At 48.3% G+C, this 57671-nt stretch carries 39 protein-coding genes (2 of these 39 cut by a window edge); 27 read left to right on the forward strand and 12 right to left on the reverse strand.

Annotated features, from left to right (window positions below):
* Nucleotides 1-496, forward strand: partial view of a phytoene desaturase family protein gene (locus tag EFB08_RS09145; RefSeq protein ID WP_123126636.1) — the final stretch only. The gene continues 950 nt to the left of window position 1, outside the view; the window shows 496 of its 1446 coding nt (coding positions 951-1446); its start codon lies off the left edge, out of view; its stop codon occupies nucleotides 494-496.
* A gap of 109 nt (nucleotides 497-605) precedes the next feature.
* On the opposite strand, the gene EFB08_RS09150 is transcribed toward EFB08_RS09145, so the two are convergent.
* Nucleotides 606-824: an RNA methyltransferase gene (locus EFB08_RS09150; protein ID WP_125077691.1), complete on the reverse strand. Its 219-nt coding sequence runs from the start codon at nucleotides 822-824 to the stop codon at nucleotides 606-608.
* On the reverse strand, nucleotides 791-1711 hold the full coding sequence (locus EFB08_RS09155) for a serine hydrolase (protein WP_123126747.1): 921 nt from the start codon (nucleotides 1709-1711) through the stop codon (nucleotides 791-793). The genes EFB08_RS09150 and EFB08_RS09155 overlap by 34 nt, the downstream gene beginning before the upstream one ends.
* A gap of 415 nt (nucleotides 1712-2126) precedes the next feature.
* Here EFB08_RS09155 and EFB08_RS09160 point away from each other — a divergent pair, with 415 nt between their 5' ends.
* From EFB08_RS09160 to EFB08_RS09170, 3 genes are all read left to right on the forward strand, one after another.
* Nucleotides 2127-3446: a 3-keto-disaccharide hydrolase gene (locus tag EFB08_RS09160; protein ID WP_227006275.1), complete on the forward strand. Its 1320-nt coding sequence runs from the start codon at nucleotides 2127-2129 to the stop codon at nucleotides 3444-3446.
* Nucleotides 3447-3524: 78 nt separating this feature from the next.
* Nucleotides 3525-4865: a Gfo/Idh/MocA family oxidoreductase gene (locus EFB08_RS09165; protein WP_123126639.1), complete on the forward strand. Its 1341-nt coding sequence runs from the start codon at nucleotides 3525-3527 to the stop codon at nucleotides 4863-4865.
* Between the two features lie 151 nt (nucleotides 4866-5016).
* Nucleotides 5017-7311: a DUF7133 domain-containing protein gene (locus EFB08_RS09170; protein WP_123126640.1), complete on the forward strand. Its 2295-nt coding sequence runs from the start codon at nucleotides 5017-5019 to the stop codon at nucleotides 7309-7311.
* A gap of 247 nt (nucleotides 7312-7558) precedes the next feature.
* Here the strand turns inward: EFB08_RS09170 and cdaA are convergent, their stop codons facing one another.
* Together cdaA and folP are read right to left on the reverse strand one after the other, a co-directional pair.
* A complete protein-coding gene (gene cdaA / locus EFB08_RS09175) occupies nucleotides 7559-8389 on the reverse strand; it encodes a diadenylate cyclase CdaA (RefSeq protein ID WP_123126641.1) in 831 nt (276 codons plus the stop codon).
* Nucleotides 8386-9264, reverse strand: a complete 879-nt coding sequence (folP, locus tag EFB08_RS09180) for a dihydropteroate synthase (protein ID WP_123126642.1) — start codon at nucleotides 9262-9264, stop codon at nucleotides 8386-8388. Before folP ends, cdaA begins: the two co-directional genes overlap by 4 nt.
* Before the next feature lie 25 nt (nucleotides 9265-9289).
* Between folP and EFB08_RS09185 the strand changes: the two genes are divergently transcribed.
* The 4 genes from EFB08_RS09185 to EFB08_RS09200 all read left to right on the forward strand — a co-directional run bounded on the left by EFB08_RS09185 (nucleotide 9290) and on the right by EFB08_RS09200 (nucleotide 12347).
* Nucleotides 9290-9859, forward strand: a complete 570-nt coding sequence (locus tag EFB08_RS09185; protein ID WP_123126643.1) for a DUF1599 domain-containing protein — start codon at nucleotides 9290-9292, stop codon at nucleotides 9857-9859.
* Complete coding sequence (locus EFB08_RS09190) at nucleotides 9840-10955, forward strand: BT_3928 family protein (protein WP_123126644.1); 1116 nt, start codon at nucleotides 9840-9842, stop codon at nucleotides 10953-10955. Before EFB08_RS09185 ends, EFB08_RS09190 begins: the two co-directional genes overlap by 20 nt.
* 145 nt (nucleotides 10956-11100) lie before the next feature.
* A complete protein-coding gene (locus tag EFB08_RS09195; protein WP_123126645.1) occupies nucleotides 11101-11649 on the forward strand; it encodes a shikimate kinase in 549 nt (182 codons plus the stop codon).
* 86 nt (nucleotides 11650-11735) lie between these two features.
* Nucleotides 11736-12347 carry a sterol desaturase family protein gene (locus EFB08_RS09200; RefSeq protein ID WP_123126646.1) on the forward strand — a complete coding sequence of 204 codons (612 nt, stop codon included), beginning with the start codon at nucleotides 11736-11738 and terminating at the stop codon, nucleotides 12345-12347.
* Between the two features lie 79 nt (nucleotides 12348-12426).
* Here EFB08_RS09200 and EFB08_RS09205 read toward each other — a convergent pair whose 3' ends face one another.
* Entirely contained in the window at nucleotides 12427-12615 is a 189-nt protein-coding gene (locus EFB08_RS09205) for a hypothetical protein (RefSeq protein WP_123126647.1), read from the reverse strand.
* A gap of 453 nt (nucleotides 12616-13068) precedes the next feature.
* Nucleotides 13069-14244: a S8 family serine peptidase gene (locus tag EFB08_RS09210; RefSeq protein ID WP_123126648.1), complete on the reverse strand. Its 1176-nt coding sequence runs from the start codon at nucleotides 14242-14244 to the stop codon at nucleotides 13069-13071.
* A gap of 1227 nt (nucleotides 14245-15471) precedes the next feature.
* Between EFB08_RS09210 and EFB08_RS09215 the strand changes: the two genes are divergently transcribed.
* The 5 genes from EFB08_RS09215 to EFB08_RS09235 all read left to right on the forward strand — a co-directional run bounded on the left by EFB08_RS09215 (nucleotide 15472) and on the right by EFB08_RS09235 (nucleotide 30806).
* Nucleotides 15472-19965, forward strand: a complete 4494-nt coding sequence (locus EFB08_RS09215) for a lectin-like domain-containing protein (RefSeq protein WP_165864842.1) — start codon at nucleotides 15472-15474, stop codon at nucleotides 19963-19965.
* 776 nt (nucleotides 19966-20741) lie between these two features.
* Nucleotides 20742-22709, forward strand: coding sequence for a T9SS type A sorting domain-containing protein (locus tag EFB08_RS09220; protein WP_125077692.1), 1968 nt, complete (start codon nucleotides 20742-20744; stop codon nucleotides 22707-22709).
* 738 nt (nucleotides 22710-23447) lie between these two features.
* Complete coding sequence (locus EFB08_RS09225) at nucleotides 23448-25754, forward strand: T9SS type A sorting domain-containing protein (protein WP_123126651.1); 2307 nt, start codon at nucleotides 23448-23450, stop codon at nucleotides 25752-25754.
* A gap of 724 nt (nucleotides 25755-26478) precedes the next feature.
* The gene (locus EFB08_RS09230) at nucleotides 26479-28842 is read left to right on the forward strand and encodes a YDG domain-containing protein (RefSeq protein WP_123126652.1); all 2364 of its coding nucleotides are present in this window, start codon (nucleotides 26479-26481) and stop codon (nucleotides 28840-28842) included.
* A 422-nt stretch (nucleotides 28843-29264) separates the two neighbouring features.
* Complete coding sequence (locus tag EFB08_RS09235) at nucleotides 29265-30806, forward strand: SulP family inorganic anion transporter (RefSeq protein ID WP_123126653.1); 1542 nt, start codon at nucleotides 29265-29267, stop codon at nucleotides 30804-30806.
* A gap of 432 nt (nucleotides 30807-31238) precedes the next feature.
* Here EFB08_RS09235 and EFB08_RS09240 read toward each other — a convergent pair whose 3' ends face one another.
* The 5 genes from EFB08_RS09240 to EFB08_RS09260 all read right to left on the reverse strand — a co-directional run bounded on the left by EFB08_RS09240 (nucleotide 31239) and on the right by EFB08_RS09260 (nucleotide 38098).
* Nucleotides 31239-32606 (reverse strand): MBL fold metallo-hydrolase RNA specificity domain-containing protein, encoded by a 1368-nt coding sequence (locus EFB08_RS09240; protein ID WP_123126654.1) that lies wholly within the window; start codon nucleotides 32604-32606, stop codon nucleotides 31239-31241.
* 385 nt (nucleotides 32607-32991) lie between these two features.
* Complete coding sequence (locus tag EFB08_RS09245) at nucleotides 32992-34014, reverse strand: UDP-glucose--hexose-1-phosphate uridylyltransferase (RefSeq protein ID WP_123126655.1); 1023 nt, start codon at nucleotides 34012-34014, stop codon at nucleotides 32992-32994.
* Nucleotides 34015-34050: 36 nt separating this feature from the next.
* Nucleotides 34051-35217 carry a galactokinase gene (locus EFB08_RS09250; protein WP_123126656.1) on the reverse strand — a complete coding sequence of 389 codons (1167 nt, stop codon included), beginning with the start codon at nucleotides 35215-35217 and terminating at the stop codon, nucleotides 34051-34053.
* A gap of 94 nt (nucleotides 35218-35311) precedes the next feature.
* Nucleotides 35312-36949 carry a sodium/sugar symporter gene (locus tag EFB08_RS09255; RefSeq protein WP_123126657.1) on the reverse strand — a complete coding sequence of 546 codons (1638 nt, stop codon included), beginning with the start codon at nucleotides 36947-36949 and terminating at the stop codon, nucleotides 35312-35314.
* A gap of 102 nt (nucleotides 36950-37051) precedes the next feature.
* Complete coding sequence (locus tag EFB08_RS09260; RefSeq protein WP_123126658.1) at nucleotides 37052-38098, reverse strand: LacI family DNA-binding transcriptional regulator; 1047 nt, start codon at nucleotides 38096-38098, stop codon at nucleotides 37052-37054.
* Nucleotides 38099-38436: 338 nt separating this feature from the next.
* Here EFB08_RS09260 and EFB08_RS09265 point away from each other — a divergent pair, with 338 nt between their 5' ends.
* The 11 genes from EFB08_RS09265 (at nucleotide 38437) to EFB08_RS09315 (ending at nucleotide 54669) form a co-directional block, all read left to right on the forward strand.
* A complete protein-coding gene (locus EFB08_RS09265) occupies nucleotides 38437-41580 on the forward strand; it encodes a SusC/RagA family TonB-linked outer membrane protein (RefSeq protein WP_123126659.1) in 3144 nt (1047 codons plus the stop codon).
* A 21-nt stretch (nucleotides 41581-41601) separates the two neighbouring features.
* Nucleotides 41602-43143, forward strand: coding sequence for a RagB/SusD family nutrient uptake outer membrane protein (locus tag EFB08_RS09270; protein ID WP_123126660.1), 1542 nt, complete (start codon nucleotides 41602-41604; stop codon nucleotides 43141-43143).
* A gap of 77 nt (nucleotides 43144-43220) precedes the next feature.
* On the forward strand, nucleotides 43221-45035 hold the full coding sequence (locus EFB08_RS09275) for an FG-GAP-like repeat-containing protein (protein ID WP_123126661.1): 1815 nt from the start codon (nucleotides 43221-43223) through the stop codon (nucleotides 45033-45035).
* A gap of 373 nt (nucleotides 45036-45408) precedes the next feature.
* Nucleotides 45409-46626, forward strand: coding sequence for a sialidase family protein (locus tag EFB08_RS09280; protein WP_123126662.1), 1218 nt, complete (start codon nucleotides 45409-45411; stop codon nucleotides 46624-46626).
* 68 nt (nucleotides 46627-46694) lie between these two features.
* Nucleotides 46695-47765 (forward strand): glycoside hydrolase family 43 protein, encoded by a 1071-nt coding sequence (locus EFB08_RS09285; protein WP_123126663.1) that lies wholly within the window; start codon nucleotides 46695-46697, stop codon nucleotides 47763-47765.
* Nucleotides 47766-47950: 185 nt separating this feature from the next.
* A complete protein-coding gene (locus tag EFB08_RS09290) occupies nucleotides 47951-49099 on the forward strand; it encodes a glycoside hydrolase family 172 protein (RefSeq protein WP_193553964.1) in 1149 nt (382 codons plus the stop codon).
* A gap of 187 nt (nucleotides 49100-49286) precedes the next feature.
* Nucleotides 49287-50447, forward strand: coding sequence for a cellulase family glycosylhydrolase (locus EFB08_RS09295; protein ID WP_123126748.1), 1161 nt, complete (start codon nucleotides 49287-49289; stop codon nucleotides 50445-50447).
* A gap of 118 nt (nucleotides 50448-50565) precedes the next feature.
* Nucleotides 50566-51657 carry a glycoside hydrolase family 43 protein gene (locus EFB08_RS09300; RefSeq protein ID WP_123126665.1) on the forward strand — a complete coding sequence of 364 codons (1092 nt, stop codon included), beginning with the start codon at nucleotides 50566-50568 and terminating at the stop codon, nucleotides 51655-51657.
* 73 nt (nucleotides 51658-51730) lie between these two features.
* Nucleotides 51731-53347: a family 43 glycosylhydrolase gene (locus EFB08_RS09305; protein WP_123126666.1), complete on the forward strand. Its 1617-nt coding sequence runs from the start codon at nucleotides 51731-51733 to the stop codon at nucleotides 53345-53347.
* 338 nt (nucleotides 53348-53685) lie between these two features.
* Nucleotides 53686-54159: a hypothetical protein gene (locus EFB08_RS09310; RefSeq protein WP_125077693.1), complete on the forward strand. Its 474-nt coding sequence runs from the start codon at nucleotides 53686-53688 to the stop codon at nucleotides 54157-54159.
* Between the two features lie 21 nt (nucleotides 54160-54180).
* Nucleotides 54181-54669: a DUF421 domain-containing protein gene (locus EFB08_RS09315; protein ID WP_123126668.1), complete on the forward strand. Its 489-nt coding sequence runs from the start codon at nucleotides 54181-54183 to the stop codon at nucleotides 54667-54669.
* Nucleotides 54670-54790: 121 nt separating this feature from the next.
* Here the strand turns inward: EFB08_RS09315 and EFB08_RS09320 are convergent, their stop codons facing one another.
* Nucleotides 54791-55522: an RDD family protein gene (locus EFB08_RS09320; protein WP_123126669.1), complete on the reverse strand. Its 732-nt coding sequence runs from the start codon at nucleotides 55520-55522 to the stop codon at nucleotides 54791-54793.
* A gap of 69 nt (nucleotides 55523-55591) precedes the next feature.
* Here EFB08_RS09320 and EFB08_RS09325 point away from each other — a divergent pair, with 69 nt between their 5' ends.
* The 3 genes in view from EFB08_RS09325 to EFB08_RS09335 are tightly spaced (each overlapping or abutting the next) and all read left to right on the forward strand, a layout consistent with a single transcriptional unit that may run on beyond the window.
* Nucleotides 55592-56554 carry a stage II sporulation protein M gene (locus tag EFB08_RS09325; RefSeq protein WP_123126670.1) on the forward strand — a complete coding sequence of 321 codons (963 nt, stop codon included), beginning with the start codon at nucleotides 55592-55594 and terminating at the stop codon, nucleotides 56552-56554.
* On the forward strand, nucleotides 56535-57422 hold the full coding sequence (locus EFB08_RS09330) for a hypothetical protein (protein WP_123126671.1): 888 nt from the start codon (nucleotides 56535-56537) through the stop codon (nucleotides 57420-57422). Before EFB08_RS09325 ends, EFB08_RS09330 begins: the two co-directional genes overlap by 20 nt.
* A protein-coding gene (locus EFB08_RS09335) for a DUF4129 domain-containing protein (RefSeq protein WP_123126672.1) crosses the window boundary here: on the forward strand, nucleotides 57412-57671 show its beginning. It continues 481 nt past the right edge of the window; the window shows 260 of its 741 coding nt (coding positions 1-260); the start codon lies at nucleotides 57412-57414; the stop codon falls past the right edge of the window. Before EFB08_RS09330 ends, EFB08_RS09335 begins: the two co-directional genes overlap by 11 nt.

Below are 57671 nucleotides of genomic sequence, written 5' to 3' on the forward strand. Positions count from 1 at the left end.
GCTGGAGGAAATCGCGGCCTCAGAAAAGGTGTCGGCCAGCGGAGGTCACCCCGAGAAACCGTTTGTGCTGTTGGCGCAACAGAGTCTTTTTGATTCCACCCGTGCTCCGCAAGGAAAGCACACCGCCTGGGCTTACTGCCACGTACCAAACGGTTCTACGGTAGACATGACCGAGGCCATTGAACGACAAGTAGAGCGTTTTGCGCCCGGTTTCCGCGATCTGATCCTGAAACGCCACACCCTGAACACTGCCCAGATGCAGGCTCATAATCCCAACTACATCGGCGGCGATATCAACGGCGGCATCATTGACCTGGGGCAGTTGTACACCCGTCCGGTAGTGACCTTGTCTCCGTACCAGACCTCGGCAAAGGGCATTTACCTTTGTTCCTCGTCTACGCCTCCGGGCGGAGGTGTGCACGGGATGTGCGGGTTCCATGCGGCCCGCCGGGCTTTGAAAGATGTGTTTCACCTATCGGCCCCAGTTTTAAAATAAGAATTTTCAGAACCGGATAGGGGTGTAGCCGAATATAGCGGTCTTACTATCTCATGAAGGGAAAAAAGCTCACCAGAAGCACCAGGTGCGGACGGTGGGCTTTATTCTTTTAGGGCTGTTTAGCGAAAAACGGCTTTAAAATGGATTTGCTTTCACCGATAGCCAACAGCAGAGAAGATGGTAAATGGAAGGTTCCCGCTGGTGCTTGTCCATCCATATCAGCTAGGAAGAGAGGAAGCGGTTGTTTAAGTTCTTTCCCGCCATCAGAGCGATGCAATTTCAATATCAGCACTGTTAATATCTTTCCACGCCTTTGGCTGGCTGCCATTCAGATTTGGGTTCAAAGTGCTGCCACAAGGTTTTGGAGACGGCTCTGATGAGGGCGTAACCGGCATTGTTGTATTCCCAGCTTTCGTCTTTCTGATTCTTGGTAATGATGCAGAAGACATAATCGCCATGCGGGGCGTTCACTAGTACCACCTCAGAACGTGACTGGTTCACAGCGCCTGATTTAGAGGCCGTGTGCACGTACGGGGGTATCTGTGAAAGGGCCTCGTTGTCAAAATAAATACGGCCCATGTTGCGGTACATGCGCTCGCTGGCCGCGGGGCTCACGGCTTTTCCATCCCGGATCATCGTCACCAGGCTAGCCATCTCGCGCGGGGTGGTCTGCCCCCAGCCGTACTTCTCCCAATTGGGTCTTCGGCCCGGGGTGCGGGAGTTCATGCGGGTATGGGTGAAACCGTTTTTCTCCAGCCAGACGTTAATGGCAGTTCCGCCACCCGCTAACTGTTGTAACCACAAACTGCCCGTGTTATCTGACGTGGTGATGCTGAGCATCTGAATCTTGCCTAAGGCCACCGTAGAACTGTCTTTGAAATTACCCACAATGTCTTCGCCGGCATAGTAGAGGGAATCGCGGTAGCGCAGGATGGTTTTAGGGTCTATCTCGCCTTTCTCTATTTTGTCAAACATGGCTACCATAATAGGAACCTTGATCATGCTGGCAGTGGGGAAGAGCGTGTCGGCGTTGATGGCCACTATGCGGCCCGTCTTCAGGTTCTTCACGTAAATGCCCACTTCCCCCTGGAAATCTTTGGTAAGCGCCTGAAGTTTTTGGGTAAGCTTGACGTCTGTTTTTTCTTTGGGAGCTTTCTGGGCAAAAGAGGCAAAACTAAACAACAACAAGACGGGCAGGAAGTAGCGACGGAGCATAGGTAAGAAGTGGTTTTGCGGGAAAAGGTACAAAGTTTTACTTATTTCCCAGTGATGGAAACTACCAAACTTTAACTCAGCTTTAAGCGTCTTTTCTCAAAAACAGGTTAAAAACAGCTAATGGTTTGTGGCTAAACCATCCAACAACCCAGATCTTGTATCTTGGAATTCAAGAAGAGGAACAGCTGTGGTCTTAAACTTTTAGGGGATCAGGTAAATTGCTTTACCTAAAATAATTCTATATTTAGAACAGAACCATTTAGGGGAATACAGAGTTGGTGCCCTTTTCCCCTTTTAACTACTTCACTTGCCAGAAAGCTTTAGGATAATGAAAAAAATATGTTCAATGCTTGTGCTTACGCTGTTTTCCTTGCCCTTTCTGCAAACTGAGTTGATAGCCCAAAGGCAGAAGTCTGTGAAAAGTACGAGTGCCAGGCAAGAAAACGGCTGGATCAATCTCTTCAACGGGAAAGACTTGCAGGGGTGGAAACAGGTGAATGGAAAGGCCTCTTACAGGGTAGAGAATGGGGTTATTGTAGGCACCACTGTGTCAGACTCTCCTAATAGCTTTTTGGTCACGGATAGACCCTACGGAGACTTTATTCTGGAATTTGAGATGCTGCTCCATAATGACCTCAACAGTGGGGTGCAGTTCAGAAGTATTTCGGATCCCGCTGTGATGAACGGCCGCGTGCATGGGTATCAGTTTGAGTTAGACCCATCGGACCGGAAATGGACCGGCGGTATTTATGATGAGGCTAGAAGGGAGTGGCTCTACCCCCTCTCCTTGAACCCCGGTGCGCAATCTGCCTTTAAGAAAGGAGCCTGGAACAAAGCCCGTATTGAAGCCATTGGGAATAAAATCACTACTTGGGTGAATGACGTGCCCGTTGCTTCTCTGGTAGACGCCATGACGCCCCAGGGTATTATAGCCCTGCAAGTGCATTCCATTGGAAAACCCGAAGATGCCGGCAAAGAGATAAAATGGCGGAACATTCGCATCAAAACCTCCAATTTGTCGCCCCGTTCCGGGCACAATGCTTTCGTGGTCAATCTGGTTCCCAATGCCCTTACGGAGCAGGAAAAAGCACAGGGCTGGAGCTTGCTCTGGGACGGGGCCACCACCAAAGGCTGGCGAGGGGCGCACCAGAAGGAGTTTCCGAAAGGCGGATGGCAGATAAAGAACGGCGAGCTGCAGGTGTTGGAGTCGGGCGGCGGCGAATCTGTGAACGGAGGCGATATTGTCACCGAAAAAGAGTTCGGGGCCTTTGAGCTGCAATTGGAGTTTAAGCTCACTGAAGGTGCCAACAGCGGCATCAAGTATTTTGTCACAGAGAAGGAGGAAGTAGGCCAGCGGTCTGCCATCGGTCTGGAGTACCAACTACTGGATGATGCCAAGCACCCAGATGCCAAAATGGGCCGCAACGGGAATAGGACGTTGGCCTCTTTGTATGATTTGATGACCTCAGAAAAGAACCCTCGTTTTGTGAAACCTATTGGGCAATGGAACCACGCTCTTCTGCGGGTGAAGCCAGATAACACCGTAGAGCATTGGCTAAACGGAATAAAGGTCCTGGAATACCAACGGGGTTCCCAGGCCTTCCGGGAACTGGTGGCCATCAGTAAATACAAAGACTGGAAGAACTTTGGCGAGGCCCAGAAAGGGCGCCTGTTGCTGCAAGACCACGGAAACAATGTCTCTTTCAGGAGCATCAAAGTAAGGGAGCTGCTATAGAAAAATTCCTTTGGAGTACTACCTGTTATACTGCTTCGGCGCCCATCAAACAAGAATACAACCCAAAAACAAACACGCATGGAACCTGCTAAAAATACTCGCCGCGATTTTATCAAGAAAGCTGTTTTAGGAACAGTAGGGCTGTCTTTGATGGGCATGAGTGCCAAAAGCTACGGCAGAATTCTTGGAGCCAATGACCGGGTTCAGGTAGGAATCATCGGGTTCTCTGACCGGTTCAAGCATTCGCTGCACCCCTCCTTTATGCACCATGCCAAGGAACTGAATTTTGAGTTTTCTGCAGTGTCTGATATCTGGAACCGCCGCCGTGACGAGGCAGAGGCTTTTATAAAGGAGAAGCAGAACTCTAAAATAAAGAAGTACCGTAACAATGATGAACTATATGGTAATAAAGACATAGACGCCGTCATCATCAGTACCGCTGACTTCCAGCACGCCCTCATGGGGGTGGAGGCGGTGCGCAATGGCAAGGACGTGTACCTGGAGAAACCCATGGCGGAAACCATGGAGGATGCCCGGGCTATTCTGCAGGCGGTGGAGCAAACTGGTAAAATAGTGCAGATTGGTTCTCAGCGCCGGAGTGCCCCTAATTACATTGCGGCCAATGAATACATCAAGTCCGGCAAGTTTGGCGACATCAAAATGGTAGAGATGACCTGGAACGTGAACCAGCCGGGCCGCTGGCGCAGACCAGACCTGGTGAGTCAAATCCGGAAGGAAGACACTGATTGGGACCGTTTTCTTATGGACCGACCTAAAGTAGCTTGGGATCCGCGCAAATTTCTGGAGTACCGGTTGTTCTGGCCTTATTCGTCTGGTATTCCCGGGCAATGGATGTCCCACCAGATTGACACGGTGCACTGGTTTACAGACCTGGAGCACCCCAGAAGCGTGGTGGCCAACGGCGGTATTTACATGTGGCATGACGGGCGTGAAAACCCAGATACCCTCACCGCGGTGTTTGAGTATGGCCCGGAGAATGACCCCGCTAAGAATTTCCAGGTGGTGTACTCCTCCAGGTTCAGCAATTCGGCCGGAGGCATCAAGGAACTTTATTACTCCAATGGAGGCATGCTGAACCTGGACACAAACAAAATCACCTCAGAGGGCGGGCTTACCAAAAACATGGCCAGTGAAATGCGGATGCAGCCCAACCTACTGCAGGACTACACCCTGCCTAGCGACAGCAAAATAGCAACCGAGGCCAACACCGGCGGAGATCCTATGACGTCACTGCACATGCGCAACTGGATGGAGTGCGTACGGAGCCGGAAGACACCTAATGCTTCGGTAAAAGCGGGCTACGATCATTCGGTTGCCAACATCATGACCAGAGTAGCCATGCAAACCGGTAAACGGGTAACCTTCAACGCCGCCAAGCAAGAGGTGGTCATTAGCTAAAAGTAGATTTTACGAAAGGCTTCCTGCTTGGGCTTTTGCAGCACAATAGGTAAATCAACACTAGCTCTAACATCATCATCATTACTTCCTTCAAAGCAGGGCGCGACCTTAGGGCAGTGTTCTCATGTATTGCCTTGGGTCAAATTTTGGAATGAGAAACACGATTACCTTTTTTCTTTTACTGTTTATTGGCTGCGCTTTCTGCTTTTGCAAGCAAAAGAGGGTTGATGAGCAAAAACAAGTATCTGCCGCTGACTTCAGTGAAGAATCTTCTCCCGTCGTTTCTCCGCAGGAATCTATCGGTCTCATGCAAGTGGCAGAAGGGTTTGAGGTAGTCCTGGTAGCTGCCGAGCCGCTGGTCAGTTCCCCGGTAGCGTTGTCTTTTGATGAACAAGGCCGAATGTGGGTAGTAGAAATGACGGGCTATATGCCAGATACTACCGGTGCCGGAGAAGATTTGCCTACCGGTAAAATCGTGATTCTGGAAGATACCAACCAGGATGGGGTGGCAGATACCCGCAAGGTATTTCTTGATTCCTTGAGAATGCCAAGAGCTATCTGTCTGGTGGGAGATGGTATATTAGTGGCGGAGCCTCCTAGTTTGTGGTACTATGAGATAAAGCAAGGCAAGCCCGGTAAGCGCACGCTGGTAGATGCAGCCTACGCCGAAGGAGGCAATGTGGAACATCAACCAAATGGCCTGCTCCGCGCACTGGACAACTGGATATACAGCGCCAAGTCTGACAAGCGCTACCGAAAAGTAGGCGATACCTGGGTAAAGCAGCAAACCCACTTCAGGGGACAATGGGGAATCTCCCAGGATGATGCTGGCAGGTTATTCTACAATACGAACTCTGAAAATCTGCTGGGCGATTATTTTATGCCCGGCTTCGGCGCTGCAAACCAGAACCAAAAAGCCGTGGCTGGTTTCAATGAGAAGATAGTAGCCAATAACAGCGTATACCCCATCAGGCCCACTACGGGCGTTAACAGAGGATATCTGGAAGGAGTTTTAGATGATAGTCTCAGGTTGGTGAGTTTTACGGCCGCCAGTTCGCCATTGGTATACCGGGGAGCTTTATTTGGGAAAGAGCACACAGGAGATGTTTTTGTGGCTGAGCCGGCGGCTAACCTCATCAAGCGCAATACACTGCAAACAAACGGATACCTTACAACGGGTAAGCAAGCCTATAAAGGAAAAGAATTCCTGGCCAGCGTAGATGAGCGTTTCAGGCCGGTAAGCTTATACAATGCCCCAGATGGTAGTCTGGTGGTGGTGGATATGTACCGTGGCATTATTCAGCATAAAACCTACCTAACTCCTTACCTTAAAAAGGAGATTGCGAAACGCAACTTAACCCAGCCCCTGCTTTCTGGGCGTATTTATAAAATCGTCCCCAAAAACAGCAAGGTCAGAAAGATGACCATGCCCAAAGATGCGGTAAAGCTGGTGAAACTGTTAGGTCATGAAAACGGATGGATACGGGATAAAGCCCAGCAACTTTTGATTGACCAGGAGGCGCGGCGCATTATTCCAGAACTCCGGCAGGCGCTGGTAAAATCTAGAAATCCCTTACTGGTGACTCACGCGCTCTGGACCCTAGAAGGTCTGAATGCACTTCGGGCGGAGGAGGTGGCATTTTTGCTGCGACATCATGACCCCTTAATTAGAGTACAGGGGTTGAGTGCATTGCCCTCTATCTTAAGTGGTGCTACCTATCAGCAGTTTATGCCCGTATTCCAAGAAATGGTCAATAAACCTGATACACTAGTTGCACCATACCTGGCTTTTCTGGCGAACCATCTAAGGCCTTTTGACCAAGAAGGGGCAAACTCTTTGCTAAAGCAAGTTGTAAGGAAGCACCCAACTAACAGGTACGTGGCAGATGCGGTCATCAGCAGCCTGTCAGGGCGGGAAGAATCTTTCCAGAAAGCGATGCTGTCTTTTGTTCCTGATACGGCGACGGCCCTGCACCGGCAGTTACAGCAGGTATTCGCTTATAAGAAAGAGGCACAGGATAACCGCAATAAGGAGGCGGTGCTAAAACAATTTCCGAGGGGAGCGGCTATGTATGCCACTTCCTGCCAAACCTGCCACGGCCCAGACGGAAACGGGGTGAAATCTCTGGCGCCTCCTCTTAATCATTCTGAATGGGTCACAGGAAACAAAAGCAGGCTCGCCGCAATTGTGTTATATGGCCTGACTGGTCCGGTCAACGTGAACGGGCATGTCTACAAAGCACCAGAAATCAATGGTGACATGCCCGGGATAGGGTACAGCCAGAATTTGCCAGAGGAAGACGTGGCAGAGTTACTAAGCTACATCCGGAAGTCTTGGAAAAATAAAGCAAGCACTGTACACCCAGAAGAGGTGAAAAAAGTAAAACAGAAATTCAAGAATCGGCAGAAAGCTTTCACCGCGGAGGAACTGAACTACTTGTTTTAGGACACCTTCATTTCCAGAGTTTTTGCCCTGGTTTTACAGATTTAAATCAAAAACAGGTTTATGTCTGAGAGGTGAATTGGTTAGGGTACACACCAATATTGGCTGTTTTGAGGGGATTTTATAGAAATCAGGCTTAAAACAGTAGTAGTAAGAAGGAGTTCTCAAATGGGTGCTATGGAAAGCCGAGAGTTACAGCAAGCTGAAGCTTTTCATTGCTACGTGATGAAAAGTTAAGGAAAGTAGACTATTAAGCGGCCGCTACTTTCTCTACCACCTTCGGCTCGATGTCAAACAGGAAGTGGTTGAGTTTGGAACGCAGGTCAGCTGCGGAGAGGTTGCGGTAGACCTCGCCGTTACGTACCAAGGCAATCTGGCCGGTTTCCTCTGAGACTACCAGCACCACGCTGTCGGTGACTTCTGAGAGCCCGATGGCGGCGCGATGGCGGAGGCCCATGGAGGCGGGCACATCGTTGCTTTCGGTGACGGGCAAAATACAGCGGGCGGCTTTGATGCGGTTCCCCTGAACAATGACGGCGCCGTCGTGCAGGGGGCTATTTTTGTTGAAGATGGAGATAAGCAGACGCTTGCTCACAATGGCGTCAATGGCATCGCCGGACTCCGCGAAATAGCGCAGTTCTGAGCTTCGGGCAAAGACGATCAACGCGCCGGTGTTCTTTCCGGCCAGTGATTTGGCGGCTTCAATGAAAGGGGTGATGGAGAGTTTGTCTATGTTCTCGGTGCGGCGCCACGGAAATCCTTTGAAAAGGCGCTCGTTGTTGAACGCGGTGGTTTTGCCTATCATGAGCAGGAATCGCCTGATTTCGGGCTGAAATACGATAATCGCCGCTAAAACGCCCACGCCCATGAACTGCCCCAGAATGATGGTGAGCAGTTCCATGCCGGCGGCTTTCACCACCAGGTACAAGAGGTAGATGGAGAGCAAGCCTAAGAAAATCTTGAGAGCCACGCTTCCGGTCAGGAGTTTATAGAGTTGGTACAAAAGCACCGTCACCAATAAGACATCAATGATGTCCAGCCACTCTATGTCTAAAAACCCTATGGAAAACAATGAAATCACGCCGTCAACATCTTTTTAACTATCTCTATCGCATGTACCGCCTCCTTCACATCGTGCACCCGCAGAATATCTGCCCCGTTCAGTAACGCCAGGGTGTTAGCAACAATTGTGCCCGTAAGGGCTTCCTCAGGGCCTACGTGCAGCGGTTTGTAGGTCATGGATTTGCGGGAAAGCCCTATTAATATCGGTAACTCAAATACTTCCAGTTCTTTAAGGCGGCGCAACAGCTGGTAATTCTGGTTTACATTTTTTGCGAAACCAAAACCCGGGTCCAGCAGAATGTCTTTTACGCCGGCTGCTCTCAGCTGCGCCACCCGTTCGGCAAAGAAGGAGAATACCTCTTCCATGAGCCCCTGTTCGTATTGGTTCAGGGACGCCATGTTCTGCGGCGTGCCGCGCATGTGCATCAGGATATACGGGACTCCCAACCTGCCCGCCGTGGCGAACATGGCCTCGTCTAAGGTGCCGCCGGAGACATCGTTGATCAGGTGTGCCCCGTGCCGGACTGCCTCTTCCGCTACCCGGGCCCTGAAGGTGTCAATGGACAGCAATGCCTCAGGGAAAGCCTTGGAGAGCGCCTCTATAATGGGTAATACGCGATTTAGCTCTTCCTGTTCAGAAACCTCGGGAGCGCCGGGCCGGGTAGAATATCCGCCAATGTCCAGGAAGGTGGCACCTTCCTCCAGCATCTTCCCGGCCTGGGCCAGTGCCTGGTCTATGCCTTGCAGGCGGCTGTCGGCGTAGAAGGAATCTGGCGTGGCGTTGAGAATACCCATCACCGTGGGCTGCTGCAACAAGACCAACCGACCACCACAGTTTAAGGTGGTTTTTTTGCAAAAAAGTGTATCTTTCGCGTTCAATTGGCCTATTTCCATTTCCTATAAAAGTAAAGCGAAAAACTTGATTCACCAAACTGCCCAGGAGTACAACCGCGTGATAGAAGCATGCCAGCGCCTGTTTTTACAGAAAACCCAGGATTATGGCACCGCTTGGCGAATTCTTCGTCTGCCTTCCCTCACCGATCAGATTTTTATCAAGGCACAGCGCATAAGGTCTATCCAGGAGAAAGGCACGCAGAAGATCCAGGACGATATCGCCTCTGAGTTTGTGGCCATCGTGAACTACTGCGTGATTGCCTTGATGCAGGAACAACTGCTAGACCAGGGCGAAATGGAGCAGGCATTGCCGGTGGAGCGGGTTCGGGAACTGTACGAGGAGGAGATCAGGAAAACGCAGGCTTTGCAGGAAGACAAGAACCATGACTACGGCGAGGCTTGGCGCAGCATGCGCGTGGAGTCCATGACCGATCTGATTCTCATGAAGATATACCGCACCAAACAGATTGAAGACAATGCCGGCCACACGCTGGTGTCTGAAGGAGTGGAGGCCAATTACCGTGACATGCTCAACTATGCCGTTTTCTGCCTGATAAAACTAAACTATCCTAACCATGGTACTCCGTCTGCTTAGTAGATTCGCTTGGGTTGTAGTAGGCGGATTGTTCATTTTCTCGGGCCTGATCAAGTTGAATGATCCGGTGGGCACCGCTATCAAGCTGGAGGAATACTTTGAGGTGTTCTCTGTGGATTTCTCCTCGGTGTTTCTTTCGCTCAAGCCCTTTGCCTTGTACCTCTCCATTTTTCTGAGTACACTGGAAGTGGTGCTGGGCGTGGCCTTGCTGGTGCGCTGGAAACTGAACACCGTGCTTTGGCTGCTCTTTGTTTTGATCCTGTTTTTTACTTCGCTCACGTTCTACTCGGCGTACTTCAACAAAGTAACCGATTGCGGTTGCTTCGGGGATGCGATCAAGTTGACCCCGTGGGAGTCGTTCACCAAAGACATCATCTTGCTGGTGCTCATCCTATTGTTGCTGTTCACCCAGCGGCAGTTGCTTTCCCTGGGCCAGATCAACCGAGGTGTCACCGGTGCCATTGTGTTGGTTTCCCTGATTTTCTCTTTGACTATTAGCGTTTATGCCTATCGGAACGAGCCGTTCCTGGATTTCAGGGCGTACCGGGTAGGAGCCAATATCCCTAAGTTGATGAAGCCCTCTGCCCCGCTGCGGTACCAATACGTAATGGTGAAGAACGGCCAGGAAACCACTTTTGCAAACTATCCAACCGATACCACTTACAAGTTCAAGCAGATGGTGCCGCTTAACCCTGAGGATGGGCCCAAGATCACGGACTTCAACATCTGGAACGACCAAGGCGATTTCACCCAGGAAATGTTCCTGGGCAACCGGCTCCTGATTTTGGTGAAAGATGTGAACAAGGCAGATCACGAGAGCTTCAAAGAAATCAACGCCTTGCTGGCCGGACTGGAGAAAGACCAAAGCCCAAAGGTGGTGCCCGTAGTGATTACTTCCAGCAGCAGTCAGGAGTTCGATGTGTTCCGGCACGAGGTCAACTTGTCCGCCCCTTATTTCTTCGCCGATGCCACCGTCCTGAAAACCATGATCCGCTCCAATCCGGGATTGTTGCTGTTCAAGAACGGCGTAGTGGTGGGCAAATGGCATTACAACAACACCCCCACGTTGCAGGAAGTACAGGAAAAGGTGCAATAAAGGATGGAAAGTTGGAGGGAATAAGGTAATGATCGTTTTAAGGTCCATTTCTGAAAAACAAGCCTAAATCGCATTAACCAGATTCTTCTTTCATTCACACCCATTTATTGCGCAATTTCACCCTCACCCATCCAAAACTTTGGTTATGTCCTCCGTTCAAAGCAATCCGGCATCTAAAATTTTTCTGGTAGGAATGCCGGGTTGCGGAAAATCTACGGTGGGGAAGGTGCTGGCCCAGGAGCTAGGCTACCACTTCCTGGACCTGGACACCTTGATTGAAGAGCAGGAAAAGCAAACCGTGCCTCAGGTGTTTGAACAACAGGGGCAGGCATACTTTCGGCAAGCCGAAGCCAAGGCTTTGCGCCTGGCGGCCGCCCGACCTGAGAACCTGGTGCTGGCTACCGGCGGCGGGGCGCCCTGCTTCTGCGAGAACATGGATTTCATGGTTTCCCATGGCAAGCCAATTTATCTGCGGCTTTCACCGGAGAATTTAGTAGACCGGTTATCAAGCCAGGATCTGCAGGCAAGGCCTTTGCTACGCGATAAAAGTTCTGCTGAGTTATTGCGTTATCTCTCTGAAACTCTGCGAGAACGCGAGGTGTTTTACAAGAAAGCATCTCTGGTGGTGCCCGCCGCCGAGGGTTCTGTGGCAGACGTTGCTCAGGCCATCGTACAGCTTCTTCTCGCCCCCTGATGTCTAATGGGTGGCCGGTTCTGGATAATTTTGATTATTTTTGCACGTTTCACAGCAAGAAACGTTTCTTCTAATTTTCACTTACTATGAAACCGAATCATAAAGGATCTGCGACTCTTTTCAAGAATCCGGTGCTGGAGCGACTTACCCACACGCACATCGCCATTCCAATTTCTATCTTCCTGGTCATCGCTATTGGTTTGCTGATGTATGGTTTCAGGTACGGCTTTCTGGATGTGCTGTCTGCCGTAGGGCTTTTTATAGCAGGCTGGCTTCTATTCTCTTTGGTAGAGTACATGGCCCATCGCTACATTTTCCATATGGAGCCTACCAATGAGTTCAAGAAGAACATCCAATACACGTTCCATGGAAACCACCACGACTACCCAAAAGACAAGACCCGGCTGGCCATGCCGCCCATTGTGAGTTTGTTTATCGCCTCGTTTTTCTTTTTCGTGTTCAAATTGATTTTCGGGACGATGGTGTTTGGTTTGGTGGCCGGTTTCCTTTTTGGGTACGCGCTATACCTTTTTGTGCACTACGCCGTGCACGCCTATGCCCCACCTAAGAACTTCCTGAAACAGCTCTGGATTCATCACAGCATTCACCACTACAAAGACCCTGAACGGGCCTACGGTGTTTCTTCCCCGCTTTGGGACTGGATTCTGGGAACCATGCCAGAACAACGTAAGAGATAATCTCAACAGCCCTTAAACAGAGAAGGCCACCTGCACAAGGTGGCCTTCTCTGTTTAAGGGCTGTTGGAGTAAATGGAGCCTATAACCGGTTTCTTCCCCCTCCCCGTATTTTACGGAGTAGCCACATGATCAAAGCGATCACGATCACGATGATGATAACGGCCGTCCACATACCTGCCTGAAAGATATCCCCGATGACGTCACAGCTGGAAAGCGTCATGGTCAGGAGCAACATGAACGAAAAGAAGTATGCTTGTAAATTTTTCATATTAGTATTTTTTAAGTCAGTTATAAAAGATTGGTTTACACCAGAGAACTATATGATATTCTGAATACTCTTTTTATACAAAAAGGTTGAATGTCTAGCCTGCACAGATTTGCTTTGCCCAGCTTTCGTCTATTAAGCAAAGTTGTTTTGTGTGATCAAATTCTTTCGGATTAAGTAGGTGAAGTGGTTGGCATGAAGGTGTTCTTATCATTGAAGAGCGATAAATGGGATAAGAATCCTTGGCATTGGAACTCAATCTAAGAAGCTCCATAGGTACTGTTCTCCCAGATTGTTTTAGGCCTCCTTTTCGGAAAACAAGCCTAAAATGAGTGACGGGTTTTCTTTTTACACGAAGAATTAGGTACTGAAAGATGGTTGATTTTACCAGTAGCTATAAAACAGAGAGGCCCGTCTTCTGGACGGGCCTCTCTGTTTTATAGCTACTGGTGTAGGCTATTTCAATGCAATTGGATCTGGTTTTCCGTCTGGATCGCTGGTTACCGAGCCTTGCGAGTTTACGCGTCCACCAGTGAGGGCCAGAATACCCGCTACGTGCGGCGCAGCGTAGGACGTTCCGTTTCCAGAAACGTATCCGCTTCCTTTCCAGGTAGTTTTGATGTTAGTGCCTGGAGCAGCAAACTTCACCGAAGCACCATAGTTGGAAGAGGGGTTGAACTTGCCGAAGGAGTCCATGTTAGACACCACGTATACATTAGGTGCTACCACGCGGGCAGGAGAATCGTTCTTGCAGTCAATGTAGCTGTTGCCAGAGGCTACTACTACAAACATTCCTTTGGCAGCAACTTTCTTTACCAAATCATCTAGCATGGTGGAGGCAGCTACCCGGAGGCTCATGTTTACCACGTCTCCAGCTTTGCCGTTGGTATACGCATAATTTAAGGCTGAGTAGATACGGGTAAGCGTACCAGCGCCAGCGTTATCAAATACACGCAGCGCTACAATGGTGGCGTTTGCGGCAACTCCCACAACACCTACATTGTTATTCTTGGCTCCAATGATACCGGCTACTCCTGTGCCATGTCCGTAACCATCTTCCCAAGAGGTAACACCTGAGATGAAAGATTTGCTACGGATTTTATCTACGTTCAGGTCTGGGTGCGTAGACTGTACGCCTGAGTCAATGACCCACACCGTTTTACCGGTACCGTCGCCGTAACCTACACGGGCAACGCCCCAAGGAATAGTTTGGGAAGTGATAGTAGTGCTGGTAGTGGTTTCGGCTAGAGGAGTAGCTACTGCATCCCCTAACTTCACTGATTGTTCTGCTTCAACGTACGCTACGTTCTCATCTTGCATTAGTTGGCGAACCTCCTCTTTGCTAAAATTGCCCGTGAACCCGTCTGATGCGCCATCAAACACATCGCTCACTCGGCTCTTGTTGATGCCTAATCTCTGGAATAAACGCTCTCTTAGTTCTTGTTTAGAAGCGGCACTGCCGTTTTTCATGACAACAATGTACTTGCCTTCTACAGTTTTAGAAGAAGTAGCAGGAGGAGTCGGCGCAGGAGCCGTTTCTTCTAAAAGCTCGTCTTTCTGACAACCTGCCATGGAGAATACTGAGGCCAAGGCAAAAAATGAGACGGCTTTTTTGAAATTCGTTGATCGCATAGTCAATCGTTTTGAGTTAAAGACAGTTTGCAACGTAACCTTGTGCTACGCACTATCGTAACCGCTCATTTTTCTTTATGGTTCATTCAACTTTGAAAAGAAGATGAAGTAGTACTGCTAATAGAATAAAAAGGCGAGGAAATATTATATATAATAGGGCTTTAGCCTTGCTGCTTAAGGTTCTTGTTGAATAATTCTTATGGATTTGTAATTAGTTAAGTAGAAGTTGCGTTTTGGTATAATGCGTTACCTGTTAATAGCTTAGAACAAGGAAAAACCCTAAAAGAGATGGCTTCAGGATGATTGTTGAGTTTGTTTCTTTAAGGTTCTGATTTCTACTTACTCTTTTAAGTTCTTTATTTCTAATGGGCATGGATGAGATGTTCTATAAAGGCTGTCTTTTTAATAGTTTATAAAAGTTACTAGTAACATGATCTTGTTAGAGCCCGTTGCCATAATATATTAAAAATTTAATATATTATGGCAACGGGCTTTTTGTTACAACTTATTTGAACTTCCTATTTACAGGTAATTACCTTCCTCTATTGCTCTATGCTATTTCACTTAATTAGATAACAACTGGTTAAGTAAGTGAAACTTGATTAAAGCTTAGGTTTTTGATCCAAAAAAGAATCTACTATTCATAAAGGCCTTTGTTGTGCATTGAAACTCTTTACTCATTTCACTCCAAAATATGTGTTTTTACCTGAGTAGGAAAGAGGTCTGAGCCTTATTAGTTTAGGGTGTTTCATACAAAATTTAGACAAGTATAGTTTGATTTTATTGGATAGTTTCTAAAATTAAGTATGCATGCATACTTAATTTTAGAAACTATCCAATAAATGTCTATGGTTTAATCTAGTAATATACTTATATTTCAACTAAAGGTTATATGGTTTAAATAATTAAATTTATACCTTATAAAAGAAACTTAGGCAATGTCAAGATGGGAAGAGTTATATGTATTTACATCGATTAAGCTTTATGCAAATATGATTATTTTGATCGAAAATTGTTTTAATGCCTATTGATACATATTTCTAATTGTGTTTGATAGAATTTAATAAACATGCGCCTTACGTGGTAAAATGCATGTTTATGTACGTTTGCGGGATAAGTACAATTTATAAAAGTGGTGGATTGATAGATAGGATCACCAAATTTGTAGGACTAGTTAAAAGAGATAACTAAGTAATACAATAATTTACAATGCCTATTACCCATTTTATGAAAAAATTGTACTCAACCAGTGATGGCTTCATTAATGAATCATGTTTACACTGGCTGCTAATAGTTGCGTCAGTTTTTAAAAAAGGCAAATATTACCGAATTAATTATTTAGGTAAAGTTGCCACCATTGTGCTAGTACTTATTGCTTTTACTGCAGTTTCCAATGCTTTCGCACAAACTAATTATGCGCCAGTTGCTAGTAACGTAACTGCTAATAGAATTAACAATATTGGAAGACAGCTCATTCGCCCGCTTCAAGGTACGGATGCCGAGGGACAGGTACTTACTTATATAATAACTGATCTAAACCTTGGAGTTGGAGGTGGTAATAGGGGAGTAAGTGGTAGTTTGCATAAAGGAAATGTTACAGGGGTGCTAGTGGTTGGTGATATATTATCGGCATCAGAGGTGCAAAATCTTTTCTATACGCCTCCTACTTCACAACAGGGGAATCAAACTGCTACACTTGTTAATGGCACGCATAGCTTTACTTACGTTGTGAATGATGGAGTAAATAATTCTACTCCAGCCACATACTATCTTCCGGTCGGGCAGGCTCCTGTTCCCTCCCCAACTAGTATGATCATTAGTCCTGTATTAAATACAGCAGGTGAAATCAGCATACCATCTCCTTCTGCAACAGGTGGGGCAATAAACGGATATATCATTGTAAGACCAGCAACTACCCAAGGTCAACTTCATTACAGCACTACCCCGACAGGTGTCAAAACATTAGTTGGATCAACTGCGGCAACGGTGAATAGTGCCACTGTCTTCTTATGGTTTACGCCTTCCGCTTCTTACGAAGGTATTGCTACATTCACTTATGTTGCAAGAAATGGGGATGGAAACACTACAACCGCCGCCAACCAGGCTACTTATTCTATTCCGGTCTATAGTAAAAGACCAGTTGTAAGCAACGTTACTACGGTGGCTATTCCAAAAACTGCTGGAGAGAAACCAATAAATCCTTTGACTGCTACAGCTATTTTAGAAACAACTATCTCTAGTTTCATTATTTCTAATTTGCCTACTGCTAGTGCCGGTACATTGCGCATTAATGGTTCTCCGGCCACGGCGGGCACATATTCTGCTACAAACGGACAATTGGCAGGATTAACTTTTGAACCAAATCCAAATCTTGGATCTGGCACTACCAGTGTGACATTTAGCTTCCAGGCAACCAACAACGAAGGAGCTATTAGCTCAGGAACGGCTATTTACACTATTCCTATCCCTAATGACAATGCTTCGGTTTACTCAGTGGCTAAAACATCTTTTAATAAAGACGCACTGTCAAATGGCATTATATTAGCTACCCTTGCAGATGCAGATGGAGGAATTGTGTCTGCATCTGCAGTAACAGTAATGCCCAACGGAATGGCTCTTAACCCTTCTACTGGAGCAATCACTGTTAGTAACATTGATGAGCTAAGTGCAGGTGAATACACAAGGTATATCAACACAGTTGACGCAAAAGGAGGTAAGTCGTACATAACAGTAGTCATCAACATTGTAAATGATAGAGAGGCTGTTTATACTACTACCAACACGTTCTTTACAAATGTTGGCCAGGGAGTGACATTAGCTACGGTAAGTGATTTGGATGGGGCAATAGTCAATGCTTCAGCAACAGGTTTAGAAAGCTGGATGACGTTAAATCCTACTACTGGGGCCATCACAAGAAATGGATCCGCTGCTATTCCCGCAGGTGCTTACACAAAGATCATTAAAATACTAGATGCAGCTGGGGGTAAATCAGATGCAGAAGTGACTATTGTAATTAATAATGCAACGGCTTCTTATAATTATATCTCGCAGCATTATTCTATTTATGCCTTAAAACCAAATACAGTGGTAGGTACGGCTGTTCTTTCTAGTGGAGCTGCAATATCAACAGCTACCCTTGCACCAGGGGCTACTGCTTTACCTAGCTTCCTGAGGTTAAATCCTGATGGAAGTATAGCTGTTAATACAAATAAAGTTGTTGTAGGAAAATACTCCAGTATTATCAGATTAAATGGCTCTATAGATGCACCTGTTGTTATAGATGTAAATGATGACATTTACCAAATTAACAATGAAGCATTTAAGTTAGGTGATAATAACTACAGGCTAACAACGGCTGAGGCTAATAAAAGAGGGGAGGTTTGGAAGACTACCCCTGTGGACCTTTCTAAGTCTTTTGAAATCACGTTCAAAGCAAACTTTGGGAGTATAGATGCCAATGGAGCAGATGGTATTGCTTTTGCCTTGCAGCGGCATGGCAGTAATCCTCTTTTCGCTTACGGGCAGACCGGAGAAGGCCTAGGGGTAGGGCACGGCGCAAGTACTGCAAATCCAAGAACAGGTGGTATCTCCCCTTCTGTAGTAGTTGAGTTTGATACATGGCAAAATACAGCAGTGGCAGCAAGTATTGAGCCGGTGTATGATCACCTTGCTGTATTCTTAAACGGAGAAGAAAGAGCCCCTGTTACTCCTGTTGTTCCAATGAAAGGTACAACTGCTGCTCCAGTAAACGTAGAGGATGGGGCAAACCATTTGGTTAAAATCATTTGGAATAAAGCAACCAATAAGCTCTCTGTTTACTTTGACAATAGCTTAAGAACAGAATATAGTTCAGATTTAATTGCAAATGTCTTTGGTAACAACCCAATGGTTTACTTTGGTTACTCTGCCAGTACAGGTGCAAGTATGAATGAACAAAAGATTTCTGAGATTAATTTCTCTCTACTTGATACTGATGGTGATGGGTTTGCTGATGCCAGTGACTTAGATAGTGACAATGATGGCATTTCAAACCTAGTTGAATCAGGTAAAGACAATAATGGTAACTTCATCAATCCATTTGGAGACCAGAATAATGATGGATTAACCAACTACAAAGATCCTGTGTTCTGTGCAAGTATAGGAAGTTTCCTGAATAACAAAGGCGTTTGTGCTAGCTTAGATGTTGATGGTGATGGTCTAATCAATGCACTTGATTTGGATAGCGATAATGACGGTATTCCAGATGCTGTTGAAGCAAATGATGGCGTGTTGAAGTCTAATATGACTCTAAGTGGTCAATACCCTGTTTCATTTTACTCTGTTCAAACTGATACAGATAGAAATGGGATGATAGATGCTGTGCAAGGGGAGAATGCATTGCTAAATGGTGATAAGGATGGGGATGGAATACCAAATGCTTTAGACCTTGATTCTGATGGAGATGGAATAGTAGATGCAGTTGAGGCTAACAATGGGGTGTTGCCGGCAGATATGACCTTAAATGGCCAATACAGTGTAGCTTTTATGTTCTTAAATGACCTGAATCTAGATGGTATAAATGATGCTCTTGCTGCTAACCCATTATTTACTAAAGACAGGGATATGGACCAGGATGATTTGTTTAACTTCTTAGATCTTGATAGTGACAATGATGGTTTGCCAGATGTCTTGGAGGCGCAAGATCAAAATAGAATGGTAGTTAAGAAAGGTTTAGATATCAATAGGAATGGTATTGATGATGCATACGATGTTATTATAAGTGGTGGTGCTGCTTTGACTCCTCTTAATACAGATGGTGATTCTAATCCAGACTTCCTTGATCTAGATAGTGACAATGACCTGTTTTTGGATTTTGAAGAAGCGTTCGATAAAAATGGTGATGGTAAATCTGAAGATGACTTTATCAAAATGGCAAGTGAGTTTGGAGAAAGGGTAAATGATAAAACAATTTACACCCTTACGCCGGAGAAGAATGGGCGTCCAATTTGGTTGGCTTATGCTTCTGACTCTAGGCTTAATTTATTAAGTACTAAAAGTAGTTTGCCAGCATTGTACAGAGACGTAAATAGAAATGGTCTTGTAGATTTATTTGATTCTCAAGCTTTCGGTGAAGAGTCTACTGTGAGTACTACAAATTACTCTTTCCGAAGTGCAGGTGCAAATGTCCCGCTTCCTGTTAAGTTAATCAATTTCTCTGGTTCTCAAAAAATAGGGGGGATTCAGTTAAAGTGGGCTACTGCTGCTGAAAAAGATAATGACTTCTTCCAAGTAGAGCGTAGTCAAGATGGTAAGGCCTTTGCTCTTATTGGCCAAGTGAAAGGAAACGGAACCAGCAATGTATTGCAGAGCTATAGCTTCGTAGACGCTTCTGCTCCAGCAGGTACTGTGTACTACCGCCTGAAGCAAGTTGATTTTGATGGCAAATTTGAGTACTCCAAGGTAATTGCTTTGAAAGCAGATGGTAAGACTAATGCTCAAGCTTCTTTGAGTGTATACCCTAATCCAACTTCAGGGAAAGTATTCTTTACTTCTGCTGAACTGGAAGGTGCTGCCACAGTGACCTTGTATAATGCAAATGGTCGTGCGATTTCACAGAAGCAAGTTGAATTGAAAGTTGGGGAGCCAATTGCTCTTGATTTATCTGCCCAAGCTGCAGGTGTCTACTACCTACAGGTGCAGACTGATGTCAACAAAGTTACAACTCGCGTAGTAAAGCAATAAGGAATCTGTTTTATTCCAAAACAGCAAGGGCCACCTCTTTATAGAGGTGGCCCTTGCTGTTTTGGTCCTTTTAGTGTTTCACACTTCTAATGAAAAAGTACCGTTCACAGCAAAGAAGTTGAATGCTTGGTGCTTTATGCCTGTTTCCTGAAAAGTAGGTCGAAAATAGATTAGGTAGTAAAAGTAAGATCTAAAGCATAGGGTAGGCCTTTGAACTTGGTTCTTTACCGAAGCGAGAGATAAGGAGGTGGGTAGTTTGTTTTACTCTCTGTTGTGGCCTTTATGCAATATGGGAGCTCAAATGTTCGTCTTTGGCTCTTGGGCGTCTTTTTACTTTTCTCCGGTATTTAGGCATGAAGTGTTTTTGAGAAGGGGTGAGTAAAGGTTAATGAAGTATTTTGTTGCAATAATTTTCTCCTTCTTTTTATGTATTTTCCGATATCAGCAGAATAGAAGTATAATTATAAGCGGTTTAATAAAATAGCTTTGTATAAGGCAGGTTTTTAGAATTTTGAAAAGAAATGTAACTAAATACCACAGTTAATTTTTATTAAACAATCCAAGTAGCTTGTGTTCAAGTTTGCCTTGCTTATTTACTAATAAAGTATTGAATTAAATAAATAAAAATCTAGTCTGTGCCTTTTTCTGGGATTGTCAAATAGGATTTAACCGAAGAATGGAAAGGCGTTAGTGTTTCACTGGAATTCATTGAATTAAATACAATTATCCTCAACTTTATAGGGTTTGTCGAAATCCTTGACATGCAAATGTCCTAGTTGTTTAAAGTAATTGTGTTTTTCATGAATTTAATGCGTTTTTCAAAGAAGCTTTTGTGTTTAGTTTTTTGTTTGTTCTTTTTGCAGAGTAGTGCTTTTAGTGGGAACCTTATCAACTTTCCTTGGCAACAAAATTTTACTTTTCTTCTTCCTTCGGGATCCGTCTCATACCCTGGTAAGCAATTAACCGCCCAGCCCGACTTGGTGGCATTCAAGGAGAGTTCCATGGTTTTAGAGACCTCTCCAGAAACAGTGGTAATTGAGATAGGTCTAAGTAATGTCACTAGTACTCCAACCGCAGCCTATGCCAACCTGAAGTATAACAAAGCAGGCGTGTTCAACTTCGAGATGGATGACAATAGCGGCAAAGCAGTGGATGTCTTTAGAGTCCTGAACGGAGGCACTGCATCAAATGGAGTTACCTATCCCGGTAAATTCTTTACAGATGGCTGTGGAAATAAAATCAACTACCGCGGGGCTGTTGCCTTGAACTTCCTTAATAATTATAACCAGGACCAGGTTGTGAACAATGCTGCTGGAAAGAAGATAAACCAGGAAGGCCTAAATCTTTTGGTGGGAAATAATTGGACCCTAGAAAACCACGGCTATGCCCACAGTGCAGGCAATACTTTAATCGATGGCGATATTGCCAAAAACATCCACGAAAACACCAAGGTTTTCTACTCTAAGATGGCAGCGGCGGGGCTTCCTTACCGGATCAGGGTAGCGGTTACCCCCACCAATGACGAAGGCTACCAGCCCACTGCCAAACAATTGGGTTATATTGGATTAACAACGCAAACCCGAAGGGATGACGCTTCTTTGTTCAGTGGGTACGCGGCCCTGTCTCCAGACTGGACTCAAATGCTTTACACGCACAGGTCCTTCAATGATAAATGGGATCAGACCACCACAAACTCCTTCAAAGAAAAGATAGACCGTCTGCTGCTTTTAAATGCAACCACTGCTACTCCACAAATGTTCAGATTAGGTACTCATGGGCCCGATCTTCCAAAATGGGCAGAGTTGATGGACTATTTGCAAACGGCCTCTAAGGACAGGGTTTGGGTTCCTTCCTTGCAGGAGTTGATTGAGTATTTCGAGGTGAAAAGATTGCTGGTCAGAACATCCACCTATGATGCTACGGCCAAAAAGTTGATCATTACTTTGAACTACTCGAAAATACCAGAGCACAACAGGTTCAGAGATGTCTCGCTTTTGATTAAAGGAGCTAATGTCACTTCGGTGAGTGTTAAAAGTGGCAGCTTGGACAAGGTGTCTTTCAATTCATCTACCGGTTTGATCAATTTGTACAAGGTGAAAAAGACGTTTGCCAATCCAGCCTTAGATGTGCTTCCTCCAAAAATCGTGAGTGCTACCCTTACGGGTTCTAATAAAGTAAGAGTTGTGTTTGACCGTTCGGTTTCTCTGACTAAAACAGGCTTCTCCATAAAATCGGGCGGGGTAGAGGTGCCGGTATCCGAGGTGATTGGTCAAGGAACTGTGTGGGACTTGAAGGTGCTAAGTACTTACACTAGTTCAAGTGTGTTGTCTCTCTATTACCGCATGCAAAGGGGGGCCGCAGTGGATGCGAGTAATTCCACTTTCAAGGTGGGTAGCTATATTGGGAAAAAGATAGTAAACAAAATTGGCGCTGTAAGTACCTCTGGCATGCAATCTTTAGAGTTAGACAGTTTTGAGACAGATAGTTTGGTTGCTTCTGAGCATTCTTTGCAGGCTTATCCTAATCCAACTACGGGCAATGTGTACATTATTCCTGCTGCTCTTTCAGGGCAAGGAGCCATTACTGTCTATAATAGCAATGGTAAAATAGTCCTGCAGCAAAAGGTTCAGGTGGAGAAAGGCCAGCCTTTGCTCTTGAACCTGGATGAACAGGCAAGCGGTTTTTATACGCTGCGCCTAGAAACATCTACCGGAGCGCAGGTTTCAAGAATAGTAAAACTTTGATTCTTAATCTAATTATCAGTTAAGTAAGAGACTGTCTGCACCCATAGACAGTCTCTTTTCTTTTTAGGCAAAAGGGTAGCTGGTGCCTTAAGCTTGTACATATTTTCTGTTTACAATGCAGAAAACGGTTAGATAATAGACTGAGTTGCTTTTTCAAAGATTTTGTCTGGTCTCTTATAGTCCTTCTCTCTGCCTCCTTCCTGTTTTCATCTTTAAGTTGCGTCTTGGCCTTTAGCATTCCTTAATTGCTTAGAAGCAGATGCTATATTATAAAATCACTTTCTAAAAGCTGGCTTCCAGCTCAAGTTTAGTTTGGGCTTGCTATAAACATCCAACAAAGCTGAACGCATGCTCCCTTAAGGTTTATGTTTGAAGGTAAAGTACTGCCTTTGTTGAAATTTGTTATATGATTTTTTCAATAAACTATTGAAATTACTATAAATATACAAAGATATATTTGGGGTTTGCCTCAGTAACTGAAACAATTAAGGAATCTTTTTAAATAAAACAATTTTAGATGTTGTGCCTTTTGTTAGCCATTAAGCCTTTAAAAGTATATAATTTTATATAAATTTTATAATATTAAGTTAACTTAATTAAATCTAAATCGATTTTTGTAGCCCAGTTTATCATAAAGAACATCTATGGAATAGATGAATTTTTTTGATCAAATTTGTGTACTTAATACAATGTGTTATTGGTTGCATTTTATTTTAAGTATAATAATATGATTTTTATATGAAAAAACTGTACGATAATTCCAAAGTTTTTTGTTTGATGCTATGTTTGCTCGCCATTCAAATGGCTGCGAATGCACAGGCGCTTTTGACATCAACGGGTTATTCTGAAAATTTTGATGGAATAGGCAACAATACTAGTTGGGCAGATAATAATACTAATCATGTGTTAGGTTGGTACACCCGAATTGTGACAAATAATGCACTCACTACTATGAAGGTGCTTGGCCCAACCACTGATAAATTAAATGGACCCGAACAATTGTTTATGGTAAACTTTGGTAGTTCCCCAGCGAGTCAAGACAGATCAATTGGATTTAGAGTGAATAAAAATAACAGACCTGTATATGCAATTCTGCGGCTAAGGAATACGACGGGTAAGGACTTAAATCAAATCAATATTGAGTTTGATCTTAAAACTATTTACAATGGAACGGGGGACACACCGAATGGAATGGTAATGTCCTATAGGAAGGGGGCAAGTGGAGTGGAAGGTACTTTTACCGGTACTACCGGCTGGACCCAAATTGAAAATGGAAAACTTTTTACTAATAATGCATTGCCAGGTACTACCGCTGGACTAGTTGCACCAGTAAATCACAAAACTCTTATATCTAATATTTCGCTAGCAGATCAAGAAGAAATCTTTATCCGCTTTGTAGACTCCCATACAAACGGTAGTTCAGGATCCGAAGATGATTTAGCAATAGATAATGTTAAGATTATTCCAGTAAGAAATTTCTATAATAAACCATTGGTTTCTTTTACTGAAGGAGATGTAACTACTTGGGCCATAAATAGAAATGGTACTGGACAAACATCTTCAGATTTTACTAGTAATTGGCAGAGGTTTATTGTACAGCATGATATATCTCTAGAAGGCCCTTTAACTGTAAGTGGAGAAGGCTCCAAAATTATAGTTGAGACAGGAAAGACACTCACTTTAAATGGAGTTTTGACTGGGTCTATAGATTTAGAGGGAACAGCTAAGTTAATAATCAATACAGGTACTTTGCCCACCTTTGGCACTCTCAGTCCAAGTAGTACTATTGTTTATAATGGGTTAAAGACAGCAGGGAACGAGTTTGGGGAATTTGAGAATTTGATTATTGATGGAAGGAATGAGGATGGGGTGAATAGGGAAATAGGGAGAGAGGTAACTGTAAAAGGAACTCTTTCTTTAATAAATAGAGGTAAGTTAGATTTAAAAAGCCACAATTTAACAGTAGTTGACCCAAATTTTATTTATGATTCAAACAGCTTCATCAAAACCACCGGAAAAGGTTCTGTAAGAATGAAATTGACAGCGGGAGGAAGTTCCATGATTCCAATTGGTGTTACTACTATTTCTCCTGTAAGGTTAACTCTTATAAACGGGAATGAGGATTATTTTAAAGTTCGTACTATAAATGAATTATGGAGCCATTATGATGCAAGTGGGAATCCCTCAGGAGTTAAATTTGATTCTAAGGCAGTCAATAAAACTTGGTTTGTTGAGGAGGAAAATCTAACAGATTCTGCGGAAAATGAAATGAAGGTTGCCCTTTACTGGACATCAACAGATGCTGCATTAGGGTTTGGCTCTGAACCTAACATACATTTGGGACAATATGTGAATCTGGCTTATTGGAGTCATGGCCCAACAATTCCTAAGCCAGTTGCTGTAAACAGTATCTTCTCTGTTGAAAGGCCTGGTTTGTCCTCCCTTTCGGTATTTGCTGTTTATTCTACTGCTTTAGCCTCTACTCCCGGAGTTCTTCCAGTTGAACTTACAACTTTCACAGGCAGTAGATCTGGGAATGTGGTGAATTTGGCTTGGTCCACCGCATCTGAGAAGGATAATGACTACTTCAAGGTAGAGCTCAGCCAAGACGGAAAATCTTTCCGGAGCCTTGGGCAAGTAAAGGGTAACGGGACAACCAACGTGGCGCAGGAATATAGCTTTACTGATGCCGCAGCCCCGGCCGGTACCGTCTACTATCGCTTGAAGCAGGTGGACTTTGACGGCAAGTTCGAGTACTCCAAAGTGATTGCGGTGAAAGCAGCCGGAAGGGCGACAAGCCAGGCTTCGCTTGAGGCTTACCCTAACCCAACTTCAGACAAGGTGTACGTGACTTCCTCAAAATCGAGTGGGCAAGGAACCCTCACAGTCTATAATAGCAATGGCAAAACGGTGCTGCAGCAGAAGTTGCAGGTTGCTGGAGGACGAGCTTTGCTTTTGGACCTGAGTAGCCAGGTGAGTGGTTTTTACACGTTACGTCTGGAAAATGAAACTGGAACGGAGGTTATTAGAGTGGTCAAGCATTGATTCTTATTCTAATTTCAAATTCAGAAGGAGACTGCCTACTCAAGAGGCAGTCTCTTTTCTTTTTTAGCAAAGAAGTAGCATAGGCGTGAAATTCTTTTTTCTGAAGTGGAGAAAGCAACTGTATGACAGGTCCAATTAACTTGAAAAGCATTTTGCCAGTTCTGGTAAGTTCTTCTAGTCCATCTCTGCTTCGAGCCATATTCCATCTTGGAGGTACCCTGGCTCCCAACATTTATTAAGTAAAAAGCTTCAAATTTCATATGATAATAGGAGCATTAAGAGGCAAGTTCCCGGCAAAGCTAGGATTAGGCTTGCGGAGATGTAAGCAAAAGGCTTATTGATGTACTTTCAAACTTGTGGATGACTTACTCACTTTGGAGAAAGGTGTTGTATAAATTTTTAAATAATCTTATTAAATATATATGAAAATTTAAAGAAGTTTCTTTTGCTTCTTACTACTATCTTCTAGAGGTATGTGGCTTCTTTTATAGAACAATTCTAAAGGTAAAACCTTTCTTCTATCAATAAAATAAAGAAAATTGTAAATCAAAATTGGATAATATATATATAAATTAAACTTTAATTCATTTATTGCTAACTTCTTGTATCATGAATGCATAAGCGAGATAGCTGGATTTGATGAATTATTTTGTTCAAATTTGTGTAATAAGTACAAGAAAATGTAGGTACTGTTTAATAAATAAAAGTTTTATAAAAATTTGTTATGAAGAATGTATACTTATTTAATGAAGGTGGTTTGGGTTCTAAATGCTTCTCAGAAAAGGAGGTAGTTTATTCCAGTAATCTTCGTGTAATCAGTAGGATTTTATGCGAAAATATTTTTATTAAAAATTCTTTTTATAAGAAGATTTCATTAGTAGTGCTACTTATAACATTCTTGTCACTTGTTGGCACTTCTTTTGTTAAAGCACAAAATGTAACTTTTACTCCCGCAGGCTCCTTCTGTGTTGGTAGTTCAATCACAGTCAGTATAACCAATGCCCAAAGCGGTGAAAGGGTTCACACAGTTGAAGTTTATAGCGGGAATTCTCAAAATCCTCAGCGTCAATTTGTAGAGAGGTTGGGAACAATCACAACTACCAATGCCTCTAATAATGCTGGAACTCGCACATTTATTTTAACAAGTGCCTCAATTGGGGGTGGAAGATTCATTAGAGTAGAGGCAGGTAATAGAATTGCTTTTTCGGCAGCATCTTTTACTGTAAATCCTCCTGCTAATGCCCCATTAAACCCAGTTAATAAATCCTTTACATATGGTGATGATGAACCAGATAGAACTTTAAGTGTAACAGTTCCTTCAGGTCAAATCGTTAAATGGTATACTACCTCAACTGGTGGTACATCAATTACGACAGGTCTTTCGTATACGCCAACCACTCCAGTTGATTTCGGGACATATACTTACTATGCAGAGACGGAAAATTCTAATGGATGTGCCAGTGCCAGAACGCCAGTAATCCTAACTATAAGGCAAAAAAAGTTAACAATCATAAACGCGGTAGCAGCCAGCAAAACATATGATAAAACAGCAGCTACTACCATCACTGGCTCTTTGGATGGTATCGAATCTGGTGATGAAGGTAACGTTAGCCTTAGCGGCCTAGGAGTTTTTGCCGATGTAGTAGTTGGGTCAAATATTGCTGTCACATCTGAAAGTGTGTTGACTGGCCCAAGGGCATTTAATTATTTCATTGATCAACCTACGGGACTTACTGCTGCTATTACTCATAGACCATTAAATGTAGCGGCAGTTGGTGTAGACAAAGTGTATAATGCTAATACTGATGCAACAGTTACGTATACATCAGATAAAATTATCTCAGACATAGTACAGCCTGCTTTTACTACGGCTACTTTTGTAGATAAAAATGTTGGACCTAATAAGCGTATTACAGTTACCGGCATCACCATTGATGGAGCAGATGCAGGTAACTATACACTTGTCAATACCACAGCTGAGGCATTTGCTGAAATACGTGTCAGGTCTCTCCCGGTAACAGGTGTAACTATAGATAATAAGGTGTACGATGGAACAATCGTTGCCAACCCAGGAGGGGCTCCATCTGTTAGAAGTGGTGTCTTAGGGGAAGATGAAGTTACCTTAAACACTAATGCTGTTGTAGCAACATTTTTAAATAAAAATGTTGGTAATAATAAACCTGTCACTGTTGCTGGATACACAATTTCCGGTATTGATGCTCGTAATTATGACATTGCTCAACCCGTTAATCAGGTTGCTAATATTACAGAACTTGAAATTAAAGGCACATTCAAGGCAGAGGATAAGATTGCAGATGGAACAAATACCGCCACAGTGGTAGAGAATTCACGTCAATTGATAGGGCACATTGTAACAGATGATGTATATCTTGTTGGTGGTACGGCAACTTTTGCAACTTCAGCGGCAGGAGAGCAAACTGTTACCTTAACTGGCGCAACACTTGCAGGCAATGATGCACCTAATTACATCTTAGACCCTTTAATTCAAACTACTGCTTCCATTACTGGCCCATTGCCGGTAGTTCTTGTGTCTTTTACCGGAAAACAAACGTCAAACGCTTCTGTCCTTCTTTCTTGGGCTACGGCCTCAGAGAAAGACAATGACTTCTTCCAGGTTGAGCGAAGCCAAGACGGAAAATCTTTTGGAACCATCGGTAAAGTAGAGGGCAATGGTACTACCAACGTGGTGCAGGAATATAGTTTCACCGATGCTTCTGCTCCGGCGGGTACTGTCTATTACCGACTGAAACAGGTAGACTTTGACAGCAAATTCGAGTACTCTAAAGTGATTGCGGTGAAAGCATCAGAGAAAGCAGCAGATCAGGTTTCTTTAGAGGCTTATCCTAATCCAACTCTGGGTAAGGTGTACGTAAGGTCTATGGAAGTCAATGGCCAAGCTGCCGTTATCCTAGTTCATAGCAGCGGAAAAGTTGTTTCAAGAACTCAAGTACAAGTAGAAGCAGGAAAGCCTATTACTCTTGATCTGGCAAATCACACTCCTGGGGTTTATTACCTGCAGGTTCAGACCAGCACAGGTAAATCTACCACCCGCATCGTGAAGCAATAAGTAAGCAGTTTAGTCGAATACAAAGCAAAAGGCCACCTCTATAGAGGTGGCCTTTTGCTTTGTATTGTTATTCTGAATAGGAAGCATTGATGCTAAAAAAGATTTCGAGGCTTTTTTTCAGAAAGCAGGACCAAAGCATAGATTAAAGAGCGCAAAGTGAACGTAGCCGGTTGGTTTTCTTTCTGCGTAAAAGCCGGGAAGGGAAAAAGTAGTACTTTTGCTGTGGTTATGGCAAATATGTTTGTGTTTAAAAGGCTCACTCCACCTTGATTTTCCACCTTCAGAAGTATCTATTCTCCCTAGGGCATATCTCCTAGTCCTTTCCAATCATTACCAATACTACATACGGCCTCTTTGCGTCCAACTAATTTTGGGTCTGTAGCGCAAGGGTGACGTGTTTTTACATCTGTGAATACCTAAGAATGAAGCTTTCCTTATCCTTGTTTGATTTCAGCCAAAAAGTAGACTATAAAAAAGAAGTATTGGCCGGGCTCACCGTAGCCATGACGATGATCCCGGAATCACTTTCCTTTGCCATTTTAGCGGGATTTCCGCCGCTGGTGGGGTTGTACGGGGCCTTTATCATGGGGCTGGTGACCGCTATCTTCGGAGGACGGCCGGGCATGGTGTCTGGCGGGGCCGGGGCGACGGCAGTGGTTTTGATCGCCTTGATGCAGTCACATGGGCTGGAGTACGTGTTTGCGGCGGTAGCGCAGGCCGGTATCCTGCAAATCATGGTAGGGTTGTTGAAACTGGGGAAGTTTATAAGGTTGGTGCCGCAGCCGGTGATGTTCGGGTTTGTGAATGGGCTGGCGGTGATCATCTTCATGTCTCAGGTAGAGCAATTTAAGACGGGGGTGAACGGAGAGACTGCCTGGCTATCTGGAAGTGCTTTGTATACCATGGCTGGTCTAGTGGCGCTAACCATCGGCATCATTCTCCTGTTACCGAGAATCACCAAGGCCGTGCCCCCTTCACTGGTAGCCATTTTGGTGGTGTTTGGAGTGGTGATGGGCTTTGGCATCGATACGAAGATGGTGAAAGACATTGCCTCAGTGAGCGGGGCGTTGCCTCCGTTCCATGTGCCTCAACTGCCGTTTACCCTGGAAACCCTGCAAATCATTTTTCCTTATGCCCTCATTATGGCTGGGGTAGGCCTGACCGAGAGCCTGCTCACCCTGAACCTGGTGGACGAAATCACCGGAACCCGCGGGAACGGAAACCGAGAGTGTGTGGCGCAAGGCAGCGCGAACCTTCTAAACGGATTTTTCTTTGGAATGGGCGGTTGTGCCATGATCGCGCAGACGCTGGTGAATCTATCGGCTGGTGCGAGGGCCCGGCTGGCAGGGATTATCTCCTCGGTGACCATTCTGGTGATCATCCTGGTAGGGGCTCCCTTTATTGAACGGGTACCTATGGCAGCGCTGGTAGGGGTGATGGTGATGGTCGCGATCGGTACGTTTGAGTGGATCAGCTTTAGGATCATCAACAAAATGCCCCGGCATGATGTGTTTGTGGGCATTCTGGTGGCCGTGATCACCATCTGGCTGCACAATTTGGCCTTGGCGGTGCTCATCGGGGTGATTATCTCGGCGCTGGTGTTTGCCTGGGAGAGCGCCAAGCGCATTAGGGCTAGAAAGTATGTAGATGAAACCGGAGCCAAGCACTATGAACTATACGGGCCTTTGTTCTTCGGATCTGTGGCGGCGTTCACCGAAAAGTTCGATGTAGCTGGTGATCCTGAGAAGGTAATCATTGATTTCAAAGACAGTCGCGTAGCCGATATGTCGGGCATTGAGGCGCTGAACAAACTGACCGAGCGCTACCACAAGGCGGGTAAGAAACTACATCTGCGGCACCTAAGCCCTGATTGCCGCCAACTGCTCAAAAACGCTGATGCCGTGATTGACGTCAACATCTTGGAAGACCCGCATTATGCTATTGTAACTGATAAGCTGAGCTAGGCAGTAGGAGTAAGTTGTGTTTTAAGCCTGTTTTCGAGAAAATAAGCTTGGAACTCTCCTTTTGTAGGGAAGATTCCGCTGGCGCGAGCTTCCGGCTCGTGTCTGCGCGCATTTGTGAATCGCTCTCCTAACCCTCTCCTCATTGTCATCCTGAAAGGACCATGTGGGCGAACGGCAGTAGCGCTTACGACAAAGCCTGTCTTGTTCGCCCATAAGATCTTTCCAAGAGAACAAAATGGGAGAGAGGAGTATGGTATCTCATTACTGAAAGCGAGAAGCAGGCATGCGCTGGAATGCGTGCGGTCACGAGGTAGAGGCCCGCGCCAGCAGAAGGCACTAAACAATAGTGGGAAGCCAAAAGCAATAAGGCGTTTCGGGGCAGATAATGACAAATCTGCCCCGAAACGCCTTCTTGCTGAAATTAAGCGAAACTTACACCACGTAAGATAACCGGAACTCCGGAATCTCGATGTTCTGGTAGCCCAGTTCTGATAAGTCATCCTTTAGCTGGCCCATCACTGATTTTTCGCCGTGCACCAGGAAAATCCGCTGGATTTTCTCTTTGTCCTGGCAGTGCAGGAACTTGGCGATGTCACCGTAGTCAGCGTGGGCGCTGTATTCCTTCATGATCAGCATCTCAGCTTTCACCTCCACCTCATCGCCCATGATGTAGACTTTCTCGGCACCGTTCATCAATTTGCCGCCCAGAGTGGAAGGCTCGCAGTAGCCGGTAATGAGCACCGCGCTGTTAGGATCGGAGAGGTTGGTTTTCAGGTGGTGCTGGATGCGGCCGGCCTCCATCATGCCCGAGGAGGAGATGATCACGCAAGGTTCGTCTATCTTGTTCAACTCTTTGGAGTCATCCACCTCGGTGATGTAGGTGAGCTGCGGGAACCCGAACGGATCTGGGTCATCCTTAAGGTACTCCTGCATAGAATCCCGGAAGTACTGCGGATTTTCGCGCATAATGTCCGTGGCGTAGACTGAGAGCGGACTGTCCACAAACACCTTCACATCCGGCAGGCGACCTTCCTCGGCCAGGTAGTTCAGCGAGTAAATGAGTTCCTGCGTACGCCCGATGCTGAACGCCGGAATGAGCAGTTTGCCTTGCCGCACCACGCAGACTTCCTGCACAATCTTCTGCAGACGTTCCTCGGTGTTCTCCAGACTGTCATGCACGCGGTTGCCGTACGTAGACTCACAGATGATGATCTCGGCCTGCGGAAACGCCTGCGGCGGATTCAGAATCCGGTTGGCAAACCGCCCGATGTCCCCGCTGAAGCAAAGAGTGCGTTTCCGTCCTTCGTCCTGCAGTTTCAGGTTGATGGCGGCGCTGCCCAACACGTGACCGGTATCGGTGAAAAGCAGTTCGATGTCTTCGTCTATCTGGTAGGGCTCGTCATAGGGAACGGTCACAAACTGCTGCAGGGCCTGCTCGGCATCTTCCTCTGAGTAGAGCGGGGCGGTGCTGCCATTCCCGTTGCTACTCTGAATGCGGGCACTGTCGCGGAGGAGGAGCTGGCAGAGTTCCAGGGTAGGTGGGGTGCAATAGATAGGGCCGCTGTAGCCCTCGTGCACCAACAACGGAATGAGCCCGGAATGGTCAATGTGCGCGTGCGAGAGAATGAGGCAAGTCAGATTTTCGGGCTCGAAGTCAAAGGAGCGGTTCCGTTCCTCGGTTTTGTCGCCCATGCCCTGGGTCATGCCACAGTCCAGCAAAATGCGTTTCCCGTTCTCTAAAGTAATGAGGTGTTTGCTGCCAGTCACGGTCTGCGCCGCCCCGTAAAAAGATATCGTCATAGAAAAGTAAGTCTGAATAGGTGGGAGTTGTACGGGCAGCAGTCTATTCAGATGCGAAAAATGCTGTTTTGAGGCAGATTTCTGGAAAACGAGCTGTAAAAGATGCCAAATTTACTTGATGCAAGTAGGATGACAAAGGGAGGAGAAGCAGGAGGGCTTTTGATCAGGAACACCTGCGGTCACGAGTTGTAAGCTCGCGCTAGCGTTGAAAGCTTCCTTCGCAAATTAACGTAGGGGCAATCCCTTGTGGTTGCCCTTTCTTCATGTGCAATTTCCCCTTAAACAGAAAAGCAGAAGCACCTGAACGATGATCGCCAGGTGCTTCTGCTTTTTATTGGAAATGTATTTTAAGCCTGATTTTCCAGAAACAGGCGTAAAACCGAAATTATAGCAATGCTCTCAATCGTTCGGCCGCGCTCTCTGGAGTGATGTCGCGCTGAGGATCTGCCATGAGCTCGTAGCCCACCATGAACTTCTTCACCGAAGCCGATCTAAGCAGCGGTGGGTAGAAGTGCATGTGCAGGTGCCAGCCGGGATAGTCTTTCCCGTCGGTGGGTGCCTGGTGGATTCCGGCCGAGTACGGGAAGGAGGTCTGGAAGAGTTTATCGTAAACGCTAGAGAGGCGTTTCATGACATTGGCGTAGCCCAGTTTCTCCTCTTCGGAAATCTGGCCCAGGTGCCCGAAGTGCCGACGCGGGAGGACGATGGTCTCGAAGGGCCACACGGCCCAGAAGGGCACCAGTGCCACGAAGTGCTCGTTCTTAATTACAATTCGGGTGTTCTCCTCCAATTCCTGGGCTAGGTAATCAGAGAGAAGGCTGCGGCCGTGCTCAGCGAAGTAAGCTTCCTGTTGCTCTGTTTCCTTGGCCGGGTCGCCGGGCACCGAACTCTGCGCCCAGATTTGGCCGTGCGGGTGTGGGTTGCTGCTGCCCATCACGCTGCCCTTGTTCTCGAAAATCTGCACGTAGGAGATGTAGTCCAGGGCACCAAGTTCCAGGTACTGTGCCTGCCACAGGTCCACCACTTTCTTGATCTCAGTGGTCTCCATATCAGACAAGGTCAGGTCATGGCGGGGCGAGAAGCAGATGACCTTGCAGATGCCGCGCTCGCTCTCGGCCCGCAGTAAGCCCGAGGAAAGGGAACCCGAGGGGCTCTCGGCCTGTAGGGCGGCGAAGTCGTTGGTGAACACAAAGGTGGAGGGGTAGGCTGGGTTCGCCTCGCCGTTGGCGCGCACGTTGCCCGGGCACAGGTAGCAGGTGGGATCAAACTGCGGACGGGTGTCTTTCTCGGTAGACTCCTGCTGTCCCTGCCAAGGGCGCTTGGAGCGGTGCGGCGAGACCAGCACCCACTTCCCCAGTAGCGGGTTGAAGCGGCGGTGCGAGTGCTCGGTGATATCGAATGTATTCATAGTTTCTTCTGTAAGGAATGAGGGTGGGTTGCAGGTCTATCTTTTGGAAAAATCAATCGGAACCAGGCTGCTTCCGTCCACGATCTCGGCCACGTAGGTTTTCAGGGTGATGTTGTATTCCTGCTGGTAGGCCTCGGTCATCTGGCGGGTGAACTCGTCTATTTTGTCCAGGCGCACCAGGTTGATGGTACAGCCTCCGAAGCCGCCGCCCATCATGCGGGCACCCAGCACCGCATCAGATTCTTTGGCTTTATCGGCCAGGAAATCCAACTCGGGGCAACTCACCTCGTAGTCATGCTGCAAACCTTGGTGTGAGGCGAACATCTTCTGCCCGAAGGCTTCCAGGTCACCGCGTTCCAGGTCTTGGCAAGCTTCCTCCACCCTTAGGTTTTCCTGCACCACGTAGGTGCAGCGGCGGTACACCACAGGGTCAAACTCGGTCTGGTGCTGCGTCAGCATCTCGGGGGTAACATCGCGCAGGCTATGGATTTCAGGGTAGTGTTTCTGCAGTAAGGCCACCCCGGTTTCACACTCCTGCCGACGGGTATTGTACTCACTGGAGGCCAGGGAGTGCTTCACCTGCGTATCGCAGAGCACGATACGGTAATCGTCAATGTTGAACGGATAGTACTGGTACTCCAGGGAGCGGCAGTCCAACTTCACCACATGGTTGTGCTTCCCGAACATGCTGGCGAACTGGTCCATGATGCCACACATCACCAGCGCGTACTCATGCTCGGCCTTCTGGGCCATTTTTACCATGTCAAACCGCTCAATGCCGTAGCCATACAGATAGTTCAGGGCATAAGCCAAACCGCATTCCACCGCCGCCGAGGAAGAAAGTCCGGCCCCAATGGGAATGTTACCCCCAAACACCAGGTCAAAGCCTTTTACCTCGTAATTCGCTTTCTGCAACTGTGCTACCACCCCCAGCAGGTAATTGGCCCAGCCAATGTCAGAGCGCTGTACCTGGGTGAGGTCAAACTCAGCGCTTTCCTCCAAGTCAAAGGCGTGGGCCCGCATGGTTTGGGTGCCGTTTGGCGCAATAGCGAAATAGATTTCCTTGTTGATGGCCGCCGGCAGCACAAAGCCTTCGTTGTAATCGGTGTGCTCGCCAATGAGGTTCACCCGGCCGGGGGACCGCGCCACAACCGGTTCGGTTTTATATAACTCCCTGAATCTAGCTACAATGTCTTCTACCATAGTTTCTGTTTTAAGAACTGAAGGCACAACACTTTGGTAAATGCTGTGCCTTCAGGGGTTAACGTATTAAAAAGTCTTTTGATTTAGGTGCCTTTTACCAGAAGATGATGTAAAGCGCTGCTAAAATACCGCAGATAAGAACCGATAATACCGCAAAGGTAGTGGTGGTCTTGAACATGGAAGAATCAATCTCCAGTCCTTTGGGGTTGTGCTTGCTTTTAGGATCCAGTAAGGTGATGAGAACCATCAAGATCACACAAACCACGAATACAATGCCCATCCGGTCCAGGAACGGAATTTCCGCGAACTGGAACTTAAGGAAGGTGGAAAGCGGGATAGTCAACACTGCCGCGGTTAAAGCCGCTGCTGAAGTGGTGCGTTTCCAGAAGAAGCCCAGGGCGAAGATGGCAAATACACCCGGAGAGATAAAGCCGGTGTACTCCTGAATGTACTGGAACGCCTGGTCTAGGTTACGAAGGATAGGAGCTACCAAAATGGCGATGATAAAGGAAACCACTACGGTTATTTTACCGAAACCTACCAGTCTAGACTCAGAGGCGTTCTTGTTGAAGAACTTGCGGTAGATGTCCAGGGTAAAGATGGTAGAGATACTGTTTGCTTTACCGGCCAAGGAAGCCACAATAGCTGCGGTAAGAGCCGCAAAAGACAAGCCTTTCAATCCAACAGGCAACAGGTTCAGCAACACGGGGTAGGCGTGGTCTGGCTTTACGTGACCTAACTCGTTGGCCATCTCGGCCTGGAACAAACCGTTTTTGTGCAGTACGTACGCCGCAATACCTGGCAATACCACAATCACCGGCATCATCAGTTTCAGGAATGCCGCAAACAAAAGACCGCTACGGGCGGTGTTCAGGTCAGCACCCAAAGCGCGCTGCGTGATGTACTGGTTACAACCCCAGTAGTTCAGGTTCACAATCCACATACCGCCAATCAGGACAGAAAGACCAGGTAAGTCCATGTAGGCATCGCGGGTTCCACCCTCACCGTTCGGGATCATGATCTCACCCTCAGAAAGGATCATACTGAAGTGGTCAGCCGCTTCTTTGCGCAGGAATCCTAAACCATCCCAAGCGCCAGTTCCGCCCAATTGATCAGAAACCAGGTCTAAAGCAAGGTAGGTAGTAGCCAGACCACCCAGTACCAATACAAACACCTGAATAACGTCTGTGTACCCAATCACTTTCATACCACCCAGGGTGATGAAGATCGCGAAGATGGCGCAACCATACATACAGTAGTAGAAGTCAATGCCGGTGATGGTTTCAATGGCCAACGCCCCCAGGTACAGGATAGAAGAAAGGTTCACAAACACGTACACCAACAGCCAGAAAACCGCCATAATGGTACTCACCGCATCGTTGTACCGGTGCGAGAGAAACTGGGGCATGGTGTAGATCTTGTTCTTGAGGTAGATAGGAATGAAGAACACGGCCACTACAATCAGGGTAGCGGCGGCCATCCATTCATAGGTGGAGATGGCAAGCCCCATGGCGAAACCGGAACCGGACATCCCGATAAACTGCTCTGCCGAGATGTTGGAAGCGATCAGGGAAGCCCCGATAGCCCACCAAGTAAGGGATCCTTCGGCCAGGAAGTAGTCCTTGGAATCCATTTTTTCGTCTTTTTTCTGCCGATAGATCCAGTAGCCATACCCCGAGACGATGAAGAAGTAGACCAGGAAAACAATGTAATCAATGGTTTGTAAGCCCATAAGGTGGAGTGTGTGAGAGTTGCTTGTTAGTTGAAGTGAATGGTTGGTTTGGTGAAGTTATCGTTTAAATAGTATCTATTGAAATCCAAATATAACATTTTGCTATTTCCCACCGTGATTGCTTTGGCTTTTCCTGCGCAGGGAGGACTGACGCACAATCAAAACGGGGTCCAGTACGATTTTCTGGGGAAACTCGGGAGGGTTCTCTTCTTCCTGGCGCAGGCTCATGAATATGTTGGCGGCCTCCTGTCCCATAAGAGCAGTTTGCTGGTCAACGGTGGTTAACCCCGGGGTGATGTACGCACTGAACGCCTCGTTGGCAAACCCTACCAAACCAATCTGGCCGGGTTTGTTCCAGGGGGTTTCCTTGATGGCCTGCAGCGCTCCCAGAGCGGTAAAATCCTCTACCGCAAATATGGCATCTGGGCGCTGGGGTAAGTTTAGGAGCTGTTCTGTGCAAATTCGCCCCGAATCAATAGAGACTTTCCCGTACATGATCAGGTCACCGTCCACTTTGTGGTGATGGGCTTTCAGGGCATCTACATACCCCCGCAGGCGCTCGTGAAAAATCTGGATGTGCTGCGGTCCCGAGATGTGGGCAATACGCTGAAATCCCTGTTGAATCAGGTGCTCCGTAGCAAGATAGGCGCCTTTGTAATCATCTATGACCACGGCCGGTACATCTAGCTCATCTATGGCTCTGTCAAATAAAATAAGTGGGATTTTTCGCTTTTTGACTTCCAGGAAATGGTCATACCGAGTGGTTTCCTTGGAGATGGAGGCAATGATGCCGTCCACATTAGACTGCAGCAACGTCCTTATTCCCTGGGCCTCGTCTTCATAGGACTCATTAGTCTGGAATAAAAGCACATTGTAGCCCCGGCTTTTTGCCACTTTCTCAATTCCATGAATCACTGATCCGAAAAAGCTTATTTCTGCGCTGGGAATAATCACCCCAATCACGAATGTCTTGCCAGAGCGAAGGGAAGAAGCAGCCCGGTTCTGCTGATAGTTTAATTTCTGGGCCGCCCGCCGAACACTTTCCTTGGTAGCACTGCTGATGGAAGGGTGGTCGTTCAAGGCCCGCGAAACCGTTGCAGCAGTGGTGTTTAGCTCTTTAGCAATATCATGAATGGTGGTCCGGCTCATTTCACGTAATCGATTGCGTAAATATATACGAATATTTATTAAATCCGCATTGGAGAGATTTGAGCCCGTTTTTATGAAAAAGCCATTTAAGTGTCTTTTTTACACTACGGTTTTTAATGATTAATATGTAAAGTCCCAATTTTGATTAGAAATATTAAATAAATTAGTGTTTAGTAGAAGGAGTAGCTAGGATATTAAATTGCCAATTTGTAAATATGCGATGTAATCGATTACGTTAATTTGTAAAATCCATAATATTCTTATTGTGGCCTATTTTTCATAAATCATATAGGTTTTTATCTGAAGTGGATTCCTTTTAAACTTTTAACTCTCATCACATGAAAAAAAAGTTACCAAAAGAAATTGGGTCAGGATATGGATCTCAGCGCCAAAGGCGAGGAGAAATCAGTCGTTGGCTTTTTTTGCTCTCGCTCTGTCTGCTGGTGAGTTCCCTAGCCTTTGAAGCCCATGCGCAGGGAAGAACCATTTCGGGAAGGGTGGTCAGTGCGCAGGGAGAAGGCTTGGCGGGGGTGACCGTGCTTGTAAAAGGAACCAGCAACGGCGTTTCTACAGATGCCTCGGGGAATTACTCCCTCTCCCTGGGAAGCGGACAGGAAAACGGCACCTTGGTGGTTTCCTACATTGGCTTTACTTCGCAAGAAGTGCCCATTGCGGGTCAGTCTACTTTGAACATTACCCTGCAGCCAGATGAGCAGACCTTGAACGAGGTAGTGGTAATTGGTTACCAAACGGTAAGGAAGCGTGACTTAACCGGGGCGGTTTCTGTGGTGAATCCAGAGGAATCTAATAGGGTAGTGGCCAACTCAGTTGCGGAGTCCATCCAGGGGTTGACGCCAGGGGTTACGGTAAGAAACAGCGGTGCACCTGGGCAAGCCGCGGTGATAGAAATCAGGGGAGCGGCCAGCTTCACAGATACCAACCCTTTGTACGTGATTGACGGCATGCTGTCAGACGCAAACTCCACCATTAACACCAATGACATAGAGTCTATCCAGATTCTGAAAGATGCCTCCGCTGCTGCTATTTATGGATCTCGTGCCGCCAATGGAGTGGTCATCATCACTACCAAACAAGGACAGGCAGGGCCCGCCAGGTTAAATGTCACCGCTCGTTTTGGGGTGCAGCAGATCGCAAAACGCTGGGATATGATGAACAGCAGTGAATTTGCAGCCCTGCAAAGACAGCAGTTCGAGAACTCGAATAGGCCAGTTCCACCCAGTATTGTCAATCCGGTGCATGATACAGACTGGCAAGATGAGGTGATGCGAATTGGGAACACCCAGGATTACAATGCAACCCTTTCAGGAGGTTCTGAAAGTGGTACCTACCTGCTTTCTGGTAGCTATTTCACCAATAAAGGGGTTTTGAAAGGCTATGATTTCAACAGAGGGAGTTTCAGGGTAAACACCCGCGGCAAAAAAGGACGGTTAACCTTTGGCGAAAACCTGTTGCTGACCAATACCAACAACGATGCTCCCGCCGAAGGAAACCCGTTCTATGACTTACCGCAAATGCTTCCGGTACTGCCAATACAGGGACCGGAGTTTGTGGACCCTATCTACAACCCAGAAGGGTGGGCAATAGGCACAAACGAAGCCCGTACCTATGCATGGAACGCCCTGGCCGTGAGCAACCTTTGGCAGCGCAACAGCAACTTTGCTAAGATGGTAGGAAACGCGTTTGTGGATCTGAAGTTAGCTGATTGGGTAAGCTATAAATTTGACGCCGGCCTTGAAGTAAGCTTTGATCATATTACCACCCTACGCAAAATAGGCCGCATCCAGTACCAGCGGCCAGATGTGCCCAGTAGCATTGGAGAAAACCGGTCAAGGTTCTTGAATACCAAGTTTGACCATACCGTTAACTTCAACAAAGACCTGGGTGTGCACCACATAGACGGTGTAGTGGGGTTCACCACGCAGCATGTCACAAGGGAAGAAACCATAGCCAGCCGAGACACCCTGGCCTTTTATGATGGACAGTACTTCACCACCATTGGAGCCGCTACGGGTACCTCCAGCGCCGGTGGTGGTGTACCCTTTGAGTACAGAAATTATGGCTATCTGGGTCGGGTCAACTATGTGTACAATGACCGGTATCTCTTCACCTTTACCGGTAGGGTAGACCAGGACTCCAGATTTGGCGAGGATTACAGAACCGGATTTTTCCCTTCCTTCTCCGCGGCCTGGAGAATAAGCGAGGAAGAATTCTTCCAGAACGACTGGGTGAATGACCTGAAGATCAATGCTTCCTACGGAGAACTGGGGATTGTTCCTTTCCTGACCTCCTGGGAGTTTGTGGGCTTTGCCAACACGGCGCCTAGAGCCATTTTCGGAACGGGCCAGACACCGGTTATCGGCGGGTACCGAGCTAGGTTGACCAACCCTGATATCAGGTGGGAAAACCGGATTGTAAAGAACATTGGTTTAGATGCCAGTTTCCTGAACAACCGAATAAGCTTGGAATTGAACTTCTACAATTCTTTGTCTAAAGACGCCTTGTTGGTAGACCTCCCGTTGGCCTATTACCTAGGCAACTTAGCTGGGAACCCCGCAGTAAACGCTGGTTCTATCAGAAATACCGGGTTTGAGATTGGAGCCACGTACCGCAGCACAGAGCGTGATTTCAAGTGGGATGTATCAGCCAATGCCACAACTATCAACAATGAAGTGGAAAGCGTAGGAAACCGGGGTGAAGGCAGAAACTACATCCAGACGGGTATCACCCGGACCCAGGTGGGGCGGTCCATAGGAGAGTGGTATGTGCTCAGAACCGACGGTATTTTCCAATCTCAGGAAGAGGTGAATGCGCACACCAATGCGGCCGGAGTAGTGATTCAGCCAAACTCCAGGCCAGGCGATATCAGGTTTAAAGATATCAATGGAGATGGGCAGATCTCTGATGCAGACAGAGACTTCGCGGGGTCACCATGGCCTACTTTACAAACTGGTGCACAATTTAATGCTTCCTATAAGGGCCTAACCTTCAATGCTCAATTAGTGGGTATTTTCGGGAACAAGCTCTTTAACGGGGTAAGGCAAGTTTTGGACAGCTATCAGAATACCAACTTCCGCAGCGATGTCAATCCCTGGAGACCAGACAATACCAACACCAGCGACCCAAGGATTGGGGTGAGTGAAGGTAACCCTGCCTTAACCCAGAACAATGTGTTAGGCAGTGACCGTTGGCTTTCCAATGGTTCTTATGTGCGCCTCAGAAATATTGAAGTAGGGTATGCCCTTCCGCAGACGTTCAGCAGCCGTCTCAACGTGCAAAACGCCCGTGTATTTATTAGTGGACAGAATCTGCTCACCATTACAGATTATGATGGTTTAGACCCAGACGTAGTCGGGAATCAGGATCCTAACAATAGCTCTTTGAGAATTCAGGAGCGGGGATTTGATGCCGGTAACTGGCCATCTAACCGCATCTTCTCCTTTGGTGTTCAATTCGGATTTTAGTTTAAAGGTTAATTTAGAAAAATGAGAAAGATACTTTTTTGCTCATTGATAGCAGCGAGTCTGGTGGCAAGTTCCTGCCAGGACGAGCTGGAGATAGAGAACCCCAATTCAGCCACCATAGAGTTCTTCTGGAAAACGAGCGACGATGCTCAAATGGGGGTCAATGCAATTTACAGCACCTTGCACCGGTCCGGGCCTTCCAGGTGGCTTCCTTTCCTGACTATTATTAGATCAGATGAAGGGTTGAGCAACAGCCCGGCAGGCAATTTGAATAATGCCACCGATAAGTTTATCCAGCCAGATTATAACCTGGGGGAAGTAAGGGAAGTTTGGTCAGACATGTACGTGGGTATTAACCGGGCCAACCAGGTATTAGACAATGTGCCCAGCATTACCATGGATGAAACCCTTAAACAAAGGTTAATAGGGGAAGCAAAGTTTTTGCGTGGCTTCTACTACTACCACCTGGCGAGTTTATGGGGCAATGTGCCATTGATGCTTACTACTCCTCAGCTAACCGATGTGCCGGCTACTGCTCCCCAAGCTGAGGTGTGGGCTCAGGTAGTAAAAGACTTAACGGAGGCCGCGGCTGCCTTGCCCACCACCTACCCCAGCGCAGACTTGGGCCGGGCTACCAAAGGAGCCGCGTATGCCCTTTTAGCCAAGGCCCTGATGCAGCAAGGGAAATACAACGAAGCATTACCTCCCTTGCGTTGGTTGGTGGAAGAGGAAGGCCGGAACATCTATAACCTTATGCCTAACTACCGTGATAATTTCCTTATCACCAGAGAAAATAACCAGGAGTCTGTGTTTGAGATCCAGTTTGCGGAAAACCCCACCGAAAACCACGACGATGACACCGATCCTCGCACCGACCAGTTAAATTATGGAACCTCCATCGCGCAGTTCTTCGGCCCTCCCGGCATTGGCTGGACCGACGGCGAGGCCCACCGTTGGGTCACCCGTGAGTTCTTAAAGGAAACCACCACCGCCGGCACCAGAGACCCAAGACTAGAAGCCTCGTTCCTGTATGACTCCACAGATGTGAGAGGCCCGGCGTTTTCCATGATCTACGGGCAAACCATGGCAGACCGCTATCGCAACAACCCAGAGCACAGAAACCGGGTGTTCTTCCGCAAGTTCCAGAATGACCACTGGAAAAATGTGGAAGGTTACCGTTCGCCTAACAACTGGCGCTTCATCCGGTACGCCGATGTGCTCCTGATGTATGCCGAAGCGATCAACGCCACGTCTGGTCCGGCCAACGCTTACCAGTATGTAGACCGCGTAAGGCAAAGAGCCGGCTTGGCACCTCTGTCAACCGCCATGCCTAACCTAAGCCAGGCCCAGTTCCTAAACCAACTGAAGCACGAACGAATCACCGAGCTTTCTGGCGAAGGCCACCGCTGGAATGACCTGGCTCGTTGGGGCGATCTGGGGCCGCAATTAGCCCAGAGAGATCCGGCGTTTGCGAACTTCCAGGTAGGAAAACATGAGTTCCTGCCTATCCCGCAACTAGACTTAGACATCAACCCAAATCTGGTGCAAAACCCCAATTGGTAATTGAATTAAGGCCGTGAAGCGCTTAGGTGCTTCACGGCCTTTTTATACTCGTTTTCCTGAAACCTTAACTAAAACATATGAAAAAATATCTACCGTTTTTGTTTTGTCTGGGATTGTTAAGTCAGCAGGAGGAAGCTTCCGCCCAGAGCTTTACCATAAAAAACCTGAACTTCGGGGCGCAGCACGGCGAGGTGTCCGCCATTGATATTGATCGTGACGGAGATATGGATTTGCTTATCATGGGGGAAACCTCGGCCACAGACCGTGTGGTTCAGCTGTTCCTCAATGACGGTGCCGGTAACTTTACCAAAACCGCTTCTCCTTTCCTAGCGGGCGCGTTTTCCTCCATTGATTGGGGCGATGTGGACAACGATGGCAGGCTGGACCTACTGCAGTCGGGATTCGGGGCTGCTGGTGCGTTTACGGCTTTGTTTAAGTCAAATGCCGCCGGTGTGTTCACCCAGGTAACCAACCCGGGGATTCAGCAGGTAAACCCGGGCACGGGTATGGCCGACCTGAACAACGACGGGTATACAGACATTTACGCTTTCGGGAACGCGGACAATTCCCCCAATGACGCATCCCGCGCCAAGATTTACTTCAACAACAAAGCAGGCGGCTTCACAGAATCGGCGCAGTTCAACGACTATCAGTTTATTGACCCCGAGATCTCGGTGGTGGACTTTGACAAGGACGGTGACCTGGATCTGTTTGTGAATGGTTTTGAAAAAGTGAGTGGCAGCCGTTTCTCTAAAATGTTCGTGAACACCGATGGCACCTTTGCCGTGCGCGACCTGGGCCTCATCCAAAAAGGATTCGGCGGGGCCGTCTGGGGCGACTATGATGCAGACGGCGACCTTGATTTGCTCCTGAACGGAGACGGCGGGGCCAACGGGGAAGCTTCCAATGACATTTACCGCCTGTATAAAAACACGGCCGGTGCCTTTGCTGAAGCCACCACTTTTTCCACCTTCCGGCAGATTGCCGTTGGTGACGGAAGCCGTTTTGCTGACTGGGACAATGACGGAGACCTGGATGTGATTGTTACCGGTTGGGACGACACGGCCAAAAGACAAGCGACCGCCATTTTTCTGAACAACGCAGGCACCTTCACGGCTATGGCAAACAATGACAAACTACCGGGCGTGTCAGAAAGCTCCATTGAAGTGGCCGACGTGGACGGGGACAGCGATCTTGATTTGATGTTGACTGGTTTCTCAGGCAATGAATTCAATGGGGCAGGGAGCGCTTATAATGACAAAGTATCTGTGGTGGTAGTGAACCCAACTACCATGGTGAACGCAGCACCAGCTATGCCCGCCACGCTGCAGGCCACCATGGGTACTGGCGGAGCCGTTACCCTAACCTGGAGCCCCGCCACAGATGCCACTACCTCGGCAAATTCCCTTTCCTACAACATCTTCCTGCAGGATGCCGCCGGCAAAACGTACATCCATCCCATGGCAGATACCACCACCGGCAAACTGATGGTGCAAAAAATGGGCAACGTGCAGCTGAGTACTTCCTGGACCATTAAAGATCTGCCGCAGGGCAGATACCGCTACGGTGTGCAGGCCATTGACAATAGTTTCATGGGTTCTCCTTTCATGAAAACCAGCTTCACCATCACCAATGGCGTGCTCACCGGAATAGCAGATCATAAACTGGACCTGCAGATGGAAGTGTATCCTAATCCGGCTCCGGGAAAAATCAACGTGAAACTGGAGAAAGGCAGGAAATACCAGTTGAAGGTAAGCTCCCTGGATGGCCGTCTGGTCAAAGACCTGTCTGCTATGAACAGCGTGCAACTGAGCCTCAATCCTGGCATCTACATCTTACAGGTGAACGACGGCAAAGGTGGCTTGGAGACCCGCAAGATTGTAGTACAGTAATCTTCTTTTGAGATCTGTTTAAGTATTTGAAGTGGGTGGACAGAAGCAGTGTTTTTAGGCTATTTTCTGAAAAGGAAGCCTGAAATACTGCTTCAGTGCCCTCTTGTTTGGAGCCATTGAGCAATCCAAACAGAGGCAAGTAAGATGTTTTAAACCGAAACAAAACGAATGTACACGTTAACCAATACAAAAATGCGGCGCGGGCTTAACAAACCAAACCGGAAAAAGCAGGCATTCACCCTGTTGTTGCTGTTGGCTATCCTGTTTCTGGGGTCAATGGTTTAGGCAAGGTAGGTCCGGTAAAGTTTCCTCATCCGTTGAGAAGAGAAGAAAAAAGAGGAGAAGCAGCGGAAAGGTTTTAAAGAAATAGAAAATGAAGTTCACTAAAATAAATATCTGGTGCCTGCTGGTTGGGGTGTTGTTTGCCTTTTCCTGCGAAAGCAAGAAGGAAGATCCACAGCCCGGTCCAGATCCCAATTCAGGAATACACGCCGATGATTTTCCGGGGGCAGACAATAGTTTCCCTTCGCTTAACATTACCTGGAACACCACGGCTACCAAATTGTCGCATGAGGTGTACTTTGCCGAGTATGGCCGGGTGCGTCGGGTAAAGGGAGATACGCTTTTGTTGACCTACCATTACGGCACCCCCGGGAACGAGTGGGACAACATTGCCATAAGGAGGAGCATTGACGACGGTGCCACCTGGTCTGCCCCGGAAACTATTATGGCTGACAACAACCCCAGCTATTACGGCTTCTCCAACCCAGACGTACTGGTGCTCCAGGACGGACGCGTGATCTTGGCCTACACCGGCCGCGGCAACCCAGATGACAATGCCCACGCCAACATCCAGATCAGGATCAGCAATGACCGGGGCTGGACCTTTGGGCCGCCTATAATTGTGGCTTCGGGTAGGTCCTGGGAGCCTTCCATGTTGCAGTTGCCAGACGGCGAGATTGAGATTTTCTATTCCAGCGAAGCCCGTTGGTGGGCCGGGCCGGGGGCTACCGCAGACCAGCAGGAGATTCTCATGGTGCGCTCCACCGACAACGGGGCCACCTGGAAAACGCCTAAGCAGGTGGCCTACACCACCGGAATGCGAGACGGCATGCCGGTTCCTTTGGTGCTGAGCAACAACAAAGGTATCGTCTTCCCCATTGAATCTGTGAAGAACTCTAAGTCGCCCTGGGTGGTGTGGTCTTCGCTGGAAGCCCGCTTCAATTACCAGGGACCGGGAATCGCCAGCAATGGCAGAAGATGGCTGGCAACCTCCGAGAACATCTGGGGCGGGGCACCCTATATGATACAAGTCCCTTCCGGTGAAACCATTCTGTCTTGCCAGGATGCCGGTGGCCGCTCGGTGGGCGCAGACTGGAAGAAGAACACCATGCTGGTGCTGGTGGGCAATAGTACGGCCCGGAATTTTATCAATATCAGCTACCCGTGGCCTAATCTGCCTACCAACGAGGGGGCCTACTACTCGTCTATGTTCCTGAAAGATGCCAACACGGTGTGGCTTATCACCACCAGGAATTTCGGAGACGGGCACAGTGAAGTCTACCTCAAGGAAGGGCGCATCACGCGTTGAGCCACATTAAAATTTGAAGGGTAGGAGAGATGTTAGGAAAGATCGTTTACTGAGTTTATTTCCAATTTATGCACCATTTCAGACGGCTGTTGTATGTTTCTTTTCTCTCCCTGACGCTTGCCGCTAGTTGCAAGAAGGATGCGGATGATGTACAGCAAAAGCCGGTTCCGGGCAGGCCAGGCACTTCCACCACGTTTACCAATCCCCTGCTGCCCAGCGGTCCAGATCCGTGGGTGTACCAGCAGAGCGATACCTATTATTACACGCACACTCTGGGGAACCGTATTGGTTTGATCAAGACGAAGGCCGTCTCCCAACTGAGTAAAGAAACCTTTGCCACCGTTTGGACACCTCCCGGAGGAGAAGCTTATTCCCAGAACATCTGGGCCCCCGAGATTCATAAACTAAACGGGAAATGGTACATCTATTTTGCCGCCGATAACGGCGAAGATGTGAACCACCGCATGTACGTACTGGAAAACGACGCCACTGACCCCACCACCGGCACCTGGACCCTGAAAGGCAAACTGACTCCTACCACAGACAGATGGGCCATAGACGGATCTGTGTTTGAGCACAGCGGCCAACTATACTTCATCTGGTCGGGGTGGGTGGGTAATAATGACCCGGGCATCCAGCAGATCTACATCGCCAAGATGACGAATCCCTGGACTATAGAAGGAGACCGTGTCATGATCACTAGACCTACCTTCAACTGGGAAATGAACGGCCTAGTTAACGAGGGGCCCGAGGTGATTAAGAATGCCGCCGGGAAAGTTTTCATGGTGTATTCGGCCAGTGGCTGCTGGACCGATAGTTACTCTCTGGGCCGGCTCACCCTGCGTGACAACGGCAATCCCATGAACCCCGATGACTGGATGAAGTCACCTACGCCGGTGCTGGCTACCAAGGCGCAGAACAATGCCTTCGGGCCGGGGCACAACGGGTTCTTTAAATCGCCGGACGGCACCGAGGACTGGATCATCTACCACGCCAACTCTTTCGCGGAGCAGGGTTGCGGCAATACCAGGAGCCCGCGCATCCAGAAATTCACCTGGAACGCAGACGGAACGCCCAACTTCGGAGAGCCAGTGATCATCAATACCCCGCTTCCCAGACCATCGGGAGAAGTGAAATGAACTAACCCTAAGGAAAAGAAGAGTGGCTAGGTTTAGAGCCTGTTTTTAGAAAATCAGACCGTAAACGCGGACCTCGCTCCAAGTAAAAAGAAAGAACTAAAGTTACTGCCCTTGGAAAGACGTTGGGCAGCTAAATCAATCCGCCTGAAGTAAGTACCTCTTGATGTAAAACTAACCAGACTTTGATGAGACCACTACTTTCACTGTTCGCTATTCTTTGTTTAAGCTTTGGTGCTTTCGCGCAGCGTTCCGGCAATTTCAACGGCCTGGAAATGAACCTGGGAAACCTTTACCGCACTTCCAACGCTGAGACCAGATCCATCAGCCCCGAGAATATCACTGGAGAGAAAGGGAAAGGCGGCATGACCCCTTTAGACAAAGGTGTGCATGGGCGCCAGGCCCGGGAGCTGGGCGTGGGCTGGAAAGTAAACCCCTTTGTCTGGATTGAGGGCGGCAAAACCATCACCTTAGCCGAGATTGACGGCTCCGGCGCCATTCAGCACATCTGGATGACCCCCACCGGCAACTGGCGTTACTCTATCTTGAGGATTTACTGGGACGATGAAAAAGAGCCTTCTATTGAGGTGCCCGTGGGTGATTTCTTCGGGATGGGCTGGGGTGAGTACGCGCCGCTGAACTCCCTGGCGGTGACTGTGAACCCAGGCAGCGCCTTCAACTCATATTGGGTCATGCCCTTCCGGAAGAAGTGCCGCATCACCATGGAAAACACCCACTCTGAGCGCATGAACCTGTTCTACCAGATAGATTACACCCTCACCGATATTCCCAGTGATGCCGCCTATTTCCACGCGCAGTTCCGGCGCAACAATCCAACCAAAGGCTCTTTGTACACCCTGGTGGATGGCATCAAGGGAAAAGGGCAGTACGTGGGCACCTACATGGCCTGGGGCGTTAACAATAACGGCTGGTGGGGCGAAGGCGAGATCAAATTCTACATGGACGGCGACAAGGACTTCCCTACCATCAACGGCACCGGGGCCGAGGATTATTTCTGCGGTTCCTACAACTTCGAGAACAAAAAGACGCGCCAGTATGAGCCGTATTCCACCGCCTACGCCGGACTGCACCAGGTCATCAGACCAGATGGGTTGTACAATGCCCAGCAACGGTTTGGCATGTACCGCTGGCATATTGTAGACCCCGTGCGGTTCAACAAAGACCTGCGCATCACCATCCAGGACTTAGGCTGGCGCAGTGAGGATCGGTACTTGCCGCAGCAGTCAGACATCAGTTCGGTGGTGTATTGGTACCAAACCGAGCCACACGCCCCGTTCCCCAAACTTCCGTCTAAAAACGATCTGGAGGTGAATTAACCAAACCTGTTCCAGATCAGAGGGGGAGGCCATCTGTTTTCCCGCTCCTCCTACGTTCCCGTTTTGGCCTAGATTTTTGAAAAACAAGAGGAAAACGCCAAAGGCAAATTGCCCAGGCAGGAAGTTCAATACCACAGGTCTTTCCTGATGCACAGATTAAACCATGAAAGAAACAGCTACGATCTCTATGAAACGAAATAGTCTTTACCTGCTGGTCCTGTTTTGCTGCCTGTTTACCCAAAGCTGCACCAGAACAGGAACAGAGTCGGCCTCGGGGAAGCCTAGGGAAGTTTGGTCTAAAAAGCAGGCCCACGCCTGGTATGACAAGCAAGGTTTCCTCATCGGGCCGAACTTCTCTCCCAGCACTGCTATAAACCAATTGGAGATGTGGCAGGCTGAAACATTTGACACCGCCACCATCAACCGGGAATTGGGCTGGGCGCAGGCCATCGGGATGAACACGGCGCGGGTGTACCTCCATGATTTATTGTATGTGCAGGATTCAACCGGGTTCCTGAACCGAATAGATACGTTCCTGAACATCGCTGCCCGGCATAACATCAAACCCATGCTGGTGATCTTTGACTCGGTCTGGGACCCACATCCTAAACTGGGGAAACAACGCGAGCCCCGGCCGCACGTGCACAACTCTGGGTGGGTGCAGAGCCCGGGGTATGAGGCCCTGCAGGATTCCACCCAATATCCCCGGCTGGAAAGATACGTGAAAGGCGTGATCCGAAGGTTCGGGAAAGACCAGCGGGTGCTGGCCTGGGACATCTGGAACGAACCCTACAACATCAACGAGGGCGCAGCCTACGGCAAACAGGAGTTGCCCAACAAACTGACCTATGTGTTGCCCTTGATCAAGAAAAGCTTTGTCTGGGCGCGGTCGGTGAACCCTGATCAGCCGGTGACGGCAGCAGTCTGGGCAGGCGACTGGTCTACCCACGAAGGACTGAATCCTATCCAGAAGGTGATGATTGAGGAATCAGACATTATCACCTTCCATAACTATGACAACCCGCAGGAACTGGAGAAACGCATCAACTGGCTACAGCGCTACGGCAAACCCATGATCTGCACCGAGTACATGGCCCGGCCAAACGGAAGCACCTTCCAGAGCTCTCTGCCCATTGCCAAGAAATACAACGTAGGCATGATCAACTGGGGATTTGTCTCAGGGAAAACCCAAACCATTTACCCTTGGGATAGCTGGGAAAAGCAGTACACCGCAGAGCCCCCCGTCTGGTTCCATGACATTTTCAGGCCAGACGGCACACCTTACAACCAGGCTGAAGTAGATCTGATTAAAAGCATGACCAAGGAAAAGGCCACGGTAACGAATTAAATACAATTTTAGGGTTTCTGTTTTAGGACGGTTTTCTTTAAATCAGGCTCTAAACAGAATCGCAATAACTCAACCCTCAAGTGTTCCCGACTCTTAGATAGGTCGTTTTAACCGAAGAATGAACCATTACCGAAGAAAAATAAGTGTTGTCGTAATTGCTCAGACTCTATGGCTGCTGGGGTGTAAATCCAGTGCCGTGTTGGAGGCTCCGGCAGATACCCAGGCCCGGAAAGCCGATGCCGTCCAGTACTTCACCAACCCCATCATGGACGGGGCCGATCCTTGGGTTCTGAAAAAAGACAGTGTGTATTATTCCTGCGCCTCCAATAACGGAAGCATCTACGTCTCGCAATCCAGGAAACTGACCAAGTTAGGTGAACGGGTGCCGGTCTGGAAAGCGCCTGCCACAGGGTGGAATGCCCACAATCTCTGGGCCCCCGAGATCCACTACCTGCAAGGCAAATGGTACATCTATTACGCCGCCGGCAAAAAGTCTGGTGGGCCGTTCATCCACCAGCGTTCCGGGGTACTGGAATCTACTACTGATAGCCCCTTTGGCCCCTACCAGGACAAAGGCATGCTGTACACCGGAGACAGCCTGCAGCATCCGGGAACTGGGAAGTGGGCCATTGATTTATCGCCGTTTTACTTAAACGGGCAGTTATACGCCGTGTGGTCGGGCTGGGAACAGAACGCCGCCACGGATCGGACGAAACAGCACCTCTACCTCGCTAAAATGACCAATCCCTGGACCATCGGCTCCAACCGGGTGAAGATTTCATCTCCCACCGAGGCTTGGGAAACGGGCGGAGAACTGGACCTGAACGAGGGACCTGAACTGCTGAAGAAAAACGAAAAAGCGTTCCTGATCTACTCCTGCCGCGAATCATGGCTGAAGGAATATCGGTTGGGCCAGTTGATGCTCTCAGATACATTGGCAGACCCCATGCAGGCCAGCAACTGGACTAAATCCAGCGGACCCGTTTTCCAGAGCACGGCAGACGTTTTGGGCGTGGGGCACTGCAGTTTCACCACCTCCCCGGATAACACCGAAGACTGGATTCTGTACCATGCAAAGAAATCGGCGAAGCCAGGCTGGCAGCGCGACATCCGGATGCAGAAATTCACCTGGACGACAGATGGATTTCCGATGTTCGGGGAGCCGGTCTCTTCGGGAGTGCCCATTCCGGTGCCTTCCGGTGAAAAATAAACTGCCGGAAAAACGTACCTCTTTCCAAAACTTAGTAATGCACCTTTAACGCGAACGAACCTTGCTATATCCTATGAAAAAATACCTTCTCTCGATCTCTGCGGTGGTGATGGGTCTTCTGACCTTCTCCTGCAATAAAAACCAGAGTGCTACCTCTCAGTCCCCGAGTTCTTCCCCATCTCCAGTGGCTTCTACCCAGGCGGTGACCTACAGCAACCCCGTACTGCCCGGCGACTACGCCGATCCATCGGTGGTGCGGGTGGGCGATGATTACTGGGCCACGGCCACTTCCTCGGAGTGGGCGCCCTTGTACCCCATCCTGCACTCCAAAAACCTGGTAGACTGGGAGACCGTGGGCCACGTCTTCCCAGACAAACTCCCCGGTTGGGCCGAGGCGCACTTCTGGGCCCCCGAGATCACTTATGACAATGGCAAGTACTACATCTACTATACCGCCAAAAAGAAAGGCGGGAACCTTTGCGTAGGCGTGGCCAGCGCCACCAAAGCCACTGGCCCCTACACCGATCTGGGCCCCTTGGTGTGCCAGGAAGTGGGTTCTATTGACGGCTTCCCCATCAGGGATGAAAAAGGCGAATTGTACCTTATCTGGAAAGAAGACGGCAACAGCGTGGGCAAACCCACTCCGCTCTGGGGCCAGCGCATGAACGAGGAACGGACTGCCCTTACCGGCGAAAAGTTTGAGTTGTTCCGGAATGAGAAAGGCACCTGGGAAGGCGGTCTGGTGGAAGGCCCGGCCTTGATCAAACGCAACGGCTACTACTATATGTTTTACGCAGGGGATGCCTGTTGCGGCCGCGCCTGCACTTACGGCGTGGGCGTGGCCCGGGCGAAGGATTTAAGGGGCCCTTGGGAAAAATACGCCGGAAACCCCATCATGAAGAAAAACGAAAAATGGACCTGCCCCGGCCACGGCACCGTGGTCTCTGACGAAAAAGGCCGCGACTACTTTTTGTACCACGCCTACAGCGCTAACAACACCGTGTACCCTGGTAGGCAAGGATTGCTGGATGAAATCACCTGGGGTGGTGACGGCTGGCCGAAGTTTGAGAACAGTTCTCCTTCGTTAACCGCTGTGGCCCCTTATAACACCAATGCCCAAGATGAACTGAACATTCAGGACGAGTTCACGGCCACCAAACTGGCTCCGTCTTGGCAGTGGTTTGTGGAGCAGACTCCTAAATACAGCGTGCAGACAAGCCAGGGCGGAAGGCTGCTGTTGCAGGCCTCGCCTGACAAAGTAGGCAGCGTGTTAAGCAAACGCACCGTAGAGGGAGATTACACGGCCACCGCCGCTATCAACCAGCGTCAATTAACCAAAGGAGTAGCCGCCGGATTGGCAGCCTTGGGAGATCCGCAGAACGCCATAGGGGTATCGGTGCAGAACGGGGAGATCTCGCTGTGGACGGTGAAAGAAAACAAAGAAACGGTGCACGCGAAGGTGCCTGCGCCCGCTTCTGACTTGATCCAGTTCAGACTCACCGCCGCCAAAGGCGACCAACTGCAGTTTGCCTGGAGCACCGACGGCACCTCCTGGAATGCCCTGAACGAAGGCAAACCCATCAACGGCGATTTCCTTCCTCCTTGGGACCGTGGGGTACGAATTGGGCTTACCGCTAAAGGACCAGCCGGTGCGACTGCCGCCTATGAATGGTACCGCTTGGTGCATTGAGTAATGGTTTGCCGAAGGAATCTCAACTAGCTCCTGATTTTCTTATTAGGGTGTTTAGGGCCTGTTTTTACAAAAACAGGCCCTAAACACCCTTTCTTTTCCCCAAGTAAGTTGGTCAGCTTAGCCTCCTAAGTTCTGAATGGGCTGGCAGAAGTAGGGGCAATCCCAAAGTTTGGCTCACCCATGCCCCATCTTCTGTTTTAAGGCCGTTTTATGGAAATTGGGCCCGAAGCGGTTTTCCTTTCCGTAACTATTTCTCTGAAAGAGAACGAGGTAAGAGCAACCAAAAGCTTGGTTCAGGGTACTACCTAACATTGACGTCTCTTACTTACCTGAGCATGGATAAGGATATTAAACTGGCCGAGGACTTTTATGAGTTCCAGCGGAAAGAGTGGCTGGTGTCCCGCATATTCTGGATTGCCATGGGCTTTGTGCTGGCGGCGGCTACGCTGGGGCTTTTCGGGAAGGGCGTGCTCAGTGATAGGACGGTAACTGCCCAAGGAATCCGGTTTGAGTTTAACAAATTCATGCGGGTGGAGAAACCCACTGAACTCCGGATTCATGTAGCCTCGGGCGGCAAGAATGTACAGGTGAGTTTCAACAATGACTACATCAGGAAAGTAAAGATCGACCAGATTATCCCGGAGCCTGTCTCGGTGGAGGTAAAAGACCATCGGCTCATTTACACCTTCAGCTCCGTGCAGAACGGGTTTGTGACCTTTTTCCTGGTGCCGTATAAAATAGGCAGCCAGCCGCTGGAAGTCACCGTGGGCGATGCCCGGATGGGCGTTGACCAATTCGTCTATTTCTAACGTTCAAACCAATCTGCCGCTATGGAATCAATCGTTTTACGGGCCCTTGTCGTGTACATTCTGGTATTCATCATTCTGCGCATGGCCGGCAAGCGGACCTTGGGCGAAATGACCGCTTTTGACCTGGTTCTGCTTTTGATTATCAGCGAGGCCGTGCAGAATGCCCTAGTAGATGACGACAAATCCATCACGGGTAGTATGCTGGTGATCCTGACCATGGTGTTCGCCGATATCATGGTCTCGCTGGCCACCAACAGGTTCCGGTTTCTGGACAGTGTCATCAATGGGATTCCGCTCATTATCCTGGAAAACGGAAAGCCGCTGCTGGACCGCATGAACAAGGCCCGGCTGCAGGAAGACGACATTCTGGAAGCCGCCCGCAAAACGCAAGGCCTAGAGAACATGGATCAGATAAAGTACGCTGTGCTGGAAAAAGACGGTTCCATCAGCATCATCCCGTTTCACCTGAATGAAAACGGCATCAAGCCCGATATTATCAAAGAGTCTTAGCGGAAAAGGCTAAGCTGCCAAATCGATTCTAAAAGGACGAGCGGCGTTTCGGGCTTGTTTTCTCAGAAACAGGCCCGAAACACCGCTCGTTTTATCTTATGGGGTGAACGGCTGGGAATGTTTATGCCTCCAGGTTGGCCGTGAGATGGTGGTAGTCTTTGATGACGGTTTTCAGGAACTCGCGGTCAGTGAGGTTGGGTTGCACGCCCATGACTTCTTTGGCGCGGGTTGCGATGCGGGAGAGGAGTTCCTCGTTTCGGTGCTCAATGGCTTTGGCCAGCAGCTTCCTGATCAAGGCCATGTCTTTGTCTGAGAGCACGGCTGCCTCAGGGAAAACCACCTGGTAATTTTCTTCCAGTTGCACCTGGAACGGGTTCCGTTTTCTGATGGCCGTGGTTTTGATGACGCTGGTGCCCGCCGCCAGATCGCCCAGGCGCTGGCCTTTGCCGGTGATCACGATGGTGCAGATGGCCACAATGCCGTAGAACCAGATGTCCAGCGTCCGGAAAACCCAGCGCAGCAGGTAATCTCCCACGCCCGGCGTCTGTCCGTTCAACTTGATCACTTTGATGTCTTTGGCGCGTTTGCCCAGGCTTTGCCCGTTCATGAAAATCTCGCAGAGCAGGTGGTAGAACGTGAACGGAAGCATGGCAACCACCACTACCACCACTATGGCTGCGGTAGAAGGTTGGCCGCCCTGGGCCGCCAGAAAGAAAAAGACCAAGGCGCAGATGGTCATCCACCCGAAACCAACCACGCAGTCAATCAAATACGCCAGAATTCTGTCTCCCACGCTGGCAATCTCATACTCAACCTCCACGTTCTGGGTGGTCCTGATCTTAAGGGTCTCCATTTACTTACGCCACTGCTTTAATAAATAGCCTAAGTTAGATATATTTGGAAGGAAACAAAAGGACAGGGCATGCGCGAGGCCGCTTTCATCAAACAGAATTCAGCAAAATGGAAACGGTATGCCTCAGAGCCTACGGCCAACCCAGATGAGTTGGCCGATCGGTTCATTGAACTCACCGATGATCTTTCCTTCGCCCGCACTTTCTACCCAGACTCAGACAACACCCAATACCTGAACAGCCTCACCGGCAAGGTGCACCAATCCATCTATCGGAACAAAAAGGAAAAGAGTAATCGCTTTGTTCTGTTCTGGAAACAGGAGTTGCCCCTGCTGATGGGGCAGTACCACCGGCAGTTGTTCTATGCGTTCCTCATCTTTGCGGCGGCTTGTTTCATTGGGGCGCTTTCCGCCGCCTATGATGATACCTTCGTGCGCCTCATCCTGGGCGACCAATACGTGAACCAGACCCTGGCCAACATTAAAAAGGGTGATCCCATGGCCGTCTACAAGAAGACCGATGAAGCCAGCATGTTCCTGCTCATCACCTACAACAACATCAAGGTGGCGTTCACCGCCTTTGTCATGGGGGCTTTGCTTTCGGTGGGTACTTTCTGGATTCTGCTCCAAAACGGCATCATGCTGGGTGCCTTCCAGTACTTTTTCTACAAACAGGGCCTGCTGCTCAGCTCGGTGCTCACCATCTGGATTCACGGCACGTTGGAGATTTCGGCCATTATCATTGCGGGTTGCGCGGGGTTTGTCATGGGCAACAGCCTGCTTTTTCCGGGTACGTTTTCCCGCATGGAGTCTTTCCGGCGCGGAGCCAAAGACGGCCTGAAGATAGTGGTAGGGCTGGTGCCCATTTTCATCATGGCCGGTTTCCTGGAAGGCTTTGTGACCCGCCACACCGACATGCCGCTGTTCGCCAGCCTGCTCATCATCGGGGGCTCGGCGGCGTTGATCGTGTTTTACTTCTTGTTATATCCTTATTGGCTCAAAGCCAGACTTTCAGATGAAAGATCCCTTGATTGAATTTAGGCTGGAGCGCGATGCCAGGCAGAAAATGAATGCCACTCTGGGGTTTCTTCGGCAGAACTTCAAGCCGCTTTTCCGGTGCGTGGTGATGTATGTGGTGCCGTTTGCGCTGCTGGCCGGCATTTTCTCCGGCATTTACCAAAACTCCCTTCTTAAGGAGTTGTCTGGGGCGGTGCAATATGGTGGTTCTATGGGCGCTTACTCCTTTGCCCAAAATGTAAAGTCTCTGCATTACTGGGTGAGCCTGTTTTTCTCGCTGGTGAGTTTTGTGTTATTGGGCCTCACCATCTATTCGTATATGCAGCAGTACCGGCAGAACGATGGGCGGGTAGAGCAGGCGGAGGTCTGGGAAAGCATCAAAAGGAACTTCATCTCGGTGCTTTATTCCGGCGTGGGCGTGGTGCTGATGGTAGGTCTGGCGACCCTGTTGCTGGTGCTGCCGGGTATCTACGTGGCCGTGGCGATGTGTCTTTTCGTCATGGTGATGCTGGAGGAGGAAGTGGGTTTTCTGGATGCCGTGGAGCGATGCTTTTTCCTGATCAAAGGGCATTGGTGGTCGAGTTTCGGGTTTTTACTTTTAGCGCTTCTGATCCAGGGCATCATTGGCTTTGTGGCCTCTGTGCCCTCCATGACCATCTACGTTCTCCGGATTCTGAAATTGCCCGGCACTGAGAGTGATATGCTGCTGATTGCGGCTACGTCTTTTTCCACGTTTATCGGGTTGCTGCTGTATGCCTTCTCCATCACGGCCATCGGTTTTCTGTATTTTGATCTGGTGGAGAAAAAAGAGGGAGTAGGTTTGCTGGAACAAGTAAATCAGATCGGGGCTCAACCTAAGACTTTGGTAGAAATAGATGCCTTTTAACTTCATGCCGGTGCGTTTCTGTCTACTGCTAGGGTTTCTGCTGTTCTGGGGCGGCGGCTTGAGGGCCGATTCTCTCCAGACCAAGCCTGCCGCGACTACAGTATCTCCCCTAAAACTCCGGTACCCAGACCCGCAGAAGCTGCAGGCGTACCGGGAAAGCAAGGATTTTCAGTATGGCCAAGACATCCGGCCCGACATGTCTTTCTGGGAGCGTTTCTGGCGGAAGGTGGGCGACTACCTGTCTGAACT

The organism is Rufibacter latericius, from assembly GCF_003721515.1.
Classification (GTDB): domain Bacteria; phylum Bacteroidota; class Bacteroidia; order Cytophagales; family Hymenobacteraceae; genus Nibribacter; species Nibribacter latericius.

Bases quoted from the DNA above. Each gene is read 5' to 3' on its own strand.
- EFB08_RS09170 (WP_123126640.1), top strand. From the start codon at position 5,017: ATGAGAAACACGATTACCTTTTTTCTTTTACTGTTTATTGGCTGCGCT.
- EFB08_RS09325 (WP_123126670.1), top strand. From the start codon at position 55,592: ATGCGCGAGGCCGCTTTCATCAAACAGAATTCAGCAAAATGGAAACGG.
- EFB08_RS09285 (WP_123126663.1), top strand. From the start codon at position 46,695: ATGCACCATTTCAGACGGCTGTTGTATGTTTCTTTTCTCTCCCTGACG.
- EFB08_RS09250 (WP_123126656.1), bottom strand. From the start codon at position 35,217: ATGGTAGAAGACATTGTAGCTAGATTCAGGGAGTTATATAAAACCGAA.
- EFB08_RS09320 (WP_123126669.1), bottom strand. From the start codon at position 55,522: ATGGAGACCCTTAAGATCAGGACCACCCAGAACGTGGAGGTTGAGTAT.
- EFB08_RS09235 (WP_123126653.1), top strand. From the start codon at position 29,265: ATGAAGCTTTCCTTATCCTTGTTTGATTTCAGCCAAAAAGTAGACTAT.
- EFB08_RS09150 (WP_125077691.1), bottom strand. From the start codon at position 824: ATGGCAGCCAGCCAAAGGCGTGGAAAGATATTAACAGTGCTGATATTG.
- EFB08_RS09245 (WP_123126655.1), bottom strand. From the start codon at position 34,014: ATGAATACATTCGATATCACCGAGCACTCGCACCGCCGCTTCAACCCG.
- EFB08_RS09315 (WP_123126668.1), top strand. From the start codon at position 54,181: ATGGAATCAATCGTTTTACGGGCCCTTGTCGTGTACATTCTGGTATTC.
- EFB08_RS09230 (WP_123126652.1), top strand. From the start codon at position 26,479: ATGAAGAATGTATACTTATTTAATGAAGGTGGTTTGGGTTCTAAATGC.
- EFB08_RS09265 (WP_123126659.1), top strand. From the start codon at position 38,437: ATGAAAAAAAAGTTACCAAAAGAAATTGGGTCAGGATATGGATCTCAG.
- EFB08_RS09210 (WP_123126648.1), bottom strand. From the start codon at position 14,244: ATGCGATCAACGAATTTCAAAAAAGCCGTCTCATTTTTTGCCTTGGCC.
- EFB08_RS09155 (WP_123126747.1), bottom strand. From the start codon at position 1,711: ATGCTCCGTCGCTACTTCCTGCCCGTCTTGTTGTTGTTTAGTTTTGCC.
- EFB08_RS09330 (WP_123126671.1), top strand. From the start codon at position 56,535: ATGAAAGATCCCTTGATTGAATTTAGGCTGGAGCGCGATGCCAGGCAG.
- EFB08_RS09275 (WP_123126661.1), top strand. From the start codon at position 43,221: ATGAAAAAATATCTACCGTTTTTGTTTTGTCTGGGATTGTTAAGTCAG.
- EFB08_RS09310 (WP_125077693.1), top strand. From the start codon at position 53,686: ATGGATAAGGATATTAAACTGGCCGAGGACTTTTATGAGTTCCAGCGG.
- EFB08_RS09290 (WP_193553964.1), top strand. From the start codon at position 47,951: ATGAGACCACTACTTTCACTGTTCGCTATTCTTTGTTTAAGCTTTGGT.
- EFB08_RS09215 (WP_165864842.1), top strand. From the start codon at position 15,472: ATGAAAAAATTGTACTCAACCAGTGATGGCTTCATTAATGAATCATGT.
- EFB08_RS09295 (WP_123126748.1), top strand. From the start codon at position 49,287: ATGAAACGAAATAGTCTTTACCTGCTGGTCCTGTTTTGCTGCCTGTTT.
- folP (WP_123126642.1), bottom strand. From the start codon at position 9,264: ATGGAAATAGGCCAATTGAACGCGAAAGATACACTTTTTTGCAAAAAA.
- EFB08_RS09255 (WP_123126657.1), bottom strand. From the start codon at position 36,949: ATGGGCTTACAAACCATTGATTACATTGTTTTCCTGGTCTACTTCTTC.
- EFB08_RS09195 (WP_123126645.1), top strand. From the start codon at position 11,101: ATGTCCTCCGTTCAAAGCAATCCGGCATCTAAAATTTTTCTGGTAGGA.
- EFB08_RS09280 (WP_123126662.1), top strand. From the start codon at position 45,409: ATGAAGTTCACTAAAATAAATATCTGGTGCCTGCTGGTTGGGGTGTTG.
- EFB08_RS09240 (WP_123126654.1), bottom strand. From the start codon at position 32,606: ATGACGATATCTTTTTACGGGGCGGCGCAGACCGTGACTGGCAGCAAA.
- EFB08_RS09270 (WP_123126660.1), top strand. From the start codon at position 41,602: ATGAGAAAGATACTTTTTTGCTCATTGATAGCAGCGAGTCTGGTGGCA.
- EFB08_RS09200 (WP_123126646.1), top strand. From the start codon at position 11,736: ATGAAACCGAATCATAAAGGATCTGCGACTCTTTTCAAGAATCCGGTG.
- EFB08_RS09305 (WP_123126666.1), top strand. From the start codon at position 51,731: ATGAAAAAATACCTTCTCTCGATCTCTGCGGTGGTGATGGGTCTTCTG.
- EFB08_RS09300 (WP_123126665.1), top strand. From the start codon at position 50,566: ATGAACCATTACCGAAGAAAAATAAGTGTTGTCGTAATTGCTCAGACT.
- EFB08_RS09190 (WP_123126644.1), top strand. From the start codon at position 9,840: ATGGTACTCCGTCTGCTTAGTAGATTCGCTTGGGTTGTAGTAGGCGGA.
- EFB08_RS09260 (WP_123126658.1), bottom strand. From the start codon at position 38,098: ATGAGCCGGACCACCATTCATGATATTGCTAAAGAGCTAAACACCACT.
- EFB08_RS09205 (WP_123126647.1), bottom strand. From the start codon at position 12,615: ATGAAAAATTTACAAGCATACTTCTTTTCGTTCATGTTGCTCCTGACC.
- EFB08_RS09225 (WP_123126651.1), top strand. From the start codon at position 23,448: ATGAAAAAACTGTACGATAATTCCAAAGTTTTTTGTTTGATGCTATGT.
- EFB08_RS09165 (WP_123126639.1), top strand. From the start codon at position 3,525: ATGGAACCTGCTAAAAATACTCGCCGCGATTTTATCAAGAAAGCTGTT.